This is a genomic window from Flavobacterium rhizophilum (assembly GCF_046000485.1).
GTDB classification, from domain to species: domain Bacteria; phylum Bacteroidota; class Bacteroidia; order Flavobacteriales; family Flavobacteriaceae; genus Flavobacterium; species Flavobacterium rhizophilum.
This window is the reverse complement of the sequence record NZ_JBELQB010000012.1, coordinates 57672-115342: the sequence shown is the minus strand read 5'-3', so window position 1 is coordinate 115342 and position 57671 is coordinate 57672. Positions and strand designations below refer to the sequence as shown.

Annotated in this window: 63 protein-coding genes and 1 riboswitch (2 of these 64 cut by a window edge); of the genes, 36 read left to right on the top strand and 27 right to left on the bottom strand. The window is 37.5% G+C overall.

Going from position 1 to position 57671, the window contains the following annotated elements:
- Positions 1–967 carry the 3' portion of a M28 family metallopeptidase gene (locus ABS768_RS14945; RefSeq protein ID WP_408075753.1) on the top strand. The gene continues 47 nt to the left of window position 1, outside the view, so 967 of the gene's 1014 nt are visible here — the last part of the coding sequence; the start codon falls outside the window, past its left edge; its stop codon occupies positions 965–967.
- Between the two features lie 46 nt (positions 968–1013).
- On the opposite strand, the gene ABS768_RS14940 is transcribed toward ABS768_RS14945, so the two are convergent.
- The 4 genes from ABS768_RS14940 to ABS768_RS14925 form a co-directional block, all read right to left on the bottom strand.
- Positions 1014–1268: a hypothetical protein gene (locus tag ABS768_RS14940; RefSeq protein WP_035133732.1), complete on the bottom strand. Its 255-nt coding sequence runs from the start codon at positions 1266–1268 to the stop codon at positions 1014–1016.
- Positions 1269–1478: 210 nt separating this feature from the next.
- A complete protein-coding gene (locus ABS768_RS14935; RefSeq protein WP_408075752.1) occupies positions 1479–1751 on the bottom strand; it encodes a hypothetical protein in 273 nt (90 codons plus the stop codon).
- A gap of 11 nt (positions 1752–1762) precedes the next feature.
- A complete protein-coding gene (locus ABS768_RS14930; protein ID WP_408075751.1) occupies positions 1763–2131 on the bottom strand; it encodes a helix-turn-helix domain-containing protein in 369 nt (122 codons plus the stop codon).
- Positions 2132–2271: 140 nt separating this feature from the next.
- A complete protein-coding gene (locus tag ABS768_RS14925; protein ID WP_408075750.1) occupies positions 2272–2526 on the bottom strand; it encodes a hypothetical protein in 255 nt (84 codons plus the stop codon).
- 208 nt (positions 2527–2734) lie between these two features.
- On the opposite strand from ABS768_RS14925, the gene ABS768_RS14920 reads away from it, so the two are divergent.
- Positions 2735–4318, top strand: a complete 1584-nt coding sequence (locus ABS768_RS14920) for a L,D-transpeptidase family protein (protein WP_408075749.1) — start codon at positions 2735–2737, stop codon at positions 4316–4318.
- A 27-nt stretch (positions 4319–4345) separates the two neighbouring features.
- Here the strand turns inward: ABS768_RS14920 and ABS768_RS14915 are convergent, their stop codons facing one another.
- Complete coding sequence (locus tag ABS768_RS14915) at positions 4346–4636, bottom strand: putative quinol monooxygenase (protein ID WP_408075748.1); 291 nt, start codon at positions 4634–4636, stop codon at positions 4346–4348.
- The gene (locus ABS768_RS14910; protein WP_408075747.1) at positions 4623–5225 is read right to left on the bottom strand and encodes an NAD(P)H-dependent oxidoreductase; all 603 of its coding nucleotides are present in this window, start codon (positions 5223–5225) and stop codon (positions 4623–4625) included. Before ABS768_RS14910 ends, ABS768_RS14915 begins: the two co-directional genes overlap by 14 nt.
- Before the next feature lie 102 nt (positions 5226–5327).
- Between ABS768_RS14910 and ABS768_RS14905 the strand changes: the two genes are divergently transcribed.
- The 15 genes from ABS768_RS14905 (at position 5328) to ABS768_RS14835 (ending at position 17332) form a co-directional block, all read left to right on the top strand.
- Positions 5328–6236 (top strand): LysR family transcriptional regulator, encoded by a 909-nt coding sequence (locus tag ABS768_RS14905; RefSeq protein ID WP_408075746.1) that lies wholly within the window; start codon positions 5328–5330, stop codon positions 6234–6236.
- 133 nt (positions 6237–6369) lie between these two features.
- Positions 6370–6564 (top strand): hypothetical protein, encoded by a 195-nt coding sequence (locus ABS768_RS14900; RefSeq protein ID WP_408075745.1) that lies wholly within the window; start codon positions 6370–6372, stop codon positions 6562–6564.
- Positions 6565–6569: 5 nt separating this feature from the next.
- A complete protein-coding gene (locus ABS768_RS14895; protein WP_052123361.1) occupies positions 6570–7364 on the top strand; it encodes a prohibitin family protein in 795 nt (264 codons plus the stop codon).
- Positions 7365–7503: 139 nt separating this feature from the next.
- Positions 7504–7935 (top strand): thioredoxin family protein, encoded by a 432-nt coding sequence (locus ABS768_RS14890; protein WP_408075744.1) that lies wholly within the window; start codon positions 7504–7506, stop codon positions 7933–7935.
- Positions 7936–7938: 3 nt separating this feature from the next.
- Positions 7939–8925, top strand: a complete 987-nt coding sequence (locus ABS768_RS14885) for an FAD:protein FMN transferase (RefSeq protein WP_408075743.1) — start codon at positions 7939–7941, stop codon at positions 8923–8925.
- The gene (locus ABS768_RS14880; protein ID WP_408075742.1) at positions 8922–9131 is read left to right on the top strand and encodes a DUF4266 domain-containing protein; all 210 of its coding nucleotides are present in this window, start codon (positions 8922–8924) and stop codon (positions 9129–9131) included. The genes ABS768_RS14885 and ABS768_RS14880 overlap by 4 nt, the downstream gene beginning before the upstream one ends.
- Before the next feature lie 2 nt (positions 9132–9133).
- The gene (locus tag ABS768_RS14875) at positions 9134–10456 is read left to right on the top strand and encodes a DUF3570 domain-containing protein (protein ID WP_408075741.1); all 1323 of its coding nucleotides are present in this window, start codon (positions 9134–9136) and stop codon (positions 10454–10456) included.
- 3 nt (positions 10457–10459) lie between these two features.
- Positions 10460–11122 (top strand): response regulator transcription factor, encoded by a 663-nt coding sequence (locus ABS768_RS14870; RefSeq protein WP_408075740.1) that lies wholly within the window; start codon positions 10460–10462, stop codon positions 11120–11122.
- A gap of 17 nt (positions 11123–11139) precedes the next feature.
- Positions 11140–12522 carry a sensor histidine kinase gene (locus ABS768_RS14865; protein ID WP_408075739.1) on the top strand — a complete coding sequence of 461 codons (1383 nt, stop codon included), beginning with the start codon at positions 11140–11142 and terminating at the stop codon, positions 12520–12522.
- Between the two features lie 165 nt (positions 12523–12687).
- Positions 12688–13671: a nucleoid-associated protein gene (locus tag ABS768_RS14860; protein ID WP_408075738.1), complete on the top strand. Its 984-nt coding sequence runs from the start codon at positions 12688–12690 to the stop codon at positions 13669–13671.
- On the top strand, positions 13664–14848 hold the full coding sequence (locus ABS768_RS14855; protein ID WP_408075737.1) for a hypothetical protein: 1185 nt from the start codon (positions 13664–13666) through the stop codon (positions 14846–14848). Before ABS768_RS14860 ends, ABS768_RS14855 begins: the two co-directional genes overlap by 8 nt.
- 67 nt (positions 14849–14915) lie before the next feature.
- Positions 14916–15467, top strand: coding sequence for a hypothetical protein (locus tag ABS768_RS14850; RefSeq protein ID WP_408075736.1), 552 nt, complete (start codon positions 14916–14918; stop codon positions 15465–15467).
- Positions 15468–15565: 98 nt separating this feature from the next.
- Positions 15566–16348, top strand: coding sequence for a HipA family kinase (locus tag ABS768_RS14845; RefSeq protein WP_408075735.1), 783 nt, complete (start codon positions 15566–15568; stop codon positions 16346–16348).
- Positions 16338–16721, top strand: coding sequence for a DUF3037 domain-containing protein (locus tag ABS768_RS14840; RefSeq protein WP_408075734.1), 384 nt, complete (start codon positions 16338–16340; stop codon positions 16719–16721). The genes ABS768_RS14845 and ABS768_RS14840 overlap by 11 nt, the downstream gene beginning before the upstream one ends.
- 197 nt (positions 16722–16918) lie before the next feature.
- Complete coding sequence (locus ABS768_RS14835) at positions 16919–17332, top strand: VOC family protein (protein WP_408075733.1); 414 nt, start codon at positions 16919–16921, stop codon at positions 17330–17332.
- Positions 17333–17385: 53 nt separating this feature from the next.
- Here ABS768_RS14835 and ABS768_RS14830 read toward each other — a convergent pair whose 3' ends face one another.
- Positions 17386–18060, bottom strand: coding sequence for a hypothetical protein (locus ABS768_RS14830; protein ID WP_408075732.1), 675 nt, complete (start codon positions 18058–18060; stop codon positions 17386–17388).
- A gap of 231 nt (positions 18061–18291) precedes the next feature.
- Here ABS768_RS14830 and ABS768_RS14825 point away from each other — a divergent pair, with 231 nt between their 5' ends.
- The 5 genes from ABS768_RS14825 to ABS768_RS14805 all read left to right on the top strand — a co-directional run bounded on the left by ABS768_RS14825 (position 18292) and on the right by ABS768_RS14805 (position 22776).
- Positions 18292–18852 carry a helix-turn-helix domain-containing protein gene (locus ABS768_RS14825; RefSeq protein ID WP_157484337.1) on the top strand — a complete coding sequence of 187 codons (561 nt, stop codon included), beginning with the start codon at positions 18292–18294 and terminating at the stop codon, positions 18850–18852.
- Positions 18853–18860: 8 nt separating this feature from the next.
- A complete protein-coding gene (locus ABS768_RS14820) occupies positions 18861–19307 on the top strand; it encodes a response regulator (protein WP_408075731.1) in 447 nt (148 codons plus the stop codon).
- Positions 19308–19451: 144 nt separating this feature from the next.
- Positions 19452–19886 carry a response regulator gene (locus ABS768_RS14815; protein WP_408075730.1) on the top strand — a complete coding sequence of 145 codons (435 nt, stop codon included), beginning with the start codon at positions 19452–19454 and terminating at the stop codon, positions 19884–19886.
- 12 nt (positions 19887–19898) lie between these two features.
- Positions 19899–20492 carry a biliverdin-producing heme oxygenase gene (locus ABS768_RS14810; protein ID WP_408075729.1) on the top strand — a complete coding sequence of 198 codons (594 nt, stop codon included), beginning with the start codon at positions 19899–19901 and terminating at the stop codon, positions 20490–20492.
- Between the two features lie 13 nt (positions 20493–20505).
- Positions 20506–22776 (top strand): ATP-binding protein, encoded by a 2271-nt coding sequence (locus tag ABS768_RS14805; protein WP_408075728.1) that lies wholly within the window; start codon positions 20506–20508, stop codon positions 22774–22776.
- Here ABS768_RS14805 and ABS768_RS14800 read toward each other — a convergent pair.
- Positions 22746–24086, bottom strand: coding sequence for a voltage-gated chloride channel family protein (locus ABS768_RS14800; RefSeq protein ID WP_408075727.1), 1341 nt, complete (start codon positions 24084–24086; stop codon positions 22746–22748). The genes ABS768_RS14805 and ABS768_RS14800 overlap by 31 nt on opposite strands.
- 39 nt (positions 24087–24125) lie before the next feature.
- Positions 24126–24190: riboswitch (Fluoride riboswitch) on the bottom strand.
- A gap of 23 nt (positions 24191–24213) precedes the next feature.
- Complete coding sequence (locus tag ABS768_RS14795; protein WP_408075726.1) at positions 24214–24378, bottom strand: hypothetical protein; 165 nt, start codon at positions 24376–24378, stop codon at positions 24214–24216.
- 220 nt (positions 24379–24598) lie between these two features.
- Between ABS768_RS14795 and fumC the strand changes: the two genes are divergently transcribed.
- The 3 genes from fumC (at position 24599) to ABS768_RS14780 (ending at position 27622) form a co-directional block, all read left to right on the top strand.
- Positions 24599–25996 (top strand): class II fumarate hydratase, encoded by a 1398-nt coding sequence (fumC, locus tag ABS768_RS14790; RefSeq protein WP_408075725.1) that lies wholly within the window; start codon positions 24599–24601, stop codon positions 25994–25996.
- A 169-nt stretch (positions 25997–26165) separates the two neighbouring features.
- Positions 26166–26672: a GNAT family N-acetyltransferase gene (locus ABS768_RS14785; protein ID WP_408075724.1), complete on the top strand. Its 507-nt coding sequence runs from the start codon at positions 26166–26168 to the stop codon at positions 26670–26672.
- On the top strand, positions 26669–27622 hold the full coding sequence (locus ABS768_RS14780; protein ID WP_408075723.1) for a hypothetical protein: 954 nt from the start codon (positions 26669–26671) through the stop codon (positions 27620–27622). The genes ABS768_RS14785 and ABS768_RS14780 overlap by 4 nt, the downstream gene beginning before the upstream one ends.
- Here the strand turns inward: ABS768_RS14780 and ABS768_RS14775 are convergent.
- Both ABS768_RS14775 and corA read right to left on the bottom strand, forming a co-directional pair.
- Complete coding sequence (locus ABS768_RS14775) at positions 27619–28323, bottom strand: DUF1003 domain-containing protein (protein ID WP_408075722.1); 705 nt, start codon at positions 28321–28323, stop codon at positions 27619–27621. The two genes, ABS768_RS14780 and ABS768_RS14775, sit on opposite strands and share 4 nt — an antisense overlap.
- A gap of 1 nt (position 28324) precedes the next feature.
- The gene (gene corA, locus ABS768_RS14770) at positions 28325–29410 is read right to left on the bottom strand and encodes a magnesium/cobalt transporter CorA (protein WP_408075721.1); all 1086 of its coding nucleotides are present in this window, start codon (positions 29408–29410) and stop codon (positions 28325–28327) included.
- Between the two features lie 67 nt (positions 29411–29477).
- Between corA and hutI the strand changes: the two genes are divergently transcribed.
- On the top strand, positions 29478–30716 hold the full coding sequence (hutI, locus tag ABS768_RS14765) for an imidazolonepropionase (RefSeq protein WP_408075720.1): 1239 nt from the start codon (positions 29478–29480) through the stop codon (positions 30714–30716).
- 60 nt (positions 30717–30776) lie between these two features.
- On the opposite strand, the gene ABS768_RS14760 is transcribed toward hutI, so the two are convergent.
- On the bottom strand, positions 30777–31643 hold the full coding sequence (locus tag ABS768_RS14760; protein WP_408075719.1) for a hypothetical protein: 867 nt from the start codon (positions 31641–31643) through the stop codon (positions 30777–30779).
- A gap of 106 nt (positions 31644–31749) precedes the next feature.
- Between ABS768_RS14760 and ABS768_RS14755 the strand changes: the two genes are divergently transcribed.
- The 8 genes from ABS768_RS14755 to ABS768_RS14720 all read left to right on the top strand — a co-directional run bounded on the left by ABS768_RS14755 (position 31750) and on the right by ABS768_RS14720 (position 38073).
- Positions 31750–32784 carry a formimidoylglutamase gene (locus ABS768_RS14755; protein ID WP_408075718.1) on the top strand — a complete coding sequence of 345 codons (1035 nt, stop codon included), beginning with the start codon at positions 31750–31752 and terminating at the stop codon, positions 32782–32784.
- A 69-nt stretch (positions 32785–32853) separates the two neighbouring features.
- Entirely contained in the window at positions 32854–34146 is a 1293-nt protein-coding gene (locus ABS768_RS14750; protein ID WP_408075773.1) for a DEAD/DEAH box helicase, read from the top strand.
- A 45-nt stretch (positions 34147–34191) separates the two neighbouring features.
- Positions 34192–34623, top strand: a complete 432-nt coding sequence (locus ABS768_RS14745; RefSeq protein ID WP_408075717.1) for a GNAT family N-acetyltransferase — start codon at positions 34192–34194, stop codon at positions 34621–34623.
- Positions 34624–34701: 78 nt separating this feature from the next.
- The gene (locus ABS768_RS14740) at positions 34702–35019 is read left to right on the top strand and encodes a hypothetical protein (RefSeq protein WP_408075716.1); all 318 of its coding nucleotides are present in this window, start codon (positions 34702–34704) and stop codon (positions 35017–35019) included.
- 272 nt (positions 35020–35291) lie between these two features.
- Positions 35292–35966 (top strand): ATP-binding cassette domain-containing protein, encoded by a 675-nt coding sequence (locus ABS768_RS14735; protein WP_408075715.1) that lies wholly within the window; start codon positions 35292–35294, stop codon positions 35964–35966.
- A 2-nt stretch (positions 35967–35968) separates the two neighbouring features.
- Positions 35969–36799: an endonuclease/exonuclease/phosphatase family protein gene (locus ABS768_RS14730; RefSeq protein WP_408075714.1), complete on the top strand. Its 831-nt coding sequence runs from the start codon at positions 35969–35971 to the stop codon at positions 36797–36799.
- 2 nt (positions 36800–36801) lie between these two features.
- Entirely contained in the window at positions 36802–37425 is a 624-nt protein-coding gene (locus tag ABS768_RS14725; RefSeq protein WP_408075713.1) for a hypothetical protein, read from the top strand.
- A 3-nt stretch (positions 37426–37428) separates the two neighbouring features.
- Positions 37429–38073: a hypothetical protein gene (locus ABS768_RS14720; protein ID WP_408075712.1), complete on the top strand. Its 645-nt coding sequence runs from the start codon at positions 37429–37431 to the stop codon at positions 38071–38073.
- Between the two features lie 31 nt (positions 38074–38104).
- On the opposite strand, the gene ABS768_RS14715 is transcribed toward ABS768_RS14720, so the two are convergent.
- The 10 genes from ABS768_RS14715 to ABS768_RS14670 all read right to left on the bottom strand — a co-directional run bounded on the left by ABS768_RS14715 (position 38105) and on the right by ABS768_RS14670 (position 48445).
- On the bottom strand, positions 38105–38542 hold the full coding sequence (locus ABS768_RS14715; protein ID WP_408075710.1) for a protease complex subunit PrcB family protein: 438 nt from the start codon (positions 38540–38542) through the stop codon (positions 38105–38107).
- The gene (bshA, locus tag ABS768_RS14710) at positions 38542–39672 is read right to left on the bottom strand and encodes an N-acetyl-alpha-D-glucosaminyl L-malate synthase BshA (RefSeq protein ID WP_408075709.1); all 1131 of its coding nucleotides are present in this window, start codon (positions 39670–39672) and stop codon (positions 38542–38544) included. Before bshA ends, ABS768_RS14715 begins: the two co-directional genes overlap by 1 nt.
- Before the next feature lie 99 nt (positions 39673–39771).
- On the bottom strand, positions 39772–40230 hold the full coding sequence (locus ABS768_RS14705; RefSeq protein WP_408075707.1) for a DUF1801 domain-containing protein: 459 nt from the start codon (positions 40228–40230) through the stop codon (positions 39772–39774).
- A gap of 25 nt (positions 40231–40255) precedes the next feature.
- Complete coding sequence (locus ABS768_RS14700) at positions 40256–43159, bottom strand: glycoside hydrolase family 3 N-terminal domain-containing protein (protein ID WP_408075705.1); 2904 nt, start codon at positions 43157–43159, stop codon at positions 40256–40258.
- An 80-nt stretch (positions 43160–43239) separates the two neighbouring features.
- On the bottom strand, positions 43240–43722 hold the full coding sequence (locus tag ABS768_RS14695; protein ID WP_408075704.1) for an ABC transporter ATPase: 483 nt from the start codon (positions 43720–43722) through the stop codon (positions 43240–43242).
- 9 nt (positions 43723–43731) lie between these two features.
- Entirely contained in the window at positions 43732–44526 is a 795-nt protein-coding gene (locus ABS768_RS14690; RefSeq protein WP_408075703.1) for a (Fe-S)-binding protein, read from the bottom strand.
- Positions 44527–44529: 3 nt separating this feature from the next.
- Positions 44530–44976: an LNS2 domain-containing protein gene (locus tag ABS768_RS14685; RefSeq protein ID WP_408075702.1), complete on the bottom strand. Its 447-nt coding sequence runs from the start codon at positions 44974–44976 to the stop codon at positions 44530–44532.
- Positions 44976–46304: a 4Fe-4S dicluster domain-containing protein gene (locus ABS768_RS14680; protein WP_408075700.1), complete on the bottom strand. Its 1329-nt coding sequence runs from the start codon at positions 46302–46304 to the stop codon at positions 44976–44978. The genes ABS768_RS14685 and ABS768_RS14680 overlap by 1 nt, the downstream gene beginning before the upstream one ends.
- Before the next feature lie 40 nt (positions 46305–46344).
- Positions 46345–47286 carry an MlaD family protein gene (locus tag ABS768_RS14675; RefSeq protein ID WP_408075699.1) on the bottom strand — a complete coding sequence of 314 codons (942 nt, stop codon included), beginning with the start codon at positions 47284–47286 and terminating at the stop codon, positions 46345–46347.
- 58 nt (positions 47287–47344) lie between these two features.
- On the bottom strand, positions 47345–48445 hold the full coding sequence (locus ABS768_RS14670; RefSeq protein WP_408075698.1) for an N-acetylmuramoyl-L-alanine amidase family protein: 1101 nt from the start codon (positions 48443–48445) through the stop codon (positions 47345–47347).
- Positions 48446–48620: 175 nt separating this feature from the next.
- Between ABS768_RS14670 and ABS768_RS14665 the strand changes: the two genes are divergently transcribed.
- Positions 48621–51272 carry a putative LPS assembly protein LptD gene (locus ABS768_RS14665; protein ID WP_408075696.1) on the top strand — a complete coding sequence of 884 codons (2652 nt, stop codon included), beginning with the start codon at positions 48621–48623 and terminating at the stop codon, positions 51270–51272.
- A gap of 74 nt (positions 51273–51346) precedes the next feature.
- A complete protein-coding gene (locus tag ABS768_RS14660; protein WP_408075695.1) occupies positions 51347–51727 on the top strand; it encodes a RidA family protein in 381 nt (126 codons plus the stop codon).
- Here the strand turns inward: ABS768_RS14660 and ABS768_RS14655 are convergent.
- The 5 genes from ABS768_RS14655 to ABS768_RS14635 form a co-directional block, all read right to left on the bottom strand.
- Positions 51708–52082 carry a methylglyoxal synthase gene (locus ABS768_RS14655; protein WP_408075694.1) on the bottom strand — a complete coding sequence of 125 codons (375 nt, stop codon included), beginning with the start codon at positions 52080–52082 and terminating at the stop codon, positions 51708–51710. The two genes, ABS768_RS14660 and ABS768_RS14655, sit on opposite strands and share 20 nt — an antisense overlap.
- Positions 52083–52100: 18 nt before the next feature.
- A complete protein-coding gene (locus ABS768_RS14650) occupies positions 52101–52949 on the bottom strand; it encodes an N-acetylglucosamine kinase (protein WP_408075692.1) in 849 nt (282 codons plus the stop codon).
- 148 nt (positions 52950–53097) lie between these two features.
- Complete coding sequence (gap, locus tag ABS768_RS14645; RefSeq protein ID WP_408075691.1) at positions 53098–54099, bottom strand: type I glyceraldehyde-3-phosphate dehydrogenase; 1002 nt, start codon at positions 54097–54099, stop codon at positions 53098–53100.
- A 48-nt stretch (positions 54100–54147) separates the two neighbouring features.
- Positions 54148–55134 (bottom strand): 6-phosphofructokinase, encoded by a 987-nt coding sequence (gene pfkA / locus ABS768_RS14640; protein ID WP_408075689.1) that lies wholly within the window; start codon positions 55132–55134, stop codon positions 54148–54150.
- 199 nt (positions 55135–55333) lie between these two features.
- On the bottom strand, positions 55334–57671 hold the 3' portion of the coding sequence (locus ABS768_RS14635; protein ID WP_408075688.1) for a translocation/assembly module TamB domain-containing protein. The gene runs 2114 nt beyond the window's last position; the window shows 2338 of its 4452 coding nt (coding positions 2115–4452); its start codon lies beyond the right edge, outside the window — the gene reads right to left on this strand; the stop codon is at positions 55334–55336.

The window sequence follows — 57671 nt, the reverse complement described above, 5'->3', positions numbered from 1 at the left end:
CGGGTCGACAAACACAAAAAATAAAGATTATGTATCCAAATACATGAATACCATTACGGCAGATGATTTAAAAACACATCTTTACATTGTAGCATCAGACGAGATGCAGGGCCGTAATACCGGAGAAGAAGGACAAAAAAAAGCAGGTAAATACCTTATTAGTCAGTATAAGGCCAACGGGATATCGTACCCTAAAGCAGCAGAAGGCTGGTACCAAACCGTACCGTCTGAGTTTATGAGAAGGCCTTTTAGCCCTAAACTTAATGATTCAGAAAACATTTGGGCATTTATTGAAGGTAGCGAAAAGCCTGAAGAAGTGCTTATTATCTCTGCTCACTACGACCACGTAGGTATGAAAAACGGAGAGATATACAATGGTGCTGATGATGACGGATCGGGTACTGTAGCCCTGCTAGAAATAGCTCAGGCATTTATGAAAGCTAAAAAAGACGGTCACGGACCAAAACGTTCTATCCTATTCCTTCATGTTACAGGTGAAGAGCACGGGCTTCACGGTTCACGTTACTATTCTGAACATCCGCTATTTCCTATTGCTAATACTATAACCGACCTTAATATTGATATGATAGGGCGTAGGGATGATGACCATAAAGATGATGGTAATTATGTGTACGTTATCGGATCTGACAGATTAAGTACCGACCTGCATAATATAAACGAAGAAGCAAACAAAAAATACGTTAACCTGGAACTGGATTATAGGTATAATGAGCGTAATGACCCTAATCAGTTTTATTACAGGTCAGATCACTACAACTTCGCCAAAAAAGGAATCCCTATTATATTTTACTTTAACGGTGTACATGCTGATTACCATCAGCCAACCGATACGCCCGATAAAATTGAATACGACCTACTGGCAAAAAGAGCTCAGCTAGCTTTTGTTACAGCCTGGGAACTTGCAAACAGGGATGAAAGACCTGTTGTAGATAAAGACGGTAAATAACCCAAAACGACATAAATAAAAAACTCCGGTAAAATACCGGAGTTTTTTATTTTTTATTCTTTTTTTCTTTTCTTGAAAAACTATTACTCACAAAGAGTATAACGTTCTCCTTGTTCTTTTTCTTCTTCTTTAAAATATCCCAATTAATAATCACCCCCACTACACATATAGCCATAAGGGTAACTAAAAGAGAGATATAAATTACATCGTTTAAACTGTCTATACTACCTAATTGTATACTAAAAAAGTATAGTGATACAAAAAACATAATAACAGACAGCAGCAGTGAAAACAGCTTCATTTTCTTTTTCTTTTTTTGCCAGCAGTAAAATGTAGAGAATAACCAATACGGCTTTGAGGGGAAAAGTATATTTTCATTTTCAATCCCTCAAAATACCTGAGTTTATCCGTCTACATGTTAACATACTTATATCGGGCAAAATTAGAAATTATTATGTGTTATTAACTTTTTTTTAGGTTAATTTTCTCACTTTAACAGTTCTTGAAAATTTTAAAGTTCGGTAACCTTTGTCTTATAAAAGTTAACGTAAAAAAAGTTATCGGGATTAATTCCCTCTTCTATAAGTATATTTTTGATGTGATCTGATTTTTCATCGTTATATGATGGTTCAATCTGTAAAAAATCTAAAAACTCATGTAAGTGCTCAAATTTAAAACTAAGTCGGGTTTTAAGCGAATACTCTGTAATACTAAACTGAGCCTGCCCCATTTCCATTCCTGCTTCCTCAAAAGCAGCTAATATTATTTTAAAATTCTCTTTCATTACACAGCTATTTATCGTTTAAGCAAAGTATCAATAGTTACACGCATCGCCTCAATAGTATCCCTTTGAGCTTCTATGGTTTTTAGCAGTGCAGCGTTTTCTGCTTTATATACAGCAACCTCTTCCATTACCTTTTGCATTCCTGATGCTGGGGTATGCCCTGTGTATTTATCACTAAGATCATGATTTACAAAATCATCCATAGAGAGTTGGTATTCACTGCAAATTTTCTGAATAGTATCAATTTTAGGATGAGAAATTCCCCTCACATATGTACCTATTACACTTTTTTTGAGTCCGAATTTAGCCCCAAATTCATCTTGTGACAACGAATACCTGTCACATAAAAACTTTATGTTCCTCCCAATGTAATCATCCATGATCAAATAACATTATAATTAAGCCTGTTGAGGGGCAGCTCTAACTATGATACACTATATAATACAAGGTACACAAATAAAAAAAGCTTCGGGCACTACTACGAAGCTTTTTTCTGTTTAAATGGAGATTGTTAGCCTCACTACATTTTGTCATCTTCAACAATCTGTACTTTTCCTATGGGCACTCTCCCACTTTTATCTTTAACAATAAGTACGCCAAAAATGTTTAAAGGTATTTCTATTGGCTCACTTTTCTTTTTAATTTCTTCTACAAGGTGTTCATAATCTACAATGTTGAGCACTACAGAATCACCTTTCTCAATTTTTTTTGCAAAGAGGTAATTCCTTATTGCAGAAACGCTTATGCGACTTCCTATGTTAGTATACTCAGACATGACATTTTCTCTTTCCTCATTAGGTCATAAAAATACGCACACAAATTCAAAAAAATACTAAAATTTTACTAAATATTTAAAATTTTAAGAAACATAAATTTTTTTTTAGCAAAAAACAATAAATATTAGTTAAATATAGATTACATTTTTATTAAAACAAAGGTTTCCATAGCTTTTTTATTTAATTTTAGAAAAAAGTTCAAACACTATGAAAAGACCCCTTTTATTAACCTTATTTACCGTAATAACCTTACTGGCAGTATTTTCCTGCAAAAAGAAAACCGAAGAAGAAAAAGAAATAGAAGAAATTGCCCGTGCAGATGTACACGAACATGATAATATTATTCCTATTGATACTACAAAATTTGATGCTTTTTTTAAAAAATATCCTGATTTTAAAAAATTTGAAAGCGATATAAAAAAACTATACCGCAAACACGATCATTATATATGGCATGATAATAAAGGACTAATTGAATTTGCCGATGTGTTACATCATTTATCATCCAATATTGAAGAGGAAGGCGTTAAAAAGAATATACCTTATAAAGATAGTTTAGATCAGTTATTTTATGCCGGTAACAGCAAGCCCGATACGGAGTCTGAACTTCTGGTAAGCTCAATGTATTTCTATTACGCTAAAAACGTGTTACAGGGGCTTGATCCTTCAGAAAGTGAAGCTACAGGCTGGTACCTACCACGTGACAGGGTAGATTATGTAAGCTACCTTGATACCCTTATGAGAAAACCTGAGCTAATTAAAAAAGACAGGGAGGAAGTTTTTACCGGATATTACAACCTTAGAAAAGGACTTGAGAAATACCGCACTATTGAAAAGAACGGTGGCTGGAACACCAAAATTGCTTTTGAAGAAGGTGTAAAATCACTTAAACCCGGAGATTCATCAGTTACTGTGGCCGAAGTTAGAAAAAGGCTTTTTACAGAAGGCTATCTTAAAAAAGACTCCGGCAACAAGATATTTGACGACGAATTGCTTACTGCCATAAACAGGTACGAAAAAGTACATTACAGAAACCAGAACAAGGCCATTACTAAAAGTATACTTGCAGAGCTTAATGTTCCTGTGGAAGAACGTATAAAAACCATTACCGTTAATATGGAACGTTGCCGTTGGGTACCGTCATCCATAAACAATGAAAAGGAATATATAGCCGTGAACATCCCATCCTACAGGTTATATTACTTTAGGGATAAGGATACAGTATTGATATCTAATGTGGTTGTGGGTAAGGCACTGCATAAAACTGTAATTTTTAGCGGGGAAATGAGTTACCTGGCATTTAGCCCTTACTGGAATGTTCCTACAAGTATCCTTAAAAACGAAATAGAACCCGCTATTGCCAAAAACCCTGATTACCTAGCTCAACACAATATGGAATGGAATGGTAAGAGTGTAAGGCAAAAACCGGGTAAAAACAACTCACTGGGACTGGTTAAATTTATGTTCCCTAATTCAAATAATATTTACCTGCACGATACTCCGGCAAAAAGCCTGTTTAATAAAGAAGACAGAGCCTTTAGTCACGGATGTGTGAGAGTGCAAAAAGCGCGTGAACTCGCCATAGCCATTACCTCTAAAGATGGAGGATGGACCGAAAAACAGGTTGATGCAGCCATGCATAAAAGCAGTGAAAACATATACAGGCTTAAGGAAAAAATCCCTGTATACCTTACCTATTTTACGGCTTGGGCCGATAAAAACGGTAACGTAGTGTTTTTTGATGATGTTTATAAACGTGATAACCGACTGGCAGATATGCTTTACAAATAACAAAATCCCCTCATGTGAGGGGATTTTTTATATAATATCGGTAATGTAAACCGAAACAGGTTCCTGTAACAATTCAGTTGACTTATCAATAAACCCGGTTATGTAAGGTTGTTTGTTATGTAAATCAAGGTCTTCCCTACTCTTCCAAATCTCATGAAAAATAAAAACATGCGGTTCGGTTTGTGATTGATGCAGTTCATACTTCAGGCAGGCCTTTTCCTTAATGGAATAAAATACCATTTCCTGCAATACAGCCTTTGTTTCCTCAATCTTCTCAGGACGGCTCTTTACTATAGCAGTTAAATTAATTTGTGGCATGAGAAAAAACTTCGGTAAGATGTTGGTTATATACTTTAATATCCTTTTCTACATCGGCATTCTTTTCCACATCATGGAAATGAATACTTTTAAGTGGCTGCATACCCGTAAATGCATTCATACGGTGAAATCCAAACAACACACCTTCATCCACACTTTTCTCCATAAAGAATTCACCTGGTAAGGTAAACGCTTCCTGCGGTGCATTCCATGAAGTAGTCAGCATATACTTCTTGCCATGCATTAGTCCGCCCGTACCATAGTTTATTGCCGGATTTTCAGATGACCTTCCGTCACTCTTGTATATCCCTTGATTATGCCCCACACTAAATACCTCATCAATATACTTTTTAAAATTATGAGGTAACTGAAACCACCAAATCGGGGTATGATATATAATAACATCGGCCCAGTTAAACTTACCAACCTCGGCAACAGGATCATAATTATCACTAACATGGGTAACCTTTACTTCATAATCTTCATTGTCAGTAAAAAAGGCTACGGTTTCTTTAGCAATTGTCTCGTTGAACTTCCCTCCCGAATGACCAAAGCTTTGCCCTCCGTTTATTACAAATATTTTTTTCATTTTATGTTTCTTTAAAATTTACAATGCAAAGTTATTGCGGGCTAACCTATTATAAAAATAACATAATTCATACCTTTGTATTATAATAATAATAGTTTAGTCATGGTAAATTTAGAATGGTACCGCACGTTTAAAACAATATATAAAACAGGAACACTTACCGGTGCAGCCGAAGAACTTTATATCTCACAGCCCGGTGTTAGCCTGCATTTAAGCTCACTTGAAAACTACACAGGCTATAAGCTTTTTGAACGAAGAGGACGCCGAATGATACCTACCGAAAGAGGTAAGGCCCTATATAATTTTATAATCGAACCGGTTATCAGGCTGGAAGAGGCAGAAAAAAGCTTTCAGCGCAGTACCGAAAAACATACTCCTACAATCAGCATAGGTATGTGCTTTGAAACCTTTCAAACAACGCTGGAGCCATATATCGCCTCCTTTCCGTTTAATATCATTATTAAGTTTGGGGAGTATCCTGAAATGGTAGACAGTCTTGAAAAAGGAATACTGGATCTTATTATTACACCACAGGCCATAAATAGTAATGATATTGACTACGAACCTTTCTCATACGAAACAATAGTCCTTGTAGGCGGTAATAATACCGATGAGAAAACCCTGAATTCACTTATCAAAAAAGACAACCCTAAGGAAATTGAAAAATGGCTGAAAGAACAAAAATGGTATGGAACAACGGGCGATATGGAACACTTAAGGCGTTTTTGGAAACAAAACCTTGATAAACATCCTGATTTCAGGCCTAATTATATAGTACCCAACCTCAATTCTATTATACGCTGTTTGAGTAGCGGTACAGGCCTTGCGGTAATCCCCGATTTCCTGTGCAGAAAAGAGATAGAAGAGAATCAGTTAAAACTGCTTTGGGAAGGAAAAAATAAGGTTGTAAATACGCTAAACTTTGGTACCAGAAGGAAAACAATATATGCCGATGAGATAGAAAGCATCAAAAAAATATTTAGGGAAGAAATGGGAAGACCATTATCATAATATTTTAAGATTTTGCAATTACCTAGACTCTAGCAATATGCGCGCTATCGCTTGATATAGTTGCAAAATCGAAAAATATTTCGTAATTTAACAGAGTAAATTTTTGTTAAAAACACCTTATACAATTACTTCAATGAAAACACAAAAAATTGTTATCCTTTCAGCCATACCGCTCTTAATTCTGGCTATACTATGGATAACCACACAGGCATTCCATATGCTTAGTGCAAAATCTGACACTCAGGTACTGGGTGGCGTAGTTTTGCTGTGTGTTACCTTTTTCTCCCTTCTTAAATCAATATTATACATACGCAAAAAACTATTTTAAAAACAATGAAAAAGAGAATTACATTTATTTTTACCGCCATTATTTTAGGCGTGTTCATGCTTATTGCCTTTATATCATGTAACGAACGTATAGACGCAGGTTACGAAGGTATATTGGTAAAACTGTATGGCAGTGACAAAGGGGTTCAGGATGTGAGCCTTGTTACCGGTAGGGTTTGGTACAATCCGCTTACAGAAGACGTATACGAATTCCCTACCTATGTACAAACCATAAACTATGAATCTTTTACGGTTAATGCCAAAGACGGATCGGTTTTCTCGGTAGACCCGACCCTATCCTTTAAGGTTAAAGACGGGCACAGTCCGGTAATATTCAAAAAGTATCGTAAAGACATCAAGGAAATTACCGAAACAACCCTGTTTAACTACATTAAGGATGCTTTTCGTATTGAATTCAATAAGTATAGTACCGACAGTATAATAAGCAACCGTGAAAGGTTTGAGCATTCCATTCAAACCAATATGGGCGACTTACTAAACAGAGAAGGTTTTACACTGGAGCAAATGACAAGCGGTATAGAATACCCGGAATCAATCACTCAGGCGATTAATGCAAAAAATGCGGCAGTACAACAGGCCATGAAAGTTGAAAACGAACTTAAAATCGCCCAGGCTGAAGCCAAAAAACTAATTGTACAGGCAGAAGCTGAGGCACGCGCTAACGAACTACGTAAACAGTCGTTAAACAGCCTGCTTATACAACAGCAGTTTATAGAGAAGTGGGATGGTAAAACCGCCATATACGGCAACTCTCCCGCCTTCTTTAAAAGTGTTAACTAACACATTAAAAATAAAAAAATTATAATAAAACCCCGAAGCGAAAGCTTCGGGGTTTTTGTTTCTTAAAATTAGCTTAAGAAACACCTATGCATACACTTACAGTAGCAAACTCAGCGTTAATTTGTATAAATTTATAATCATGAAAAAAATACTAATCTTACTATTGCTAATAACTGCTCCTGCTTTTGCCCAAAGCTGGAACTATAATATAGATGATGCAAAGGCACTTGCAGCTAAAGAAAATAAAAACATCATTCTTGTTTTTTCGGGGTCAGACTGGTGTGCACCCTGCATAAAACTGGACAGGAACATATGGCAATCGGAGGAATTTAAAAAAGAGTCCGGTCAAAAATGGGTACTGCTTAAAGCCGACTTCCCTAAAAAGAAACAAAATGCCCTACCGGAAGCACAACAAAAGCATAACGACCAACTGGCAGAAAAATACAACCGTGAAGGTTATTTCCCGCTGGTGGTAGTAATAGATAAAACAGGTAAAGTACTGGGTAAAACCGGTTTTAAAAATATATCCCCTAAAGAATACATCGAACTGTTACATTCAATGGAAAAATAGGCCATGAAAAAAATAATGTTCTTTTTGCTGCTGCTATGCTTTACAGGCAGCTACGGGCAAATAGCCCACAAAAGGAAACTTTCCATGCTGGGAAGCCCTTTTGAGATTACGGTAGTAGCAAAAGATACGGTACAGGCTAACAAATACATAGACCTTGCCGTTGCTGAAGTAAAACGTATAGAAAATATTATATCCGACTGGATCCCCACTACGCAGGTTTCGGCAATCAATGATAACGCCGGAGTAAAGCCCGTAAAGGTTAGCGAAGAACTCATGGCACTTATAGAAAGGGCAATTAGTATATCGAAGCTAACCGATGGGGCTTTTGACATTTCGTATGCCTCAATGGACAGGGTTTGGAAATTTGACGGCAGTATGAAAGAAATGCCATCGGAAGAGGCTATTAAGAAATCTGTTGAGAAAATAGGGTATGAAAAAATAATAGTTGATAAGAAAAATAGTACCGTATTCCTTAGGGACAAAGGAATGAAACTGGGAATGGGAGGTATTGGCCAGGGTTATATAGCCGACAAGATAAAAGAACTGCTTTATACCAACGGATGTACATCGGGACTTGTAAATGTATCGGGCGATATTAATGCCTGGGGCAGACAACCGGACGGAAGCCAGTGGACGGTAGGGATTGTAAATCCTATGAATAAAAGCAAGGTGTTTGCCATATTCCCTCTGGAAGACAGTGCTATTGAAACATCGGGCAGTTATGAAAAATATGTGGTATTTAACGGTAAGCGTTATTCCCATATTATTGACCCGAGAACGGGTTATCCGGCAACGGGAATTGTAAGTGTTTCGGTGTTCGCTAAAACCACTGAGATTTCAGATGCCCTTGCCACTTCGGTTTTTGTAATGGGCATAGAGGTTGGACTTAATCTTATAAACCAGCTTAAAGGCATAGAATGCATAATTGTAGACGATAAAGGGAACATACATGTTTCACAGAATATAGATATAGAGAAATACAAACCATGAGAAAAATACTAATACTGGGAGTTGTGCTAATGGCACTGCAATCGTGCAACTCGGTTAAGGAATACGAAAAACAGTATATAAACGACCCCGATATGAAACTATCGGCACGCCCTACCGAACGTTTTGAAACCAATTTTCAGGTATACAGGGAAGCCGCAGCAGGTGCTAACGGAGGAAAAACAGGAGGAGGCTGTGGCTGTAATTAAGCATGAAACAATTTACTCTATTTAGTATATTATTATTAACCTCGGTTGCCGCAGTGGCACAACAGGAACAGGATAGCACTCAGGTAACTTATAAAAAGAGAGTACTGGAAAGTACCGAAGTCGACTTTTTAATGAGCTACTATAAACAGGATGGTGTACACTCTGCTGTTTCGGGAGGTAAAGGTATGGAGGAACTGTCTGATGTTACCCCTACCATAGTGGTAGCAATGCCACTGAATGATGACGATGTTCTAACCGTAGATGCCGGATTGTCGGCCTATTCATCCGCATCTTCGGGGAACATCAATCCGTTTGATAGTAGTACACCAAGTCCGTGGCAGGCAAGTTCGGGAGCATCCGCTTCAGATATGCTTACTTCACTTGTGGTGAATTACAGCCATAGTTCAGACGACAGAAACGATATTTGGAATGCCCATCTTTCGGGATCTACCGAGTATGATTATTCATCATTCGGTTTCGGTGGTGGCTATACTAAGCTGTTTAACGATAAGAATAGTGAAATTAACATTTCGGGTAATGTATATTTGGATAGCTGGAGACCTATTTATCCTAAGGAGTTACAGGATTTTTACAACAACGGTTACGACCTTAACGGAGGGATATTCAATTACTTTACCATTACCGGTAATACTGATTACAACCCAAGCAGGTTTACACCACACCCTAAAAAGAACAGGAACTCCTACTCTATGTCCTTTAGCTTCTCGCAGGTAGCTACAGAAAAAATGCAGTTTTCCATATTTGCCGATTTATTGTATCAGCAGGGATTACTCTCCACCCCTTACCAAAGGGTATATTTTGCCGATGTGGCCGACTCTTTCATCAACGAGTTCCATCTCGCCGATGACATAGAGCGACTGCCGGATAACCGCTTTAAATTGCCTGTAGGGGCACGATTAAACTATTATGTTAACCAATGGCTTGTGGTACGTACCTACTACCGTTTTTATACAGACGACTGGGGTTTAAGTTCACACACCGCCAATATAGAATTACCAATAAAACTGAACGACAGGTTCACGGTATTCCCTATGTACAGGTATTACACACAACAGGGATCTAAGTACTTTGCTCCTTATAACATGCATATGTCTACAGAGCAGTATTACACCAGTGATTATGATCTTTCAACTTTCGATGCCCACCAGTATGGCTTTGGTATAAATTATACCGATATTTTTGCCGCAGCAAGAATTTGGGGCTACGGAATCAAAAACATTGACCTGCGTTTTAATCACTACTCCCGCAGTGATGGTTTGGACGCAAATATCGTATCTTTCGGTATAAAATTCGTACAACAGTAAATTATGAGAATCCTTATAGCAGAAGATGAAAAAGGCATTACCAACTTCCTTAAGCAGGGGCTTGAGGAAGAAGGTTTTGAGGTATTCATCTCCGAAAACGGAAAAGATGCTTATAACGATATAATAGATAAAAACCCCGACCTTATACTGCTGGACTGGATGATGCCCGGCTATTCGGGCATTGAAGTGTGCCGTGCCGTAAGGGCAACCGATACAAAAACCCCTATTATCTTCCTTACGGCAAAAGATACCGTACAAGAAACTATTGAAGGACTAAAGGCAGGAGCTAACGATTACATCAAAAAACCGTTTAGTTTTCAGGAACTGGTAGAACGCATTAACATTCACTTCCGTTATATGCAGGACACCAACGAACTTACCATAGGTAATACCAGGATTATACAAAACAAGCATCAGGTATGGCATAACGGCAAAGAAGTTGCCCTTACTCAAAGGGAATACGACCTGTTAGTGTACCTTATTCAAAACAAGGGTAACGTTTGTACGCGCCAGCAAATAATACAGGACGTGTGGGATATTCATTTTGAATATGATACCGGGGTTATTGATGTTTTTATAAATGCCCTCCGCAAAAAACTCAACCTTAAAAAAGAGGACGACTTTATTAAAACAGTGCGCGGAATAGGCTATATTGCAGAAGAATAACCCATAAATACTCCCCTGTGAAATCCATATCGTTTTCTTTTCGTAACCGTATTGCATTTTACTACATTGTGAGCACTGCCCTGCTTGTATTTGCAGTGTTTGTAGTTATTTACTTTACTGTGCGTCAAAGCGTATACAGCGATGTGGAACGCGACCTTAGCATTGAGGTAGCCGATTTGATGACAGAAATCAGTATAAACGATACAGGCTTTGCCATACAGGACTCACTGGAGTGGCAGGAAAAAGAACACAACACACTGGACATCAACCCTATTTTTATTGAGTTTGTAGATGCCGACGGTAATTATACCGACAAATCACCCAACCTTAAGGAGTCGTTCCTGCAAATAAAATACAAAAAAAAGCAAACCCTCTCTTACGATACCTGGTTACAAAACAAGTCGGTTAGGCAGATCGAAGTACCCGTAACCAGTAACGATAATGTGGTAGGTTATATACTGGTTGCCGCCCCACTTGAAGATGCCGCAATGGTTATTGACAACCTTAGCAAAATACTATGGATAGCCTATCCCCTTGTATTGGTCGTACTTTTTATTATTGCCCGTATTATTGCCGGGCGCAGCATTAAGCCTGTAGCATCCATAATAAGTACGTCAAACGATATTACGCGTGATAACCTTACCTCACGTATTCCGTTACCACCAAATAAAGACGAACTATATACACTATCGCAAACCATAAACAACCTGCTGGACCGTATTCAAAATGCTATTGAGCGCGAAAAGCAGTTTACAAGCGATGCCTCACACGAACTGCGTACTCCCCTTGCCGTAATAAAGGGAACTCTGGAAGTGTTGATACGCAAACCCCGTGACCGTGAGGAATATGAAGAGAAAATAAACTTTTGCATCAGCGAGGTAAACCGCCTTAACCACATGGTAGATCAGCTATTGCTATTGGCGCGTTTTGAAAACCAAAAACAGTCCATTAAGCCCGAAAGTGTTTACCTTAACTCGGTATTACTGGATACCCTTACCCGCTATTCACAAACGGTAAAGGACAAAAACATACAACTGGTAACCGAATTTGATAAGGACTACTACCATGAAACCGACGAATACCTGTTTTCTATTATTGTAAACAATCTTATCTCTAATGCCATAAAGTATTCGCCCGATAATGGTATTATAACCGTTTCCATAAACCAAAACGACGGTACCTGCATTACCATAACCGATAACGGTATGGGTATACCGGCACACGACCTGCAAAAAATATTCAACCAATTTTACCGCTCTAAAGCTACCGAACACAGCAACATTAAAGGCACGGGGCTTGGGCTTTCTATCGTAAAGCGCCTTTGCTCTCTACTGGGTATCGCTATTGATATTTACAGTAAGGAGGAAAAGGGTACTACGGTTAGGTTGTTTTTGAGGTAAACACTCCTACTCTACTATACAAAAAATCCCAAAGTATATACTTTGGGATTTTTTATTACGTGTTTATACGTAATAGGCTATGTGTAAAATACTGAAATTTAACCTCTTAAGCATTTAACAATAAAATGTTTATTAAATTGTGTTAACCTAAAACAATAAATAACTATGACAATAAAAAATATTGTATTACATCAAATTATTAAAGAAAAGAAGGGAAAACCAGACCTTAATTGTTCTGACAAATTAATACCAATTAACACAAAAATAAATGAATTTGTAGTAATGCTTACAAAGAGTTACAATGCAAAGAATCCAACACAAGGAACATTTGAAGATGATATTGACAACTATCCATTTCAAAAAAAGTGCAAAATTTATTTAGATGACAATGACTTCTTAGTTTTTTCTAGAGAAGCTATGGAAATCCTAAAAAAAGAAATCGACTCCCCGACTACAACAGGTGGATATGTAGTGTTTGTTCATTACGAGGAAAAATCTTCTGATTATTTAATAACTGCTATGTTAGATAAATCTACTCAATTTACAGTAGATGATGAAAATTTGGATATTGAAAAGTTAATGACCTTAGACGTTGAAAAATTAGCACGAGCTAACCGATTAAGTATAAAAAGGTGGGAAAATAAATATCCTCTATATCTTTCTTTTATTAAAGGAACTAGAGATGTCTCAAAATATTTTCTGAAATTTATAGGGTCTACTGATTTAACTTCTTCAAAAGAAAATCTTTCCGTACTTCATAAAAGTATCAACAAATTCTATATAGAACAAAAATATTCATTAGAAGAAAAAGACAGAGCTAAAGAAGCTGTTTCTGATTATATTAAAGCTTGTTATAATGATAAGAAAGATGTAGAATTAGAATCTATTTCATCTTTACTAAAAAATGAAAATCCCACAGAGTTTTTAGATTTTTTACAGAAAAATGAAATAGAAGTAAGCGGTAAAATTTCTATACATAAAAAAAGTGATTTCGATTCTTTTACAAGAAACAAATTAAGAGAAAAAGGATATACACTAACATTTGAAAAAGCTCTAATACGTGATGGAAAAATAACAAAGCAAGATAATGACATCATCATTCATAATGTCCAAAAGGAATTATTAGATAATATTTTTGACGATGAGTGATAATAGTATACTAGATAATATTGTTTATATAGAAAGGAGGCTTATTAATAAATCATCAAAATCTTTTATTTTAAATGGAGAACTAGCCAGATTAAAAAAAAATGATTTAAAGAAGGTTGAGTCATTAGCAAAAGAAGATTTAGATTTAATAATACAAAACAACAAAGAAGACATTATTGAAATTGAAGATATTTCATCACATCTAAACAGGAAAATTAAGCTTTCGGTTAGAACTGGAAATATTCAGAACTATTATGAAAAACTGGAAACTTTTATAGAAGGAAACAAAATTAAATTTAAAAATAATGATTTCTACATATCAGATATAGATTATCGAGAGAGTGAAGAAAAATTCAATATGCAAATACAAGACTACAAAAGTAATATACTTTTAATCTCCTTTTTAAGAAAAATTGCTGATAATGAGAAGCCTTCTGGCAATAGACTAAATTTATTTTTTTATAAAACAAATGTTGGGATTGATTTAAACATTGAATATTCTTTAAGCAATTTACATTTAGTAAATATCCATGAAAATTTCATTAAAAGTATCCAAGAAAGTGATACTGATGAAAAAAAACAACTTTTTGTAAATGAACTTATAAACTTTCTAGAAAAAAATGGAAAATCATACATTAAACTTGTAGAAGGATGGAATTATTTAATTGATAGTTATAATAAAAGTTATTCTCTATTTCTATCAGGGTTTTCATTTGAAAAAATTAAAACTTCCTCTAATGAATATTTTCAAAAATTAACTGATAGAATATATGAATCTATTAGTAAGGCTTCTAACTATATTTTTGGAATACCTATAGGTTATATATTGTTAATTAACAATTTAGACTTTACTGGGGAATTAATTTTTAAAAATTTTTCTATACTAATCTTAGGAATAATTTTTTTCATACTGATTGCACAAATTTTATTTAAAAATATTAAAGAATCAATACTTGCAATCGAAAGAGATATTGATGATTTTAAATTAAAAATAGAAAATTACACAGAGCTTGATGATATAAAAAAAAAATTAGACAGACTTAAAAATCAAGACATAGTAAAACAAAAAAGAAAAATTAAAATTGTAAAAGTTCTAAGCATATGTATTTTCACTATCATTGTTTTCATGTATATTTTCATTTTTATTGATACTAGTATATTTTTAATACATTTTTAATTTAAAAATATTGTAAACTTCTATTTAGGATATTCTTTATATTTACGGCAAACCACGCTATATATAAATGAAATTTGAAATACCCTTTAACCCTGCCCTTTACAGGGAAAAAACTATTGATGCCTTTAACTATATTTGGTACACCAGGGTAAGAAATATCCATTTGTTACTGGCACAGGCCATATTAATAACCGGTATTGGGGGTTGGTTTTTAGTTTCGGGGCTTGGCGTGGCAAATGCCGGGTATGTATTTATAGCTGTAGGGTTACATTTGGCTATCAACTGTATTAACCACTACATAAACATCAGTAAGAACAGAAAAAAACAACACCGCCTTATTGAAGCTGCAGTCCAAAAATGGAAAAACACCACAGGAGTACTTGAGTTTACTAAAGAGGCTTTCCATTATACGACCAACGGAGTTGACATAACCCTAAGCTGGGACAACTGCACCAGTTTTAAGGTAATCAATAAAAACAGCGTGCTGTTGTATTTTGATACATCGGCTACACCGGCTTTCATTATCTCTAAAAAGGAAGTAACCCAAGAGGGCTTTAATGATATTATTTCCTTCCTTGAAGACAGGAACTGGTACCCTACTGCCATGCCTTCGATTTAAACATCTGTTTCCCATAAGGGTAACAAACAGGGCTTCTTTATAAAAATTCGCTATTTTTACAGCATAAAACTGCTTTGTAAAAGCTGTACTTAGTAACCATGAGCAAAACACCACAATTACGTAATGTAAACGTAACGCGTTATGTTACCCCACTGCGCGAGGGCGGTTCGCTGCCTGCCATTGCCGAGGCTGACGACGACTTTAAATACGTACTTAAATTTCGCGGTGCCGGACACGGAACCAAAGCCCTTATCGCCGAACTTATAGGTGGCGAAATGGCACGATTACTGGGTTTACCCGTACCCGAACTGGTGTTTGCCAATCTTGATGAGGCTTTTGGGCGTACCGAAGCCGACGAGGAAATTCAGGATTTACTACAGTTTAGCCAGGGGCTTAACCTTGCCCTGCATTACTTTTCGGGGGCTATAAACTTCGATCCGGTTGTTACAACAGTCGATGCTAAAATGGCGTCACAAATTGTATGGCTTGATGCTTTTATTACTAATGTAGACCGTACCTTCCGTAATACCAATATGCTTATATGGCACAAGGAACTGTGGCTTATAGACCACGGTGCTTCGCTGTATTTCCACCATTCGTTTAACGATCCTCAGGCGGCTGCGGCAACTCCGTTTGCTTTGATTAAAGATCACGTACTGCTGCCACAGGCAACCCTGCTGGACGAGGTGAATACCGAGTATAAAGCATTGCTTAACGAAGAGAAAATACGCTCCATAACAGCACTTATCCCTGCCGAATGGATGGACTGGCAGGATAACGACCTTGAGCCCGAACAGGTGCGCGAAGTGTACACTCAGTTCCTGCTAACGAGATTAGAAAACAGTGATATTTTTGTAAATCAGGCTAAAAATGCAAGATAAACACCTATATGAATATGCCGTGATTCGCGTTGTTCCCCGTGTGGAGCGCGAAGAGTTCCTTAATGTAGGGGTAATAGTGTTTTGCAAAAGGCAAAAGTTCGTTAAGGCACTTTATACCATAAACGAACCTAAAATACTCCTGTTCTCTCCGGAAACCGATATCGACCAGATTAAACAAAACCTGGAATCGTTTGAAAAAATAGCGCGGGGCGTCAAAGATGGCGGACCAATCGCGCAAATGGAAGCCCCCGAACGTTTCAGGTGGTTAACGGCTGTGCGCAGTTCGGTTATACAAACCTCAAGGCCACACCCCGGATTTTGCAGTGATATGGAAAAACTAACACAACGCCTGTTTGAAGATTTGGTATTATAATTTTAGTATTAAGTATTGAGTATTGAGTACAAAGTAGTAAGACTTAGCATTACTTACTATTGAATATTGAATATTGATTATTGAACACCCAAAACTAAAATCGTCCTGATTTCCCCCTTAGCTTGTCAGAGATACACACCCTTGTGTGAGGCTTTCGTTTATAACTTTGTAGTATACAAATCAAAAAACGAACAGTTATGACAAAAATTAATCAAATCTTCATTAACCTTCCGGTAAAGGATCTTAACAGGTCAATTGAATTTTTCACTAAAGTAGGCTTTACATTTAATGCCCAGTTTACCGACGAGAATGCAACGTGCATGATTATAGGAGAAAACATGTTTGCAATGCTGCTTACCGAAAAGTATTTTAGTACCTTTATTACCAAACCGATAGCAGATGCTAAAAAAGCAACAGAGGTAATCACGGCACTATCTGTAAGCAGTCGTGACGAAGTGGAAAGCATAATAGAAAAAGCTTTTGCTGCCGGAGGTAAGCAATACAAAGATCCTATAGATTACGGCTGGATGTACAACCGCAATTTTGAAGATTTAGACGGACACCAATGGGAAATATTCTATATGGATATGAGCGCCATGCCAACCGAATAGCACATCTTATCTTTTATCCATTCCCGCTTTGTCTCAAAGCGGGTTTTGTGTTTTTAAGCGGTAAGCAAATCCCTGTTATTTATATGGTATATGTATTGAAACATACAATGTGCAGCCACTGCTCCAAACAAATGCCATAAAAAATGGGGCCCAAAGCTTACCCAGCCCCAACCGTCACCAATACGGAAAACAAGAGCTAAAATAAAAGCCAGGAATGCCATGCCTACCCACATTCCGTTTTCAAACTTTGTTTTTACCAAATAAGCCAGTACCGGGAACAATACCATAGCAGCCATAGCCGCATAGTTAATATTTATCAATAGGTGCCTGTCGCCCTTAATGGTATTTCGCAATAAAAACTGAAATCCTACATAAAGTAGTATTAAGCCAAACGCATAGTACCATTTTGTAAGTCGGGTTAAAAAGTAAATACCCGCAGCAATACACAACAACATTATAGGCAACCAGTCCATCATAATAAATATACTCCACTGTCGCAGTCCGTGATACACCGTACCTCCTATTCCGCCAATATAAAGCAGTATTACGGCACTAAACAAAAAAGTATGCTGCCTTACCTTTCCCCACAACTTAAATGTCCAGTAAAAGGCCAGAAACAAAAACAGTATTGACGTTATGGCGTTTAACGGTTCGGGAAACAGGTTATACATGTTGGTTTCAGTATAAATTATCCCGCCATCGGGAGGAGGTATTTGAAAAAACAGCATAATTTATTATATTGCATTTAAGGTTATATAACCTCTTAAAGCCTACACAGAGCAGGATGTTAAGATTTAAAGGTTTTCTAAATTTATAAAAAAGACCTAAAATACTGAAACTAAATTTTTTAAAAAAACACAGGTTTAAATATTAGTCTATAGAACTGATATGAAATGCGGCGCACTTAAACACATGTTAATAAAAATTACTAATTTTACTCGCTAATTAAAGGACAACTAATGGAGCTTTACATAAAATATAACATAGACCAGATGTGTAAAGTTCTGCTACAGCAGCAATTAGACAAATTTGAGATTGACTGCAAAGTAACCGAACCCGGATATGTCAAATTCAGGGAAAACATCCCGATGGAAAAATACAATCAGCTGATTGATTCCTTAAAAGAATATGGCATAGAAATCGTTGACAATCAAAAAAGCATATTGGTACAAAAAATCAAGAATGCTATTATAGAAATGCTTTATGCAGATAAGGGCGTACAATCATTAAAAATATCGTCATACCTTTCTGAAAAGCTTAACGAAAGTTACCGTACCCTATCACAGGTGTTCTCGGAAGTGACCTTTATATCCATAGAAAATTTTATAATCCTACATAAAATTGAAAGAGTAAAGCAGCTGTTAATGACCGAAAGTCTTTCCCTTACCGAAATTTCTTTCATGATGAACTACAGTAGCGTAGCCTACCTGTCGCAACAGTTCAAAAACATAACCGGGGTTACTCCTACCACCTTTCAAAAGATAATGAGGCAAAAAAGAATAGCTGAAAACAATATATAAGCCTGTTTATGCTCCATACTCACTTACACATTATGCTGGCAGATGACGACGAAGACGATCGTCTGTTTTTTACCGAAGCCTTTGAGGAGGTTAAGATAAAGTATACCCTTACTACATTTAATGACGGGGTATCACTAATGAATCATCTTGTACTTAAAGAAAATCCGCTACCGGACATTATTTTTCTTGACCTTAACATGCCCCGCAAATCAGGGATGGAATGCTTAAGTGAAATAAGGAACAGTGAGCGCCTTAAAAACATTTCGGTAGCTATATATTCCACTTCCTCTTCAGATCATGATGTGGAACAGACTTTTATATCGGGAGCCAATGTATACATTAAAAAGCCTACAGATTTTACCGAACTTAAAAAAATACTTTCGGATGTAATCCATATCAACTGGCAATATATTACAGACGGACTTAATAAAGATAGTTTTATACTCAATTTTTAGTAAGTAAAGTATTTATAATTTGAGGCAGAGATGTTACAATATTCCGCATAACTCCCTGCAAGTCTAATATTAACAGCTTGTAAACATATATTAGATTTTAAATAAACTATATTTGTTTTTAACACGCTTAAAATTACATAGGCCATGAATAATGAATTAACAATATTTTATACCGATGACGACCAGGAAGATATTGACTTCTTCAGGGAGATTATCGACATTATAGATACAAACGTAAAAGTGGTTACACAACGTAACGGCGAAGAGTTACTGCACGCATTAAACAATCCGCCTCCCACCCCTTATCTGGTATTTCTGGATATTAATATGCCGGGAATGAACGGACTTGAAACATTAAGACGCGTGCGCGAATCAGGTAAGCATAAAAACCTGCCTGTGGTAATGTTCTCCACTTCCAGTGATGATATCACTATACAGCAGAGTAAAGACCTTGGAGCCTCTTTTTATGTTCCTAAATCAGGTGCTTTCGATAAGCTTAAAAAATCTATAGAACATACCCTTAAAATAAACTGGGATAAGTTTACTGTAGAGACTAACAACTTCGTATACTTTAGCTAAGAAGATTATTTTATGAATAATGATATTACGACTACCGAAACGTTTTTAGAAAGATTACGTACTAAAACATCGGTAGCCCATACAAATCTGGAGAAGCTTCCTGTTTCAGAGTCAATAATGGATCCTGAAGTAACGGCTTCCCAGTATTTATTTTACCTAAACCTTATGCATGATGTGGTTAAGCAGGCAGAAGAAGAAATTTTTCCTGCCCTTACCCCTTTTATACCCGATATTGCACAACGTAACAAAGCATCACTTATAGAAAGTGATTTTAGTGCGTTGGGCTATGCCAAAATGCAAAACCAGAAACCTTTTCAAAACATAGAGGCTATGTCACCTGCCTTTAGGATGGGCATACTATATGTTATTGAAGGTTCGTCACTTGGCGGAAGGGTAATATTAAAAAATATCAATTCGGCTTTAGGCCTTACCGAAGATAACGGAGCCACTTACTTTGCCGGCTACGGTAATCAAACCGGAAGCAGGTGGAAATCTTTCCTTAATGCATTAACAGCCTATGAGGAAAAGCACAACAATGAAAATGAAATAATTGCCGGGGCAGAATATGCCTTTAACACTATTAGCAGGCATTTTACCCAAAACTAACCCCCATTAGTTTATGAATATAAAGGATATCGTTAATCGTGATATTGTAAACCTTACCAATTGTGAACAGGAACCCATACATATTCCGGGAAGCATTCAGCCACACGGATTCTTAATTGCCGTTCACTCCAACACTTACAAAATAGAATTTTGCAGCGGTAACAGTAAAGACTTTACCGACATTAGCCATGAACAGGCATTAGGTAAAAGCTTTGATACTGTTTTTGGTGAACAGGCGCTTACCGACCTGAAAGGCTATATTGAAAAAAAGCTTATGCTTTCATCAAGTCTTCTTAAAATAAGTCTGTTTAATAAGCATTTTGTATGTACGGTTCACAAAAGCGACTCCCTTTATATTATTGAAGCCGAACCCGCAAGCGTAAACGAAATAGACGCTTCCCGCGAGTATAACCATACATCACAGTTTCTTTCCTACATGCACGATACTAACACGTTTAAGGAATTGTGCCAACTTGTAGCAAAAGGAACTCGCGATATTACAGGATATGACCGTGTAATGATTTATCGTTTTGATAAAGATTATAACGGAGAGGTTTTTGCCGAAAGTGTACGCGAAGACCTTGAGCCGTTTTTAGGACTGCATTACCCACATACCGACATACCTAAGCAGGCCCGCGAACTCTATATGCAAAACCTGCTGCGTATTATTACCGATATTGATTATACTCCGGTTCCTATATATACCATAGACAAAAGCGAGAATAAAAATCTGGACCTAAGCCTTTCTGTTTTAAGAAGTACCTCTCCTATACACGTGCAATATCTGCATAACATGGGAGTTGGTGCCACGCTTACCATATCGCTTATTTACCAGAAAAAACTGTGGGGGCTTATAGCCTGCCACCATTACTCTCCTAAAAACCTGTCGCCCGAACTAAGGCTGGCAGCTAAGTTACAGGGACATTTTATTACCTCACAAATTGATCTTAGGCAAAAGAATGAGGAATACGAACTGTCACAAAAAACAAATACAGCACTGGAGAAAGTTAATGCTATTGCTTTAACAGAGAATCATACTTTTGATGAGCTTATAGCTTCGCCTCATTTACTGGAGCTATGTAACGCATCGGGAGTTTCCATACTAATAAACAATACGGTATACAAAAACGGACTTACCCCTCCTAACGAACAAATACAAAAATTATCCAGCTGGCTGGCTACCTATACACAAAACGGACATACATATACCGACAAGCTTATCAGCTTACTACCGGAATATAAAGATATGTGCGAAGATACTTCTGGGCTCATATACCATTCTCTTGATATAGAAAGTAACAACTGTATTATATGGTACAGGCCCGAAACCAAGAAAGAAGTAAATTGGGGTGGCGATCCAAACAAATCGATTATAAAGGACGAAAAAGGGCTTTCGCCAAGAAATTCTTTTAAATTGTGGAAGGAGATAGTAGACTGCCAGAGTAAACCCTGGGAAAAACCCGAACTGGATACAGCAGCTAGTTATGCTTATAGTCTACAAAGACAAATAAACCTGTTAATCATTACACAGGAAGAGGAAAAGTACCGAAAACTGAGTGAATTACTAAAGGAAACCAACTCAGAACTAGAGAACATTAACTGGATAAGTACACACGACCTGCAGGAACCATTACGTAAAATTCAGCTCATATCATCACGTATTCTTAGTACCGAAAAGGATATCCCTGAAAAGGTAGAAGATTCTATAAGGCGAATGAACAGTTCGGCAAACAGGATGCAAACCCTGCTCATTGATATACTTAAATACACCCGCCTTAAACACGAAGACAGCAACTTTGAACCTGTTAACCTTACCGATATTGTTAACGATTTAATTACTGAATTACATGAAACTATAGAGGAAAAACAGGCCGAGGTACAGGTAGATCAGCTTCCTGTAATACAGGGAATACCATTCCTTTTAAAACAACTGTTCTCTAACCTGATAAGCAACTCCATCAAATATTCTGCTCACGACAGAAAGCCTGTAGTAAAAATATCTGCAGAAGCTGTACCGGTAGTACATAATGATGCTGATAAAATGCTTTACAGACTGGTTTATGTAGCCGATAACGGAATAGGGTTTGAACAGGAATATGCTGAATCTATCTTCAATATTTTTACAAGGTTAAATTCCTCTAACGAATATAAAGGATCGGGAGTTGGACTGGCGCTTTGTAAAAAGATAGTACAAAACCACGGCGGATATATATCAGCAACGGGCAAGCCGGATGAAGGTGCTGTAGTTAGTATTTATTTTCCGGCAAACAAAGTAGTTAAGTAATTGGTTCTCCTTTCCTTACGTGAACTACCTATATTAGCAAGTGTTTTATCCTGCTCCCTGCCAAACAGCAAATGCTTGGAACTGCCTACTATTTGTGCAGAATAAATTCCCGTATGTCCCGAGAACAAATAGGCAACCACACAAGCAATGGCGATAAACACAGTGCTATCGGCTCCAAAAAGCTCAATACCCATAAGTGTACAGGCTATTGGCGTATTGGTAGCACCAGAGAAAACAGCCACAAATCCCATTCCTGCTAACAAAGCTAAAGGCAGTGGTACAAAAAATGCCAGTGCATTACCCAGCGTAGCTCCTATAAAAAACAATGGTGTTACCTCTCCCCCTTTAAAACCCGCTCCAAGGGTAAAGGAAGTAAACAGTATTTTAAGCAGGAAGTCGTATGAAGTAAGATCCTGGTTAAAAGCCTCTACAATTACCGGAACCCCTAAGCCTATGTATTTGGTAGTACCTATTGCAAAAACTGCAACAGCTATTACTATACCGCCTACAAAAGGCCTTAACGGGGAATAACTGATTTTAGATTTAAAAAATTCACCCCAAAAATGTGTCATTCGGGAAAAAAGCATGGCTGTTAATCCAAATGCAATACCTACTCCTGCCGCAAATATCAGATTAAGCGGAGTCATTTCGGGCACAAAAGGAATGTGGTAATGCGTGTGCCCTACTCCCCATAAATGACAGGTATAATTAGCTACAACGGCAGTAAGGAAACTTGGTAGTATTGCTTCATAGCGCATCCTTCCCAAAACCAAAACCTCAAGCGCAAAAACAGCTCCCGCCAACGGTGTACCGAATACAGAAGCAAAACCACCGCTAATACCTATTATAATAAGTATTTTACGATCACGCGGACGCATTTTAAAAAGCTTTGTGAGCTGATCGGCAATAGCACCTCCCATTTGCACGGCAGTGCCCTCCCGCCCGGCAGAACCACCAAAAAAGTGTGTAGCAATAGTACCAAACAACACCAGTGGTGCCATACGGAAAGGAATCACCTGTTTAGGAGTATGGAGTTCTTCCAACAGCATATTGTTGCCTTTAACAACACTACTGCCAAAATAATGATATAAAAGTCCGATTATGAGTCCGCCTAAAGGTAGTAAGGCAATAATCCAAATATGGTTTTCACGCCAATTTGTAGCCCATTCAAGTGAAACTAAAAAGAATGCAGAAGCAGAACCGCACAATATCCCGACAATTGCCGAAATAAGCAGCCACTTTAGAAGATAAAAAAACTGTGGAATTTGTTCGACAGATGCAATGAGCCCTCTTAAAGATTGTTTATTCATGTTACCTTGTTTATATAATAGATCTACACGGCAATTGCCGTAACTGTAGACGCCATCAGCCCGGTTAAGGGCGGTTCAAGGCAGACATCATTGCCTGTACCAAAAAAGCTACCTGAGGCAGCTTTTATTAGTTTTCGCTATTTCTGTTAGCTCTTTTCTCTTTGATTAATTCAACGGTTGCACCGCCTAACCAGTAAAACACGAAGCTTACAAGGAACATCATTAACCAAAAACCTATTGTTAAAACAGTTAGAAAGCCTAAGAAACCTAAGTATTGATGAAATTCGAACATGATCGTATATATGTTTATTCTAATTCACGCCAAAGATAATCCTAAAATTTATTTTTACCAACACAAAAAACCAAAAAACACACAAAATAATTTTATGAAATCGTTTTCAATACCTGGCTATATTGCTTATTTTTGGCTGAGTTTTTAAAACGCGTTCACAACATCAGTCAGTTACGTTTTAAAAACCAAATCAAACTGAATTACAATAAATACACAAAAAATGGAATACAGAATAGAAAAAGACACCATGGGTGAAGTGAAAGTCCCTGCAGACAAGTACTGGGGCGCACAAACCGAACGTTCAAGAAACAATTTTAAGATAGGCAACGCCGCTTCTATGCCAAAAGAAATAGTAGAAGGTTTTGCTTACCTTAAAAAGGCTGCTGCCTATGCTAACCACGATTTAGGCGTACTATCTGTAGAGAAGCGTGATGCTATCGCTCAGGTTTGCGACGAAATCCTTGCCGGTAAACTGGACGATCAGTTTCCGCTTGTAATATGGCAAACAGGTTCGGGTACGCAAAGTAACATGAACGTAAACGAGGTTGTTGCAAACAGAGCTCAGGTTCTTGCCGGAGGTAAAATTGGCGAAGGTGAGCCGGTACTCAAAGCTAACGACGACGTAAACAAATCCCAGTCTTCTAACGATACTTTCCCTACAGGTATGCACATTGCTGCTTACAAAGCTGTAGTGGAAATTACTATTCCGGGTGTAGAAAAACTTCGTGACACTTTACACAAAAAGTCTCAGGAGTTTATGAATGTGGTAAAAATAGGCCGTACTCACCTTATGGATGCTACTCCTCTAACTTTAGGTCAGGAACTTTCAGGTTATGTGGCACAACTTAACTACGGTTTAAAAGCACTTAAAAATACTTTAGCCCACCTATCTGAAGTTGCTCTTGGCGGTACTGCTGTAGGTACAGGACTTAACACTCCTGAAGGATATGATGTAAAAGTAGCCGAGTACATCGCTAAATTTACAGGACATCCTTTTGTAACTGCAGAGAACAAATTTGAGGCTCTTGCTGCACACGATGCTATTGTGGAAACTCACGGTGCATTAAAACAGCTTGCTGTATCATTAAACAAAATAGCAAACGATATCCGTATGCTTGCATCTGGTCCACGTTCGGGAATTGGTGAAATCCTTATCCCTGAAAACGAACCGGGATCATCTATCATGCCTGGTAAAGTTAACCCTACACAATGTGAAGCTCTAACTATGGTTTGTGCTCAGGTAATGGGTAACGATGTGGCTATCACTGTAGGTGGTACTCAGGGTCACTACGAACTTAACGTATTCAAACCGGTTATGGCTGCTAACTTCCTACAGTCGGCAAGACTTATAGGTGACGCATGTGTATCTTTTGATGAGCACTGTGCGCAAGGAATTGAACCAAACCACACCCGTATCAACGAACTTGTAAGCAACTCATTAATGCTTGTAACTGCGCTTAATACAAAAATTGGTTACTACAAAGCTGCCGAAATTGCTCAAACAGCACACAAAAACGGTACTACCCTTAAAGAAGAGGCTGTACGTTTAGGTTATGTGTCTCCTGAAGATTTTGACGCTTGGGTTAAACCGGAAGACATGGTAGGTTCTTTAAAATAAGACATACTTAACTTTTATAAAAGGCCCCGCAATAGCGGGGCTTTTATTTATTCATAATAATTTCAGTCATTGCGAGCCTGCGAAGCAATCTATAAAATAATTATAAAGATTGCCACGTCGTTCCTCCTCGCAATGACAAAACTGTAGGCTTAATTATTATATTTGTTATATGGAAACAACCCTGCGCCCTGCCATTGTAAACGACCTTGAAGGTATACTGGCTATAGTAAATCACAACATACTATACTCTACCGCTTTGTACGACTACAATGTGAAATCAATGGAGTATATACAACAGTGGTTTAAAGAAAAGCAGGAAGCAGAATGGCCCGTTATTGTTGCTGATATTAAAGGCAAGGTGGCAGGTTATGGTACTTATGGAACCTTTCGTACTAAAGACGGTTACAAATACACTGTAGAACATTCAGTTTATGTAAATGAGGAATATCATGGTAAAGGCATAGGGAAAATGCTTTTAGCCGACCTTATTATACTTGCCAAAAAACAGGGTATGCACAGCATGATAGCTGGTATAGATGCCGAAAACAAAAGCAGTATAGAGTTCCATAAAAAATTCGGTTTCAGGGAAGCGGGATTATTAAAGGAAGTAGGATTTAAGTTTAACCGCTGGCTGGATGTAGTGTTTATGGAGCTTCACTTAAATCAAGACTCATGAAACAGTTTTACAAACAGAAAAAGGTAACTTTCATAATAGGCATACTGGCAGGTGTGGTTTACGGACTGGCAGCCAGATATGTTTTTAAATCCAATATTGCTACCGTTTCATTTCTTTTCCTTGTACCTATAGGGCTTGGTGCTGTTCCTTTCCTTTTTATCAATAGGGAACAAATACAATCATACAAAAAACTATTGTTTATCCCATGGCTTAGTATTCCGCTACTATTCGGGTTAATGATACTGTTTAAAATTGAAGATTTTCTGTGCTTTTTCGTTTTAGCTATACCATTTATATTACTGGGAACCCTTATTGCCTTTTTAGTGGTGTTTCTGGATGAAGTAATAAAACGTAACAAAAGGAACAAACTTTTCGGTTTGGCTTTACTTCCTTTTCTGGTTTTACCTTTAGAAAAGTCACTGGAACCCAACTCCCGTAACTACAACGTTAACAGCGAAATTATTATTGAAGCCACTGATGCAATTATATGGGATAACATTGTAGCTGTAAATATTATTAATGAAACCGAGTATAACCCAGGTATATTAAACACCTTCGGGTTACCACGCCCTGTTAAGGCTACAGTAACAAAAAAGGAACTTGGAGGGATACGTACAGGATATTTTGATGATGGTTTACAGTTTACCGAAATCATTACCAAATATGATCTTAACAGGGAAATTGCCTTTTCTATTAAAGTAGACCCTACCTCTTGCCAAAACAAAATATTCCAAAAACATGTACTGGAGGGTGATTATTTCCGTTTTGAAAATGCGGTATACAAGCTAACACCAATGCCTGAAGGAAAAATAAAACTCAGCCTTTCATCAGAATATAACCTTACCAGCAACGTTAATTTTTACGGTGAGTTCTGGGCCAATATCATGATTAAAGATTTTCAGGACAGGCTTTTAAATGTAATACAAAAACGATGTGAGAAAAAACTCTAATTCCTTTTCTCCATACGTTTTAAAATATCATTCATCATATCAATCTGCACCCTTTGTATCTCAATAAGCGATTGCTCCTGGTGTAGTATAAGGTGATCCAGCTTTTCGTGTAGCAACCTTATTTCAAGTTCACTTTTAAGGTTAATAAGATAATCGTTTTTAGCCCTCTCCCTATCTTTCTCCTCCTGCCTGTTTTGGCTCATCATAATTACCGGAGCCTGCAATGCTGCAAGGCAGGACAAAATCAGGTTAAGCAGGATAAACGGATAAGGATCAAAGCCTTTATTTGTAAGCCAAAAAACATTAAGCACTATCCACGCTAACAGAAAAACCATAAACGATATAATAAATGTCCAGCTACCACCAAAAGTTGCTACCTTATCGGCTACGCGCTGCCCTACCGTATAAGTGGTAGTTTCTTCCTCATCGGCAAGGGTATTGCTAATAAGTGTCTTTTCGTTAAGCGACTCCACCACCTTTTGCTCCATATCGGTAAGCTCACCCATTTGGGTATTCATAAAGTCGGATATGTACTTTTTCCTGTAATGAGCCAATTCAGAAAGCGAGAGGTTACAGCTCACATCAAAATCAGGATGATCTTTTTTGATGATGTCCAGTATAGGCTCACGTACTAATTTAGCCGATACTTTTTCGGAATCAGGAAACTGTTTTTTGGAAATATCACTGGTAAACTTCTGCATATTAAAACCATTTTTTACGTTTAAAATAAATTATCATAATGAGGGCAAGCGCCACCATAAGCCCAAGAGCATAAAAATATCCGTTCTTAAAATGTAGTTCGGGGATATGATCAAAATTCATCCCATATACCCCTACAACAAAGGTCATAGGCATAAATACCACCGAGAAAATAGTAAGGGTTTTCATAATCTCATTCATACGTTGCCCTTGTGCCGAATAATAAAAGTTAGAGGCACTGTCCAGTGAGTTCATGTCATACTCAATCTGATCCAATAGTTCAAGGCTCTTTTGGTGCAGGCGTGTAAAAAAGGTATAACTGGTACTTTCTATAACCTCATAATCCTGCTCGTCTTCGTCATTTTTAATATTAAATAAAGCTTCACGTATAGGTGTAATGGAACGTTTCAGGAAATTAAGGTTTTCTTTTGCCTTTTCAACATCGGCTATAAAATCGGCCCTTTGGTCGGTTTTTGCCTGCATGTTTAACGCCTCAATTCTGTCTTCATATTTTTCAATGGTAACAAAAAAGTTTTCCATTATCGCGTCAAGCATCAAATACAACAGGTAGTCGTTTTTCTTTTTACGAATCACCCCAACACCTGTCCTTATTCGTTCACGAATGTGTGAAAAATAGTCACTCTTTTTCTCCTGAAACGAAATTATCATATTATCCTTCAGTAAAAAACTTATCTGTTCGGTAGCCATGCTTCCCTCCTCTTCTTCCGGCAGTACTGATTTTACACTAAAAAACAGTATATCATTACCCAGTTCCTCAATACGGGTGCGTCGGGATGTATTAAGTATATCACCAATTATAAAACTTTCCACATGCAACAGTTCGCCTATCTGCTTTATAAGCTCCACATCATGCAATCCGTGTATATTAAGCCATTTAATTGTATTTTGATTTTGAGAAGATGTACATTTTTTTTGTATAACATCAAGGTGTACTTTTTGATATTCCTTACAGCCGTGCTCATCATAAGTAAAAAGCTGCATTTCAACAGGATCATTTTTATAGGCGCCTGTATACTCATAATAATTAGGCTGAACTTTACGTACTTTTCGGTATTTAATCCTCTTCATGTCGATTTGTTTCCATAAATATAGGAGTTTTTTAAAATCCATTCTATTTTTACAAAAAGTTTAATTCATGAAGATACTTATTACGAATATTAAAGAATTGCTGCAGGTAAGGGAAAACGGAATTGAGAAAGTCTCAGGAAAAGACATGGCCGTGCTGCCTTCTTTACAAAACGCATACTTACTGATTGAAAACAACATTATTGCCGATTACGGCACTATGGAAAACTGCCCTGATGTTGCAGGTGTACAAACTATAGATGCAACCGGAAAAACCGTACTCCCTTCATGGTGTGACAGCCACACACATATTGTTTATGCAGGCAACCGCGAACAGGAGTTTGTAGACCGCATAAACGGACTTAGTTATGAGGAAATTGCATCCCGAGGTGGTGGTATACTTAACTCAGCTAAAAAGCTTAACGAAACATCTGAAGAGGATTTATACCTGCAATCACGCAGCCGCCTTGAAGAGGTTATGCAACAGGGAACCGGAGCTGTAGAGATTAAATCGGGTTACGGACTAACCGTTGAAGGCGAACTTAAAATGTTAAGGGTAATTAAGCGTTTAAGGGAAGAATACCCAGTAGCCATCAAAGCTACTTTTTTAGGAGCACACGCTTTCCTTGCTGAATATAAAGAAAATCACAGCGCCTATATAGACCTTATTATTAATGAAATGCTTCCTAAAATAGCCGAGGAAAAACTGGCAGACTATATTGATGCCTTCCTTGAAACGGGATACTTCTCTGTTGAGGAAACCGAACGTATTATGGAAGCCGGTAAAAAATACGGACTACAGGCTAAAATTCACGTAAACCAGTTTACCGCTATTAAAGGTATTGAAGCCTGTGTGAAGTATGATGCCCTTAGTGTAGACCATCTTGAAATTGTAACAGATGAGGATATAGAAGTATTAAAAGGTACTAAAACAATGCCTGTGGCACTGCCTACCTGTTCTTTCTTTATCAGTATACCTTATACTCCGGCACGTAAAATGATGGAAGCAGGACTACCACTGGCACTTGCTACCGATTTTAACCCCGGTACTACTCCGTCAGGAAACATGAACCTTGTAGTGGCTACTGCCTGTATCAAAATGAAAATGACACCGGAAGAGGCCATAAATGCAGCAACCATAAATGGTGCTTATGCCATGGATTTATCAAAAACACATGGTAGCATCACTAAGGGTAAAAGAGCTAATCTTATCATAACCCAACCACTTACCTCCTATTATCAGTTACCTTATGCTTTTGGCAGTAACCTTATAGACACAGTAATCGTTGAAGGAAAAGTTATAAGCTAAACCAAAATAAAAAAGGAGCCTATATAGGCTCCTTTTTTATTTTATAACTGTTACTACTTATTACCTTAAAGTAAAAGTATCGTTTGCAACAAGTTTATCTTTATCAAAAAGATTTACGTGGTAAAGACCTTTTTCAAAGTCAGACCCTGAAAGGATTTCTGTTACTGTAACAGTCTTGTTCTCATAAATAGCATTTGTAACAAAGCTGTAAGTAAGGGTATAGTCACCAAAAGTTTCGGTTTGTTTCTCACCAAGAACATTATTTTTACTGTCAATTACCTGTACATAAAACATTCTGTTACCAGTTTGAGCCACTTCGTTAGCAGCAATTGTAAACGATATTTTAAGTTTGTCTACACGTCTTGCTTTATCTGTAGCAACAAGTTTACCTGAGTTTCTTTCTTTAAATGCTTCAGCAGTTAAATTAACGATAGAAAGTTTAGAAGCTTTCTCTGTAATTTTCATATTTTGTGCAACAAGAGTATCATTGTACTGTCTTGTTTCGTTTAGTGCGGTTGCAGTACTGTCACGTTCTACAGTAAGCATTTCATTTTGCTCTTTAAGCGCTTTGTTTTCAGCAAGCAGGTTATCCATCTCGCTTTTTAGCTTAAAATAGCTGTTCTTGTATTTTTGTAAAGAAGCAACATCACCTTCAGACTTTTTAACCTGCGCAATAAGTTCTTCAATTTTTGCACGTTCAGCTTCAAGTTCGCTTTTTAAACCGGAGTTATCAGCAATAGCAGCATCATAACTTGCTTTAGCGCTCTCAAGATCACTAAGAAGCTGGTCTTTTTCAGAGATATACTGCTTTTCTGTTGCCTCATTGTCGGTGCTCATTTTGTACATGTACGCAAGGCTACCAACTAGTAATATGGATAGTATTACTATAATCGCTTTTAAACTAGAGTTACTTTTTTGTTGTTCCATTATTTATTAAATTGTTTTTGCCAAATTTATACATATTTTAATTCTATGGGTTCATTTTAACGAAATTTTATAGGAAAATAGTATTTTTGAATCGTATTATTATTGTATGGAAAATATCATAAGGTTTACAGCCACAGACTTATCTAAATATACCTCACACCGCAGTGGGGAGATTAAATTTGGTGAGCGTATGCTTACCATTCCAAAGGACGAAAAAACCTTTGAATTTCTTAAATCATGCGAAGCCAACTATGTTATTTTGGGCGTGCCCGAAGACTTAGGTGTTCGTGCTAACTTTGGTCGTGCAGGAGCTTCATCGGCATGGGAAAGCGCCATAAAAGCCATTGTTAACCTTCAGCATAACAAATTCAGTAAAGGGAATAAAGTAATTATTCTTGGACATATTGATGTTACTGATGCCATGAGGGAATCCGAAGGCTTAAATATAAACGAAAAGGAAGACCGTAAAAAGCTCTCTCAACTGGTAGAGAAAATTGACAAGGAAGTTTCTCATATTGTGGGCCGAATTATAACAGCAGGTAAAACACCTATTATTATTGGCGGAGGGCACAACAATGCCTATGGTAATATAAAAGGTACTGCACTGGCAAACGGAAAACCTGTAAATGCTATTAACTTTGATGCCCATACTGATTTCCGTCAGTTGGAAGGCCGTCATAGTGGTAATGGGTTCTCCTACGCCATGGAAGAAGGTTTCCTTAAAAAATACTACATTTTCGGGTTGCATGAAAATTATGCCTCAAAAGGTGTAATGGAGAGTATTAAGAAACTAAGCGAACGTGTACGCTATAACACTTACGAGCAAATTGCCGTAAGGAAAGAAAAAAGCTTTAGTGACGAGATGGCACATGCCCTCGGCTATATTGAAGATGAAAAATTTGGTATAGAAATAGACCTCGACTCCCTGCCTAATGTTGCCAGTAGTGCCATGACACCCAGCGGATTTAGCATAGAAAAGGTAAGACAGTTTATACATTACTTCGGGAAAAACAAAAATGCAGCCTACCTGCATCTTTGTGAAGGAGCCCCGGCGTTAGACAATGAAAAGAACAGCCATTTAACAGGAAAGCTTATCGCTTATCTGGTAACCGATTTTATTAAAGCTAAAAACGGAGAGTAACACTAATTTTATTTAACGTACCTTTGCAGCGCACCCGGTAAACTTTAATCGGGCAAGCTTTTTTATATGATGAAATTCAGCGACTTAAATTTACACCGAACTATACTCCAAGCTATTAGTGATGAAGGCTATGAAAGCCCTACCCCTATACAGCAACAGGCAATCCCTGCCGTTTTAGATGAAAAGGACCTTGTGGGTACGGCACAAACTGGTACAGGTAAAACTGCAGCCTTTGCCATACCTATGATTAATATGTTGCACCCTATTGTAGGTTCGGCCAAGAAAAGAAAAAACATCAGGGCTTTGGTAATCACACCAACACGCGAATTGGCGTTACAGGTGGGCGAAAGCTTTGAAAATTATGGTAAATATACCAATATACGTCAGTTAACCGTTTTTGGAGGTGTTAATCAGGCACCACAGGTAGACCAGCTTAAAAAAGGAGTTGATGTACTTATTGCAACTCCGGGAAGGCTTTTGGATCTTCACAAACAGGGGTTCATAAATCTGGATCACCTGCACTTTTTAGTACTTGATGAAGCCGACCTAATGCTGGACATGGGCTTTATTAACGATGTAAAAAAGATTATCAAACTTACACCCGATAACAGGCAGACATTATTATTCTCGGCTACAATGCCATTACCGATACGTGAACTGGCTGATAGTTTCCTAACAGATCCTAAGTATGTTTCAGTAGCACCTATATCAAGCACTGCCGAACTGGTTAAGCAACAGCTTTATTTAGTAGATAAAGCAGACAAACGTAAACTGCTTTATCACCTTATACGCAACGAGAACCTTAAAAACGTATTGGTATTTACCCGTACCAAACACGGGGCAGACAATGTGGTTAAAGCGCTTAAAAAAAATGGTATTGAAGCCGGAGCTATACATGGCGATAAATCACAAAGTGCACGCCAGCGTATGCTTGATGGTTTTAAGAACAAAGAAATATCGGTTCTTGTAGCTACAGATATTGCTGCAAGGGGCATTGATATAGAAAGCCTTCCATTTGTAATAAACTTTGACCTGCCTAACATCCCCGAAACGTATGTACACCGTATAGGGCGTACGGGACGCGCAGGTAATTCAGGACTGGCAATATCGTTTTGCGGCCATGATGAACTTCCTTACCTAAAGGATATCGAAAAACTTATAAGGCTAAAAATCAAGGTTATTGACAATCATCCTTATCCCTATGGTAACCAGGAAAGTGAAACCAAAAAAGAAGAGGGTCAAAAACCCGATCTCAGAAATAAAAAGAATAAAGCCCAGAGTGGTAAATCAAAACCGGGGAGCAACAATACGAAATCAAGAAAATCGGAAGCTTCAAAGAAAAAGAAAAGACGTTGGTATTAAACCAGCGTTTTTTTATTTATATTTAAATCACTTATTATTAGTGATATGACTACACGTTTTGCCACAAAACAGGATGTAAAAGCCATTTACGGCTTTATAAACGAACTCGAGAATACCGTTTTTGATTATGGTGTTTTTGAACAGTATTATTTTGAAAATCTCGAAAACAAAAATTACATCTATATAGTGGTGACAGATGCCGTACAAAACGTTATTGGCTTTTGCAGTTGCCACGGTCAGTTACTGCTACATCATCTTAGCATGGTTTTTGAAATACAGGAATTATATGTTACCCCGGAATACCGTAACAATAAAGTGGGACGGTTTTTGCTGGAAACAATGGAAAGTCTGCTTAAAGAAAAGGGATACAACCTACTGGAGGTAACCTCTAACAAACGCAGGACGGAAGCACATCGTTTTTATATAAATAACGGTTTTGCCGATACCCATTTTAAGTTTACAAAAAGGTTGTCTTAACAAGTGTTTTTACCTTTTTGTAATATATAATCGGGAGATTAAGCTTAAATTTGATAACCAACTATAATTTTTACTTTTATGAAACCTGTATATCACTATGCCACCGTACTAAAAGCCATTGAAGAACTAAGGGAAAAAGGATTTACCGAAGATTTTAACTTACATGAAAACTGCTTGGTTTGCAACACCGATAAGTTTGAAGCAGAAGAATTTGAAATCTCTCATATATATTACTACGAAGGCGATAGCAATCCCGGAGATGAAGCTACCGTATATGGTATTGAATCTAAAAGCGGAATAAAAGGTATACTGGTAACAGGTGACGAACAGGACACCGACCCAATGTCAAAAAGCATTATAGACAAACTTTTGGTAAGCCGTAACAAACGCGACTAATCCATGAGGGCATACTGGATTTTTTTCCTTAGGGTAAATCTGATTAACTTTATTGTGAGTCTGGGTATGACTTTTAATAATATAATCATGCTACCTTTAATGTTGTGTACTTTCGGGATGGCTTTTGGCTTTTTCGGGTACTACTATTTTTATAAAAACGAACTTTATTTATACTATAATCTGGGGTTTACCAAACTTAAGCTAGGGATAATGACATTGGTTATCAATGCTATCATAGCCCTGCCCCTTTTTATTTTGCTATTGCTATTATCGTGAAACAAAGTCTTTCTGTATCGGGAATTATTAAACGTTTTGGAAATAAAACCGTTCTGGACAATACTTATATGCGTTGTGATACCGGAGAGGTTATTGGTATTTTCGGGAGAAACGGCAGTGGCAAATCTACGCTCCTTAAAGTCATTTTCGGGAGTGAAAAAGCCGATAGTATTTCTATTAGCATTAACGGAAGTTACTGCAAACCAAACGAGATTATTCCACAACAAAAAATTGCCTATTTACCACAGGATCCTTTCCTTCCGAAAAATAAAACCGTAAAAGATATTATCCCAATAGTATTACCTAACGGCAAACTGCAGGATAAACTGTTTTACAGGCCGGAGATTCATCATCTTAGAGATAAAAAAGTAGGTAGCCTTTCTATGGGGCAGTTACGTTATCTGGAACTGTTAATAGTTAGCCACCTACCCCACCCGTTCCTAATGCTCGATGAGCCTTTCTCTATGGTAGAACCTCTGTACAAAGAAAAAATAAAGGAACTGCTTACCGAACTGAAACAGGAAAAAGGCATAATTGTAACCGATCATTATTACCATGATATACTGGATATAAGTGATAAGAACCTATTGATAAAAGACGGTAAAATAATACCTATAGATAAACCTAAAGAATTAATAACCCACGGCTACCTAAGAGCCGTAAATCAATAACAATGAGAAATATTTTTGCTTTGGCATTAGCCATGTTTGCCGTAGTGGCAAAAGCTCAGGATGTAAAAGTAATGAGCTACAACATCCGTCTTGACGTAGCAAGTGACGGAGAAAACCGATGGGATAACCGTAAAGACATGCTTGCAGGGCAGGTACTTTTTTTTGAGCCCGATTTTATGGGTGTGCAGGAAGCACTACCACACCAAATGCAGTATCTGGACAGCGCACTGGTTCAATACGACCACATAGGTGTAGGTCGTGACGATGGTAAAAATAAAGGTGAATTCTCGGCTATATTCTATAACAAGTCAAAATACAAAATGTTGGAAAATCATACCTTCTGGCTATCTGAAACTCCTAATATTCCATCTAAAGGATGGGATGCTGCCTATAACCGTGTTTGTACTTACGGACTGTTTGAAAACAACAAGACCAAACAGAAAATATGGATATTTAATACCCATTTTGACCACGTAGGCAATGTTGCACGTACAAACAGCGTTAAAATGATAACCGATAAAATTAAGGAAGTAAATAACGACAATCTTCCTTTTGCTGTTACCGGTGATTTTAATCTGGAGGAAAACACCGAAAGTATTAAGCTGATGTCGTCAATACTTAACGATTCAAAAAAAGTAGCTAAAATGGTTTTTGGTCCTGATGGTACATTTAATGCCTTTGAATTCCATAAACCAGTAACCAACAGGATAGATTACATATTTGTACCTCAAAAAGGGGTAAAAGTTGTAAAATATGCCGTTTTAAGCGACTCTAAGAATTGTAGATATCCGTCAGACCACTTACCGGTATATGTGGAGCTAAAAGTAAAATAAACATGAAAAAACTATTGTTCATAGGAGCTTTACTCATTATATCCTGCAAGGAAGGTAATGCTCCTGTGAATAATGATACCTATACCATAACCGACAAACAATGGATGGCTGATTCCATTGGAAAATATGATGCCACCCGACCACGCTTTAATGATTTATATGGTAGGTGCAACTTTATAATTGACAGCACTAATACTGTTTATTTCTATACTAAAGCACCTACTTATAGCAACGATTGTTTAGGCGTGGATTTCCAACCGGGTAAAACACCATTTATAAATCTTTTCCCCGATGACTTAATAAGGGTTGACAGTAAAATAATAGACCATTTTATAGAGCTGAATATAGTTAATGGTGATATGGACCCTATTACAAAACAACTGAATACTTTAGCCATTGCAACTCCAAGCGGTACTTTTAATTCCCCTTTACTTACAAACATACTTACCAAAATCACTACAAGTAAAAACAAGCCCTTGTGGATTGTTCGCCCCCTAACTCAGGAAGAAAGCATTGTACTTAAGTATAAAACACAAGACCGAACCGGAATTATATACGACCCACATTTGATTGAATGGGATACTACTAAAATCTACTTTGAAGAATACTGGCCAATACTACCATAAGCGATGAAGAAAATAATATTCATATTGTTTGTTATTCTAGGTAGTTGTAAGGAAGCAAAGCATACTGATGAAAAAGATGTTACTTATTACACTACCGAAGCTATACAGGAAAAAAATGAAAGAGAGTACTTGGTAAAACTTAAAGAATTTCGTGATAAAGATTCAGGCGGTATTGAGCCTGTATTAATACCTTATTTTTATGATGATCAATTCTATTCCAATCATAATTTTATAATCGACTCCCTTAACAATATATACTACCATTACAGACTTGAATCATATATATCTGTTATTTGTGCCACCGGATTGGCTGAAGGGCCTTTTCCTGCACCATATATACAGCTTCAACCTGAAAGAATCATTGATGTAACCGATAATATCGAAACTTTCTTAAAATCGAGAGTTATGGATTCAATTAAAAATGAAGAAGAAACCTATATTTTTATCGGTTCACAAAAGGATTCTTTTCAGTCTCCTGCAATAGATAAGTTATTCCTTAATTTCAATCCTGACTATAGAAATCGATTTATTCTTTGTCGCAGGACTACAGAGGAAGAAAATATAGTATTACAATACAAAAAAAGCGGAGAGCCTTATAATCCTGATACCATAAAATGGAATCCTGATTTAACCGCTATCCAAAAATAAAAAAATCCCGGTAGTGCCGGGATTTTTTTATTTATTCTTCTATTATTACTCTTTCGGTTTTTGGTATCACCGTTATACTATATGGAGCAGTAAGTGCCATAGTTACGTTTTCTCCCGGTTCAGGTTTACTGATATTTACTTTTACAGTAGCAACATTCCCTTCAACCATAACACTACGTACACCTATGCTGTAACCTCCTGACGATTTTTGCCCCAAAAACAGGGCTACTACGTTATTCGTATCAAAATCAACATGAGGAGCATCCCCCAGGTTCAGCTCACTGTATAACGATTGTAAATCATCCTGGTTGGTTATAACCATATCAGAACGCTGCTCCCTACCACCGTAGGCAGATTGTTGTAGAATTTCAAAGCTCACTATACCTGTAGCATTAATATTATTTACAATGTTAATTCGGCATCCGGTTACTACCAAAAGTACGATAAAAAGGCTGGCTAGTTTTTTCATTATTTGTGTTTTAAGGCTTTTTTATATAATCTTTCGTATAAAGGTACGATATTCTGAATATCAAACTCCTGAGCTACTTTTAGGGCGTTGTTTTTAAATTTAAGCAATATCTCGTCATCTTCCAAAATAGAGATTGCCCTTTTTGCCATAGTCTCTACATCACCAACATCGGCAAGATAGCCGGAATAGCCTTCCCTATTAACCTCCGGTAAACCTCCCGTATTACTTGATATTACCGGAACCCCGTTTGCCATAGCTTCAAGTGCTGCAAGACCGAAGCTCTCGGTTTCAGACGGTAGAAGGAACAAATCGCTAAAACATAAAATTTCATTGATCTCACTACTATTACCAAAAAAGATTACTTTATCAGCAAGCCCTAATTCATCACATAGCTTCTCTGCAGGTTCTTTTTCAGGTCCGTCACCCACAAGCATCAGCTTGGCAGGCATTACCTTTTGTATTTCGTTAAATATCCTTATTACATCAGGTATACGCTTAACCTTCCTGAAGTTACTGATGTGTGTAATGATTTTTTGTTTTTCGGTAGCCATCATCGAACGGTGACACGGAGAGTTTTCCTCCAGTTTCTTCTTGTCTACCTCTATAAAGTTAGGGATAACCTCAATATCCCTTTTAATATCAAACAGTTTGTAAGTATCATCTTTTAAAGCCTGAGATACTGATGTTACCACATCACTGTGATTAATACTGAAACTTACTGCCGGCTTATAGAACGGGTGGTTACCCACAAGGGTAATATCGGTACCGTGAAGTGTGGTTACCATAGGGATTTTAATTCCCTGTTCCTTTAGCATCTTTTTAGCCATATACCCTGCATAAGCATGTGGTATGGCATAGTGCACGTGCAGTAGTTCTATACCGTGAAGCTTTACCATATCTACCAGTTTACTGGAAAGTGCCAGTTCATAAGGTTGATAATGGAACAAAGGATATTCCGGAACGTGTACTTCGTGATAATGTAAGTTAGGATTCAATAAGGCAAGGCGCACGGGCTGACTGTAAGTAATAAAGTGTATTTCGTGACCGCGGCGTGCCAGTTCCAAACCAAGTTCGGTAGCGACAACTCCACTACCTCCAAAGGTTGGATAACAAACTATAGCGATTTTCATATAAGATTTAAACTAAATAAAGAGTAACGAAATTAAATAAAAAAAACGGTCGGAACCGTCTTTATAAAGAAATTAACGTAATAATTACCCTAATAAAAATTATTTTGATTTTAAATTGGCTTCATATAAATCAATCCACTGATGTGGTGTCATTTTAGAAACCAGTTCTCCTATAAGTTCAAACGGAATGTTTTCGGGCTTTTTGAAGCGTATACAACTCTTCCCCATATCCAGTTTGGTTTTAACATGTTTGGGATATTCGAACACAAACCAGTCATAAAGCTTCTTATCAGCATATACGCCCATGTGGTACAAGGCCACAAAGTTTTTTTGGGAAGCAATACTCATAAAAGGTAACGGCAGCTTAGGGTCACAATGATATCCCGGTGCATAGATCGAATGTGGCACTACCCACCCTATCATACCATACGAAATACCTTCCTGAAAACCCTTAGGCAAATTGCTTACAATAGTCTCACGAAGTTTCTCCATTACAAGCCTTCTCTCTTCAGGGATGGCTTTTAGGTATTCTTCCACACTGTCAGCTTTATACTGCATATCCTTAGGTTTTTATAGTTTATGACTATTTTATAACTGCGTCCTGTATTATTTTCTGGATATCTTCCCTTATATTTTCTTTAGAGAGTTTGTTCTCCTTTGCCTCAGGGTACGTTCTGTTAGACAGGAAAACATACACCACTCCGTTTACAGGATCGGCCCATGCCATGGTTCCTGTAAAGCCTGTATGTCCAAAACTCGATTTTGAAACACAGTCGCACGTAGGTCCCGGATTCTCGATTTGAGGTTTATCTAAACCAAGTCCTCTCCTATTACCTTCCTCACAACCGTAGCAGGTATTAAAGGTATCAAAAGTTTCCTGAGAAAAGAAACGGTGTCCGCCATACTCTCCTCCGTTAAGGTACATCTGCATAATCTTTGCAACGTCAAGGCTGTTAGAAAACAGTCCGGCATGACCGCCTACACCATCTTCCATTGCCGCCCCCATATCGTGTACATAGCCTTGTATGGTTTGGTAACGGAAGTAATTATCTATCTCAGTAGGCGGAATAAGGCTCATATCCCATTTTCGCAGTGGGTTATATGTAGTATGTGCCGCGCCTAATGGCTTGTAAAATTCATCTTCACTTAACACTGCAAGACTTTTTTTGTTAAGCCTTTCAAGGTAGGTTTTAAGCAGGATAAAAGTAAAATCACTATAGCGGTATTTCTTTTCTGTAAGTAATTTACTATCGGCTATTCGCTGCACAATAGTATCAGGGTAATCTTTTCTAAGATAAAGCATCTCTGCCACCTGATTCGGGAATTCCGGCGAATAGGCATCTCTGTAATATTTTTGTGACGGATGATTAGTACTGTCAAGCGTTGCTACATAAAAAGGCATCCAAGGCTGGAGACGCGCCTGATGTAGTAGCATGTCTTTTAGTATAATATCCTTTTTATCGGTGTTTTTAAACTCGGCAAGCATATCACCCAGTTTGGCATCCATTTTTATTTTACCCTTATCATACAACTGCATTACGTGTGGTAATGTTGATAGTATTTTGGTAAGCGAAGCCACATCATAAGTATCGGCATTAGTAACAGCGGTATTCTTTTCATAAGTATGATAACCGTATGATTTTTGGTACACCACTTTCCCGTTACGGGCAACAAGCACCTGTAATCCCGGTGCCATATTACCATCTATCGCCTTTTGGGCTATAAGATCTATTTGTGTTAGCCTTGCAGCATCCATACCGGCATTCCCCGGAGTAGTGAAGCCCAGCCTGTGTACAGTTTCGGTATCAATCCCGGTATTTACCTTATACATACTGTTTATAGAAACAGGCAATTTCCCTTTAGCTCCCACAGCACCAAAAATAACCTCGGCAGCCACAGTTTCAGCTATTGTATTGTTTTGATAAGCCAGTACCACACTCTTAATATTACTGAAGTCCTTTATTTGCATAAGCGCATAAGGCTTTACAAATGCGGCAAGTATAACCGGTCTTTCATTAGCTATAGCCTGTATCCAGTTCAGTTCTTCCTGCTTAAAGTTATGATTTTTCCAGGCACCGTCTGCTTTATGGAAACCAATAATTACCTTGGTAATATCCTTTAGTTTTTCCTTATAAAGCGGTAATGATTCCTCTTCAAGAATAGTGACATCGGCATAAGCCTGTAGTTTCTCTACAAAGTCATCATTATCTGCATCACCCATTTTGATGTAAGCAATCTTTTCATTCTCAAGGCTGCGAACAGGTAATATATTATCTTCGTTCTTAAATACGGTTACCGCATTTTCGTATAACTGATAATTTAAATCGTCGTAAGCATAATCATTAAGATCTGAATACAGATGATTCAAATCTATAGGCTTGTATTTGTTAAGCCCTGCCCTGTATTTATAGGCTAATATCTTTTTAACCGAATAAGCCAGCCTTTGCTCGCTTAGTACACGGTTAGCATAGGCTTCCTTAAACTTTTCTATTGCAAGTGGTACATTCTCTGCAAATAGTAATACATCATTACCTGCTAAGAAAGCCTCAAGATCTATCTCGCCCGGTTGCATGTAATCACTGGCGCCTTTCATATTAAGAGCATCGGTAAATATAAGTCCGTCATAACCCATTTCGTTTTTCACGATATTGGTTATCACATTATAAGATAGTGATGTTGGATAATTCTCGGTAGCCTCAATACTTGGTACATTAAGGTGAGCCACCATTATACTGGCAAGCCCTTCTTTAAACAGTTTTTTATACGGATAGAACTCTAAGTTTCTTAAACGTTCTTCGGTGAACGGAAGGTATGGTAATGAGTAATGCGAATCAGAAGCTGTATCGCCATGCCCCGGAAAGTGTTTCCCTGTTGCATACACACCCTGACTCTGCAGGCCTTTCATAAGGGCAAGAGCCCTTTCGGTTACATTTTCCTTATCTTCTCCAAAAGAACGGTTACCGATAATAGGGTTTTCGGGATTTACATTGATGTCTAACACCGGAGCAAAATTGAAGTGGATTCCCATTCTGCGGGACTGCATCCCCATTTGCTCGCCCATTTTTTCAATAAGACGCATATCCTGAACAGCACCAAGCGTCATATTCCACGGATAGCGGTAAGTAGAATCAAGCCTCATACTCAATCCCCATTCTCCGTCTATACCTATAAAAAGAGGTGTTTTAGCTGATGCCTGATAGCGGTTGGTAAGCTTTGCCTGCCTAACCGGACCTCCCTGAAAAAATATGAGTCCGCCTACTTTATAATCCTTAACAAGCTTTTCTACTTCCTGCACATGGGTTTCATCCTTATTGGAATATGCGGCTACCATAAACAGTTGTCCTACCCTTTCTTCAAAACTCAGCGAATTATAAACACTGTCGGCCCATTTTCGTTCGGCTTCTGTTTTATAATAGGTAAAGTCGGGATTGTGCTGCGCAAAGGCAACTTTTATAGTAAGAAGAAAAAGTATCGTGTAAAACCTCATTAAATATCTGCTTTTTAAAATAACAAAATCATCACTATACTGGCGTAGAATGATGATTTACATACTAATATCAGTCCTTTTTAAAAGAAACGACTGTGCCAGCTCTCTCCTGCAGGTACCTCCCAATAATCCTGCCATTCTCCTACGGTATTCACAAGATTATTAAAAACGATGGTATTAGCGGAAACCGACTTGGCTTTTGCCATTTTCCTGAACTCTATAAGCGGTTTGTGAGTAATATGCTCACCCTGCTTAAAGGTTACATTCATTTTATCCAGCAAGTCTACATCGTACTTCTTTTCAAGCTCCTGTATAAAATGCACTGATGCATCAATAGAACAGCCCGTTGCCGACTGATTATCCTGATTAACAGCAAGAATAATAAACCTGTTGTATTTTATCTGATAAGAAGCTTCCAGGCCTGAGCCGTGTGCTGCCCAGTTGCCTATGAAAACTTTTAATGCCTCATCTATTTCGGAAATCTCTTCGTCAGAGAATTTCCTGTTTGACTGATAAATCCAAACTCTGGATTCTTCAGGTAGTGTATCAAAGGGAACGTACATAATTATTTTTTATAAATCCTTCGCGTTGGCAATTAGTTCTGCCACATCCATTACTTGAACATTCGCTTCCCTGTTCTTCGCTTTAACACCGTCGGTTAACATGGTATTACAAAACGGACAGCCCGCTGCAATAATCTCAGGGTTAGTTTCAAGGGCATCTTCTGTCCTTTCAACATTCACATCCTTATTCCCCTTTTCAGGCTCTTTAAACATCTGTGCGCCACCGGCACCACAGCAAAGCCCGTTACGACGGGAACGTTTCATTTCAACCAGTTCGGCATCCAGCTTCTCTATAAGGTCGCGTGGTGCTTCATATACATTGTTTGCCCTCCCCAGGTAGCATGGGTCATGAAAAGTGATTTTCTTACCCTTAAACTGGCCACCTTCAATTGTAAGTCTGCCTTCATCTAAAAGCGACTTTAAAAACTGGGTATGGTGAACCACTTCATACTTACCTCCTAAACCGGGATATTCATTTTTAATCGTATTAAAACAGTGCGGACAAGCAGTTACAATTTTCTTAACCTCATAACCGTTTAGTACCTCGATATTCATCATGGCCTGCATTTGGAAAAGAAACTCGTTACCGGCTCTTTTTGCAGGATCTCCGGTACAGCTTTCTTCTGTACCTAATACTGCAAACGAAACATTAGCCTGATTAAGTATCTTAACAAATGCTTTAGTTATTTTTTTTGCCCTATCGTCAAAGCTGCCTGAGCAACCTACCCAAAATAAAACTTCGGGTTGTTTACCCTGGGCCATCATTTCGGCCATTGTTGGCACTGTTAAATTTTCCTGACTCATATCTTATTCGTGTTTGCCATCATCAAAAACCTGGATGGTAACTTCTTTTTCTACTAAATCTGTAAATTTTCCTCTGTAACGTGTAGCCTTAACAAGGTGGTTATCTATCCAGTGATAGTTACCTCCCCTTGGTTTGCCCATTAGCATACCGTGGTATTTAAAGCCGTGTTTTTTTAACCATTCTTCGGTTACGGAACGATGCTCTTCGGTACGTGATGTGAAAAAGAAAATCACGTGTCCTTCATCATACCATTTATTAAGGGTAACTAAAGCATCCGGATACACCTCGGCAGTTGCCATTCTTTCAGGCTCTTCATTAGGTATATCATCACAAATAGTACCATCAATATCAATAAGATAGTTTTTTATATCCGGAGGAAGTACCGGACTCAAATGCTCTCCATTAATAGTTAACGGGAGTAAATTTTTGTCTATTTCTTCTTTTTTCATTATGCTTCGTCTTTCCAGTTTAACCTATCCATCTGGCTGTATTGCCATGGCGCACCGTTGTTCTCCACATTGGTCATCATATTGTTAAGCTCTGTTGGCGCAGCGCTTTGTTCCATTACAAGATACCTTCTCATATCCATGATAATAGAAAGAGGGTCTATGTTAACAGGGCAGGCTTCAACACAACCGTTACAGCTAGTACAAGCCCAAAGTTCTTCCTGAGTAATATAGTCATTAAGTAATGATTTACCATCATCTATAAATGTACCGTTATTAGCATCGATATTCTTACCTACTTCTTCTACCCTGTCTCTTGTATCCATCATAATCTTTCTTGGCGAAAGTTTCTTGCCTGTAAGGTTTGCAGGACATGAAGAGGTACATCTACCACACTCGGTACAGGTATAGGCATTCATTAACTGAACCCAGTTTAAATCCTGTACATCGCTCGCACCAAACTTAACCGGAGCCTCGGCAGCATCCCCTGCAGGAGCAGCAAACGGATCAGCATTAGGGTCCATCATCAGCTTAACCTCATTAGTAACCGATTCCAGGTTATCAAACTGCCCTTTAGGTTTAAGGTTGGCATAAAATGTATTAGGGAAAGCTAATAGTATATGTAAGTGTTTAGAGAAATAAAGGTAATTCATAAATATAAGAATACCTGTAATGTGCATCCACCATGCAGCTCTTTCGATAATCATTACAGTACCTTGGCTCATTCCATTGAATATTGGCTCTATGAACTGAGATATTGGGAACGAACCTGCAACAATATAATGCTCGGCACCTGCCATTTGCAAATGATAATCGGCAGCATTCATAGTAAGGAACAATAACATTAGTACCGTTTCAAAGTAAAGGATAATATTACCGTCACTTTTAGGCCAGCCTTTAAGGTCACCATGAGCAAAACGCCATAGCTTAATTATGTTTCTCCTGATATAGAATATTGTAACAGAAACAATAACACCCAGTGCCAGTATCTCAAAAAATCCTATAAGTATATTGTAAAAGCCTCCCATAAATGAGAATAGCCTGTGGGTACCAAAAATACCGTCTATAATAATTTCTAAAAGTTCAATATTTATAACAACAAACCCCACATAAACGATAATGTGCAATATACCGGCAACCGGCCTTCTAACCATTTTAGATTGCCCAAGGGCTATTCTTGTCATGTTAGCCCAGCGTTCCTTAGGGTTATCGGTACGATCTATATCCCTGCCCAGTTTAATATTCCTGATCAGTTTTTTTATATTACGCGCAAAATAACCAAAGCCTGCGGCAAGTATAAGTACAAAAAGTATATTGTCTATATAGCTCATGTTATTGTAGGGTGATTATGTTATATATACCTTATTTCCTTTATTCTTTTGTTTCGTTGTAAGGCGTTGCTTTCTTTCCGAAAACTGAGAAATGCACATAGCGTTTCGGGTTGTTTTTAAAGTCGGCAAGCAGCTCTTTAAGTTCGTTTGAGGCATCTGTAAGGTTATTATACATGGCCTCATCTTTCATCAGTTTACCTAATGTACCTTTACCTGCCTGTACATCGGCAAGCATTTTATCTACATTATCAAGTGAGTTTTCCAGTTTTCTTACTGCCTCACCTATGTTTGCATTATTAATAGTGTCACTAATTTTAGCGAAGTTTGCCGAAGCCGTTTCCATATTGGTAAGTGTACCATTGATTTTAGACTTATTTTCAGACAACATCCCGTTAAGCGTGTGTGAAGCATCGTTAAACTGCTCCATAGTCTGCCTCATCTCTGCAATAGCTATTCTTAGGTTATTTTGTGTCTTTTGGTCCATAACCTGGTTAATGCTTGTTAAAAGACTATCAGCACTTACCACTGTAGCCTCCACCTTGCTTTGAAGCGGCCCCAGTTTTTCGGTTACCATATCAATAGTACCCGGCTCTACTCCTGCTGTAAGAAAATCTCCGTTTTCGGCAGCTACAGGATTGTTCATATCCGGCGCTATAGCAATTTTTCTCCCTGCAATTAAGCCTGGTGAATACAAAACGGCACGACTGGTTTTTGAAATAGGAAAATCAGTATCTACCTGCATTTCTACTTTAAGTTTACCGGTTTCTTTATCTATTGTTATACCATGCACCTTACCTACAGCAAGGCCGTTTATAGTTACCTGTGCAGAAGGAGATAAATCTTCTACATTATCATATACAACATAATATGTTTTGTAAGAATTAAACAAATCCTTACCGTTTAAGAAGCTAAAGCCCCAAATAAACAATAAAACAGCACCTATAACTAATATTGCCGTTTTAACTTCTCTCGTTACTTTCAAAACTGATTATTTTAATAAAAAACAAATGTAGGATAAATAAATAATTTTAATGCTAATTTTATTTTAAAGCTTCACTAACAGATATCTTTTTACCATCCTTAAAGGCTACTAAAAATGCATCTTTATACCCCTTATCCTTAGCTTCACTCAACAGGTTTTTAGCCTCATTATAATCGGAAACCTCTCCATAATAATAGCGTACCATTTTACCATCTTTAAGCTTACTTATATTGTTAAGTCCTTTAAAGTTAGATGGTGTAGTAGCAAGATCTGTAGTGCTTGCAGAAATCTGGACCTTAAACACAGCCCCATTTTTAGCTGGTTGCGGAGTGGTTTTCACACTATCGTTATCATTACTTTTAGGAGCAGTTTTTACTAACGAACTACCGCCTGAAGAAAAATGTTCTTTTTTATATTTGATTATACTTTTTGCAATAGATTCTGCCATATCTTTTTTTCCTTTATCAGAATTAAGATATGCCCCTTCTGATTTATAGGATATAAATCCCATTTCAATTAATATACCCGGCATAGCTATACCATGAAGCACCCAAAAAGGAGCATCTTTAACTCCCCTGTCATTACGCTTTAAACCACTTGTAAAACCCTGTTGTACTGCAACAGCAGCTTCAAAGCTTTCCTGCCTGTATGCTTCCTGCATCAGCTTAATAGCAATAAGAGTTTCGGGATTATTAGGGTCAAAATTTTTATACACCTCTTTATTATCTTCCAGGTCTACCACAGCATTCTCCTTTTTTGCCACCTCAAGGTTAGAAGCGTTTTTGGTTAAACCCATAATAAAAGTCTCAGCTCCGTGTGCTGTCCTTTTAGCCTCGGCATTACAGTGAATAGAAACAAACAGGTTTGCATCGGCCTTATTGGCAATCATCGGCCTATCCTTAAGTTCTATAAATACATCTGTTTTACGGGTGTATATAACCTCTATATCACTTTCTTTCTCCAGTATTTTTCCTACTTTCAAAGCGACATCAAGTACAATATTTTTTTCTATATATCCACCATAGCTGGCACCATAGTCTTTACCCCCGTGGCCTGCATCAAGTACAACTTTAAATTTTTGGCTTCCCTGTCCGTAACCGGTTGTAAACACCATTATAAACAGAAATAGCCCAAGCATTTTTTTTATGTCCCCTTTCATTATCTTCTTGTTATTGTTCAGCTTAGGTTTATAATAAGATTTAGCAATTTTTTTTGGCAAAATTATTGTATGTTTGACACTTCAAAAAGTAAGCCATATTTTTACAAAAATAGCATTAAAACCGTTGCGCACAAACTTATTTCATATCGTTTTATCAGTAATTTTCCTAACAGTTATGAGTTGGAATTCTCATGCACAGGAAATTCGTAAAGAAGGAAAAGAGATACCTGCTGAAAATAAGGAAACTACCGAAATAGCTGAACCTAAACCTGATGACACTCTTAAAGTATTAATACAGGAGCCCGTTAAAGCGGTTGAAAACGATACTAATAAGAAAAACGGCGCAATTAATGACATTATTAAACGTAAAGCTTCAAAATATGAGGGGTACGACATGCGTACCAATATAGGTACCCTTTATGATAATGCCGAAATTGAGTATCAGGATATGCAGCTTAAAGCAGGTGTTATTAAGTACAATAAGGTTACCAATGAGGTTTTTGCCGGACGAATGAAAGACTCTACCGGAGCATATTCTCAATACCCTTACTTTAAACAGGGCAGTCAGGTTATTGAAGCCGATTCTATACACTTTAACACAATTACTAAAAAAGCACGTGTTTGGAATACCCGAACAGACCAGGGTGAATTTAGGGTTAAAGGCGAAATCACAAAAAAGGAAAACGACTCCACATACTACATAAAAAATGCCCATTTTACCACTTCTAAAGACATAGAAAATCCGGATTATGAATTTAGAACTGATAAAATTAAGCTAGTTCCTAATAAAAAAGTTGTTGTTGGGACAACAGTAATGTGGATTCAGGATGTACCTACCCCCATTATACTCCCTTTTGGTTATTTCCCAATGACAAAAGAAGCCGAATCCGGCTTTATAGTACCAACTTTTGGAGACAATAACAATCAGGGATACTTTTTACAAAACGGTGGTTACTATTTTGCTATAAGCGATTATATGGACTTAGCCGTTACGGGTGACTACTATACAAACGGAAGTTACGGTTTAAGAGGACAGTCAAACTACGCTAAACGATATAAATTCAGGGGTAATGTAAATGTGCGTTTTGAAAATATTGTGCAAAGTGAACGCGGTTTCCCCGATTATTCTCGGGCAAGACAATACAATATACAGTGGTCGCACAGTCAGGACTCAAAAGCAAATCCAAACTCTAGGTTTTCTGCGAGTGTCAACTTAGGTAGTAGCCAGTACTTCAGGCAGTCGTTAAATACGGTAAACGTTGGCTCGAGTCTTAACAATACCCTGAGTTCGTCTATAAGTTATTCTAAAACGTTCCAAACCGTACCGCAGGTAAACATGTCGCTAACGGCAAGGCATTCTCAAAATACCAATACCGAAACCATTACAATGAGCCTTCCTACACTACAAGCCAGTGTAGACAGGATATTCCCGTTTGCATCGGCAGACGAACCTAAAAAAGGCTTTATTAAAAACATTAACCTTCAATATAACCTTAGAGGTGAAAACAGCGTAAACACTACCGACTCCCTTTTCTTTAAACCTCAAATGTTTAAAGATATGAGAACAGGTTTACAACATAGTATACCTATAAGTACCAACTTTAAGGTGTTTAAATATTTTAGTGTTTCTGCTGGTACAAACTTTCAGGAAACATGGGTATTGAATACCATTAACAGAGAATATAACTTTACCAGTGGTAAAGTAGAAACGACAGATCTTAAAGGTTTTGATTCGTACAGAACTTATAATTTTACCTCAAGTATAGGTACAACTATTTATGGTACGTTTAACTTTAACCCAGATGGTAAAATACAGGCAATACGCCACGTAATAAGACCATCGGTATCTTACAACTATACTCCTTCTTTCGATCAGTATTATGACACTTACAATACTGATGCAACACAAAATGAAAATTACGAAAAATATTACAGCCGTTTTGAGGGTGGTCTTTTTGGTGCTCCGGGCAGAAACACCTCAAACAGTATAGGACTTGGTGTTAATAATACCTTTGAAGCTAAAATGCGAAATGATGATGAAACATCAGACGAGCCTAAAAAAGTAATGCTGCTTAACAACCTTAATTTCACAACAAACTATAACATTGCTGCCGATTCTCTTGCATGGTCACCTTTAAGAATAACCGGTGGTACAGCGCTATTTAATCAAAAACTTAACGTGAACTTTGGTGCCTCTCTGGATCCTTATGCCTTAGACAATAGCGGAACCAGAATAGATACTTACAATATTAACAATGGTGGTAGTCTTTTTAGGTTAACAAATGCTAACCTTACATTAGGATATTCGTTTACAAGCCGTGGTGATTCGGGCTCTAAAAAGAACTCTGATAATCAAACAGCACGTAACGGTGGTCGTGAGGATGACCTTTTTGGTACAGGTACCGATATGGGCGACCAGAGACAAAGTATGTTTAGTGAAGACGAAGAAGATAAACCCGATAAAGCCGGGGGAACATTTTTTAATGCCGTTATCCCTTTTGATTTAAGACTTGCCTATTCACTTAATTACAATAACAGCAGGAGACAAAAGGAAATTACGGGTAATTCCCTAATGGTATCGGGTAATATAGATATTACTCCTAAATGGAAAATGGGCTTTTCTACCGGTTACGACTTTGTAAACAACGGTATAACATTTACTCAGCTTCGATTTGAACGCGATCTTTCCAGCTGGCGTATGGACTTTAACTGGGTCCCTAACGGATACAATAAATACTGGAGTTTCTTTATCGGTATTAAGTCATCAGTACTTAGCGATATTAAATGGGATAAACGCCAGGTACCAGACAGAACCGTAGGTAACTAATTAAGTTTTTATAATAATTAACTTTACTGCAAAAACCTTAAATCTGAAAAGCAGATTTAGCATTACCATATAGTATGAAAAAAATAATTTTTACAGATAAGGCACCTGCTCCTATAGGACCTTACAATCAGGCTGTACTAAGCGGCGATACACTTTACACATCAGGACAAATTGCCATTAACCCTGCAAACGGAGAACTGGTACTTGATGATATTGAAACTGAAACCAAACAGGTAATGGAGAACATGAAAGCGGTTCTTGAAGCGGCTGACATGACTTTTAGCGACGTGGTTAAGTCTACTATCTTTATTAGTGATATGAATAACTTCGGAAAAATAAACGGCGTATACAGCACTTATTTTGACGAAAAAACGGCACCTGCCAGAGAAACTGTTCAGGTAGCATGCCTTCCAAAAAATGTTAACGTAGAAATTTCTATGATTGCTGTGAAATAGCCTGTAAAAGTAGTTCTGCCGTGGCAGAATTTGTTGCAAGCGGCACATTGTGCACATCACACACACGTATAAGCATATTTATATCCGCTTCGTGAGCATGACTCGCAAGCGGATCTTTAAAAAAGAAAACCATTTGTGTTTTCCCTTCGGCTACCCTGGCGGCAATTTGAGCGTCGCCGCCCAGTGGTCCCGAAAGCATCTTATTTACTTTAAACCCGGCTTTTTCTGCCTTACTGCCCGTAGTACCTGTTGAAACAAGTTGTATATGCTCTTTATCCAAAAGAGGTTTATTCTTGTTTAAAAACTGTACCATTTCGGCTTTCATACCGTCGTGAGCAATAATAGCAATTTCCATAGTATAGAGTATATATTGTTAGTTTAACTTATGGTATTCAATAAGACCATCTATAGGTCTTCTCAATACATTACCAAGTTTAAGTCCGTTTTTAGATAATACCTCACCAAGTTCGGTTTTCAGGTAAAATGCAATCGAACCAACAAAGTGTACAGGCACTTCATGTGCATTGTCATACTGAGTGATATAGCAATCTACGAAAGTTTGCATTGCTTCAAAAATAATCCCTTTTATGAAACTATCATCCTTATGTTGAATTAAAAACTTAGCAAAAGTAGCAAGGTAAGCATTTGGATTTGGCTCCTTGTACAGGTTATGCTTAATTACATCCGGATCAAGGTTATATTCTGAAGCGAACAGTTTTGCTAGGTTTTCCGGCATTTTATTAAAATAATAAGCACGAATAAGATCCCTTCCAAAACGGTTACCACTACAGTCGTCCATAGCGATATAACCTAAAGACTGTACTTTTTGATGAAGTACTTCACCATCAAAGTAACTACAGTTAGAACCTGTACCTAATATACAAACAATAGATTTTTCTTTTGAAGGATTTGTTGCATAGGCAGCAGCATAAGTATCTTCCTGTACAGACACTTCGGCATTTGGAAAAAATTCAACAAATATCTCTGTCATAAATTTTTTCATCCTGTCTGTACCACAACCGGCACCATAAAAATATAAATGAGTTACATCTTTACGATTGTTAGAAATATCAAAGCGGGCCTCAAGCCTTTGTATGGCTTCTTCCTTACCAATAACCTCAGGACTCAGTCCTAAAGTCTGCGTTGTAAAAAGCCGATTGCCATTATCATCAAGAGCAATCCAGTCGGCTTTTGTAGCACCGCTGTCTACTAGTAATTTCATCTTTAAAAATTAAGTGTGTTTTGAGTTAAGTTTGAGTTTTGTTATTATGTACTCAGCGTACCTTATATTAAAATAGCGTTAAGTTTATGCTTGTAAAAATAAAAAAATCCCGTCTTTATCTTAAAAAGACGGGATAATATAAAAGTTATTACAACGAAGCAACGTGTACAGAAAGATCTATAAGCTTGCTTGAGTAACCATATTCGTTATCATACCATGATACAAGCTTAAAGAAAGTAGAGTTAAGACCAATACCGGCTTTAGCATCTACAATGCTTGTTCTTGAATCACCAATGAAATCCTGAGAAACTACATCATCTTCAGTGAAACCAAGTATACCTTTAAGGTCAGTTTCTGAAGCGTTTTTAAGTACACTCATAATTTCTTCGTAAGTAGTTTCTTTTTTAAGTTTAACTGTAAGGTCAACTACCGATACGTCTGCAGTTGGAACACGCATAGACATACCTGTAAGTTTCCCGTTAAGTTCCGGTATTACCTTACCTACTGCCTTAGCAGCACCTGTACTTGCAGGGATAATGTTAAGTAAAGCAGCTCTACCACCACGGAAGTCTTTTTTTGAAGGACCATCTACAGTAAGCTGAGTAGCTGTAGTAGCGTGAATAGTTGTCATTAATCCTTCTTCAATACCAAAGTTATCGTTCATTACTTTAGCAAGAGGAGCTAAACAGTTAGTAGTACAAGATGCGTTTGAAACTATCTTATCGTTAGCTGTTACTTTATCGTGGTTAACACCCATTACAAACATAGGAGCATCTGCAGACGGAGCCGAGATAACTACCTTTTTAGCACCACCGTCAAGGTGAGCCTGAGCTTTCTCTAATGTGGTAAATATACCTGTACATTCTGCAACTACATCAACACCGGCTTCATTCCATTTAAGAGTAGAAGGATCTTTCTCTGCAGTTACACGTATGTGTTTACCGTTCACATAAAGGTTACCGTCTTTAACTTCAACTGTTCCTTTAAAGTTACCGTGAACTGAATCATATTTTAAAAGATATGCTAAGTGATCAACATCAAGAAGATCGTTTATAGCTACTACTTCAACATTATCGCGGTTAATAGTTTCACGAAAGACGATGCGGCCGATCCTTCCGAAACCATTAATTCCTAATTTTACTGTTGCCATTTTTAATTAAATTGTTTTTTTGTTGTTTATAGATACACTTATTATTAATTATATCGAAACAATATCCGATACTTTAATTAATTCTTTATCAATATGAGATTTACCTTTAACAGCCATATCCAGCGGTGTAAGTTCAATCTCATCTTTAATAAGGCCTACCATATAATTTGATTTGCCTTCAAGCAGCGTTTCTACAGCTTTTACACCTAACCTGCTCGCCAGTACCCTGTCAAAGCATGATGGCGAACCACCGCGCTGCATGTGCCCCAGTATAGATACACGAACATCGTACTCAGGCATATTTTCCTCAACGTAATCTTTAAGTTCAAATACGTTTTTACCAATCTTATCTCCCTCTGCCACTATTACAAGGCTTGAAGATTTACCCGATGCCTTACTTTTCCTTAAAGAATCCAATAGCCTGTCAAGCCCCATATCTTCTTCCGGAATAAGTATTTCCTCGGCACCTGCACCAATACCTGCGTTAAGGGCAATGTGACCTGCGTCACGCCCCATAACCTCAACAAAGAAAAGCCTGTTGTGAGAACTCGCTGTATCCCTGATTTTATCAATCGCTTCTACAACGGTGTTAAGTGCGGTATCATAACCAAGAGTGTGGCTTGTACCATAAATATCGTTATCAATGGTACCCGGTATACCTATTACAGGGAAGTTATACTCGTCGTTAAAAATAAGTCCTCCGGTAAAACTACCGTTACCACCTATAACTACAAGAGCATCAATATTATTATTTACTAGATTTTCGTGAGCTTTTTTACGGCCTTCAGGAGTCATAAACTCTTTAGACCTTGCCGATTTAAGGATAGTCCCTCCTTTATTAATAATGTTATTTACACTACGGGCACCCATTTCTTTAAAATCTCCTTCAATCATTCCCTGGTAACCTCGGTAAATACCGGTACATTCTATATTATGATATGCGCACGCCCTAACAACGGCTCTGATGGCGGCATTCATTCCTGGTGAATCACCACCCGATGTAAGCACACCTATTTTTTTAATATTAGTAGACATTTTTTAGTATTTAATTGTAAAACTAACAATTTCATACCATTATTTCACTATAATATATATTATATTATTAAATACGCAAGATTTCAATCGTTTTCGTTAATAAGTTTTTTTAGATTTCAACATTACGAAAATGAAAAAAGCGGATAATTCTAAAAAATCATCCGCTTTTTACGAAATATAAAATTTTATGGAAGAAAAATTACATACCATAGGGATCAGGTACCCTTTCAGGCTCTTTTTCTTCTACATTCGTTTTTTTCTTATTCTTATCCCTGTCGTTAATGAACTGAATATATTCAGGACTCATTTCTGAATCTGGTATGTCATTAGAATTATTATCGTCGCCCGATTTTTTTACCTGAGGGCTAAATATCTTTTTCCATAATTCACTAAACGTATTAAACCCTACCGAATAACTTATACCTACCCCTTGGGTATAACCTATACCTTCCCCTAGGAAGTTAATATCGTTTTCCCTGTTAAATACACGGGCTTTAAGGCTACCATCGTCATTAAGGCGTAACTGTACCTCAACATTACCTGCAATTACCGATTCGTTTACCCCTCCTACAGGCACACCCAACTGACCATTAATGGTAATCCTGTCGTTTATCTGGCTGTTAAGGGTTAATCCAAGTGTAGAATACGTATCAGCATACGGGTTACGTTCGGCTCCGTTATACCTAAAGTCTACATTAATTTTACTGTTATCCTCCTTAAAAAGGTTACTAAACATACCACTGGCTGTTTCGGTTAATGCACCATAAGCATTTACACTACTCGGACTAATAAAGCTTCCTGTGGTTAGTAATCCTAATGCCTGTGTTTTTCTGTTATTAGGGTCACTTAACCTGTAATCAAGATCGGCTTTCATTACAGAGTTTACATTAGGGAATTCTATATTAAACTCTGGGTCAAAATTCATTATATTACCCGTAAGCAGGGTAACCACATTGATTTGGATTTTACGGTTATATGCCGGATTCTCTAATAGTACCGATGGGTTTGCCCATGTTGTATATACAGCCTCTATATTAATACGTGCCCTGGTAGGGTCACCATCCCAAACAATGGTACCTCCCGGCCTTGCGGTAAAGGTTTTATCAAATATCCCTCCGTACTTAAAGAAGTATTTACCTTTAGTTACAGAGAAATCTCCGTTCATATCAAATTTACCAAGCGTATTGATTTTAAGCAGTAATGTACCGTACCCCTGCGCCGAAAGACTGTGTCCGCTATCCTTATCAATAATAATATCAATGGTAGCATCGGGGGTAACATCAAAATCAAAATCCATCTCGATACCGTTAAAGGTCTTGGTTTTTACATAGGAACCGTTGTTAAGGTTATTTTTCTCTTCCGGACTGTAATAATGTATATAAGCAACATCTCCATCAGATGATTCGGTTGCATTGGTTATAGGTATCTTAATGTTTGTCCCTTTTTCTGATTTAGCGTTAGCTTTAATCACCAACGCATTTGTGGGTCCACTAATACTTGCCTTACCACTAATAAAGGCACGACCGTAAAACAGCGTTCCTTCACTATCTTCGGTGTCAAGTACCAATACATTATCAAGCGCCTGCAAATCGAGAGCCAGCTTCCAGTCTTTAAAATAAGTATGATTTATGTGCCCTCTAAGTATAGCTTTGGTATTAAATTTAGTATCTGTTAACTCCATATCCCTAAAGTATAGGGTATGCTCGGTAACATCTACTACGGCATTCTGTTCAAAATTATAATCGGTATTAAGATAGCCAACTTTAATCCCTCCGTTTTTCACATACAGCCTACCATCTATCTTTGGTTCTTTTGCCGGACCTGCAATGGTAGCCCTACCCGATGCCTGTCCCCTAATATCAGGAAATATGGATTTAAGGAATATCTCAAGCGGTTCTAAATCAAAATCACTAAACGTTGCATCAAGATCCATTTGTGTTTGCCCTTCAACAACATCCAGTGTACCTACGGTAAAGAAAGTTTCCTTATAATCTTTAACTATAGAGGTGTTAACCTTAAACTGCCTTAACGATTCGTTACCTACAACATCAAGACTAAGGTCTCCCAGCTTGTGTTTGTTTAGAGACAGTGTATCTATATTTATTTTTGCCGACGGCTCGTATAAGTTTTTCTTCTGTTTAAAGCTCACCTGCCCGTTAAGCTTACCACCAAAATCAAGGCTGTCAATACTTGGCGTTACCTTATGCAGATCTACATCCTTAAAACTTAATTTTAAATCTTTATAAGTAGAGTCCTTTATAACCCCTGCAAGCTCTACTTTTTGATTTTTGTGTGATAAAGCAATTTTATCAATAGTGAAATCGGTCAGCTTTTTATTGAATACAAGTTTATTGTCTCGTTTATCATCTTCATTAAGATACCACATGTACTCTTTAAAATTCACCTCTGATTTCTTTAAACCTACTACTGATCTGTTTTCCTCATCAATAGTGTGATACAGGTTAAGGTTAAAGAAATCCTGATTTTTATTACCGCCTTTAAATTCGGTTCTTACCTGTAGTGTATCGTTTTGAGTA

Coding starts and splice junctions, on each gene's coding strand:
- ABS768_RS14910 (WP_408075747.1), bottom strand. CDS start 5,225: ATGAAAAAAATATTTGTAATAAACGGAGGGCAAAGCTTTGGTCATTCG.
- ABS768_RS14745 (WP_408075717.1), top strand. CDS start 34,192: ATGACTACACGTTTTGCCACAAAACAGGATGTAAAAGCCATTTACGGC.
- ABS768_RS14825 (WP_157484337.1), top strand. CDS start 18,292: ATGGAGCTTTACATAAAATATAACATAGACCAGATGTGTAAAGTTCTG.
- ABS768_RS14690 (WP_408075703.1), bottom strand. CDS start 44,526: ATGAGTCAGGAAAATTTAACAGTGCCAACAATGGCCGAAATGATGGCC.
- ABS768_RS14725 (WP_408075713.1), top strand. CDS start 36,802: ATGAAAAAACTATTGTTCATAGGAGCTTTACTCATTATATCCTGCAAG.
- ABS768_RS14850 (WP_408075736.1), top strand. CDS start 14,916: ATGAAATTTGAAATACCCTTTAACCCTGCCCTTTACAGGGAAAAAACT.
- ABS768_RS14720 (WP_408075712.1), top strand. CDS start 37,429: ATGAAGAAAATAATATTCATATTGTTTGTTATTCTAGGTAGTTGTAAG.
- ABS768_RS14920 (WP_408075749.1), top strand. CDS start 2,735: ATGAAAAGACCCCTTTTATTAACCTTATTTACCGTAATAACCTTACTG.
- ABS768_RS14680 (WP_408075700.1), bottom strand. CDS start 46,304: ATGAGCTATATAGACAATATACTTTTTGTACTTATACTTGCCGCAGGC.
- ABS768_RS14845 (WP_408075735.1), top strand. CDS start 15,566: ATGAGCAAAACACCACAATTACGTAATGTAAACGTAACGCGTTATGTT.
- ABS768_RS14685 (WP_408075702.1), bottom strand. CDS start 44,976: ATGAAAAAAGAAGAAATAGACAAAAATTTACTCCCGTTAACTATTAAT.
- corA (WP_408075721.1), bottom strand. CDS start 29,410: ATGAAGAGGATTAAATACCGAAAAGTACGTAAAGTTCAGCCTAATTAT.
- gap (WP_408075691.1), bottom strand. CDS start 54,099: ATGGCAACAGTAAAATTAGGAATTAATGGTTTCGGAAGGATCGGCCGC.
- ABS768_RS14940 (WP_035133732.1), bottom strand. CDS start 1,268: ATGAAGCTGTTTTCACTGCTGCTGTCTGTTATTATGTTTTTTGTATCA.
- ABS768_RS14775 (WP_408075722.1), bottom strand. CDS start 28,323: ATGCAGAAGTTTACCAGTGATATTTCCAAAAAACAGTTTCCTGATTCC.
- ABS768_RS14870 (WP_408075740.1), top strand. CDS start 10,460: ATGAGAATCCTTATAGCAGAAGATGAAAAAGGCATTACCAACTTCCTT.
- ABS768_RS14780 (WP_408075723.1), top strand. CDS start 26,669: ATGAAACAGTTTTACAAACAGAAAAAGGTAACTTTCATAATAGGCATA.
- ABS768_RS14855 (WP_408075737.1), top strand. CDS start 13,664: ATGAGTGATAATAGTATACTAGATAATATTGTTTATATAGAAAGGAGG.
- ABS768_RS14660 (WP_408075695.1), top strand. CDS start 51,347: ATGAAAAAAATAATTTTTACAGATAAGGCACCTGCTCCTATAGGACCT.
- ABS768_RS14875 (WP_408075741.1), top strand. CDS start 9,134: ATGAAACAATTTACTCTATTTAGTATATTATTATTAACCTCGGTTGCC.
- ABS768_RS14665 (WP_408075696.1), top strand. CDS start 48,621: ATGAGTTGGAATTCTCATGCACAGGAAATTCGTAAAGAAGGAAAAGAG.
- pfkA (WP_408075689.1), bottom strand. CDS start 55,134: ATGTCTACTAATATTAAAAAAATAGGTGTGCTTACATCGGGTGGTGAT.
- ABS768_RS14925 (WP_408075750.1), bottom strand. CDS start 2,526: ATGTCTGAGTATACTAACATAGGAAGTCGCATAAGCGTTTCTGCAATA.
- ABS768_RS14915 (WP_408075748.1), bottom strand. CDS start 4,636: ATGCCACAAATTAATTTAACTGCTATAGTAAAGAGCCGTCCTGAGAAG.
- ABS768_RS14695 (WP_408075704.1), bottom strand. CDS start 43,722: ATGTACGTTCCCTTTGATACACTACCTGAAGAATCCAGAGTTTGGATT.
- ABS768_RS14810 (WP_408075729.1), top strand. CDS start 19,899: ATGAATAATGATATTACGACTACCGAAACGTTTTTAGAAAGATTACGT.
- ABS768_RS14750 (WP_408075773.1), top strand. CDS start 32,854: ATGAAATTCAGCGACTTAAATTTACACCGAACTATACTCCAAGCTATT.
- ABS768_RS14795 (WP_408075726.1), bottom strand. CDS start 24,378: ATGTTCGAATTTCATCAATACTTAGGTTTCTTAGGCTTTCTAACTGTT.
- ABS768_RS14890 (WP_408075744.1), top strand. CDS start 7,504: ATGAAAAAAATACTAATCTTACTATTGCTAATAACTGCTCCTGCTTTT.
- ABS768_RS14900 (WP_408075745.1), top strand. CDS start 6,370: ATGAAAACACAAAAAATTGTTATCCTTTCAGCCATACCGCTCTTAATT.
- ABS768_RS14670 (WP_408075698.1), bottom strand. CDS start 48,445: ATGAAAGGGGACATAAAAAAAATGCTTGGGCTATTTCTGTTTATAATG.
- hutI (WP_408075720.1), top strand. CDS start 29,478: ATGAAGATACTTATTACGAATATTAAAGAATTGCTGCAGGTAAGGGAA.
- ABS768_RS14820 (WP_408075731.1), top strand. CDS start 18,861: ATGCTCCATACTCACTTACACATTATGCTGGCAGATGACGACGAAGAC.
- ABS768_RS14715 (WP_408075710.1), bottom strand. CDS start 38,542: ATGAAAAAACTAGCCAGCCTTTTTATCGTACTTTTGGTAGTAACCGGA.
- ABS768_RS14655 (WP_408075694.1), bottom strand. CDS start 52,082: ATGGAAATTGCTATTATTGCTCACGACGGTATGAAAGCCGAAATGGTA.
- ABS768_RS14860 (WP_408075738.1), top strand. CDS start 12,688: ATGACAATAAAAAATATTGTATTACATCAAATTATTAAAGAAAAGAAG.
- ABS768_RS14730 (WP_408075714.1), top strand. CDS start 35,969: ATGAGAAATATTTTTGCTTTGGCATTAGCCATGTTTGCCGTAGTGGCA.
- fumC (WP_408075725.1), top strand. CDS start 24,599: ATGGAATACAGAATAGAAAAAGACACCATGGGTGAAGTGAAAGTCCCT.
- ABS768_RS14700 (WP_408075705.1), bottom strand. CDS start 43,159: ATGAGGTTTTACACGATACTTTTTCTTCTTACTATAAAAGTTGCCTTT.
- ABS768_RS14930 (WP_408075751.1), bottom strand. CDS start 2,131: ATGGATGATTACATTGGGAGGAACATAAAGTTTTTATGTGACAGGTAT.
- ABS768_RS14785 (WP_408075724.1), top strand. CDS start 26,166: ATGGAAACAACCCTGCGCCCTGCCATTGTAAACGACCTTGAAGGTATA.
- ABS768_RS14905 (WP_408075746.1), top strand. CDS start 5,328: ATGGTAAATTTAGAATGGTACCGCACGTTTAAAACAATATATAAAACA.
- ABS768_RS14650 (WP_408075692.1), bottom strand. CDS start 52,949: ATGAAATTACTAGTAGACAGCGGTGCTACAAAAGCCGACTGGATTGCT.
- ABS768_RS14885 (WP_408075743.1), top strand. CDS start 7,939: ATGAAAAAAATAATGTTCTTTTTGCTGCTGCTATGCTTTACAGGCAGC.
- ABS768_RS14840 (WP_408075734.1), top strand. CDS start 16,338: ATGCAAGATAAACACCTATATGAATATGCCGTGATTCGCGTTGTTCCC.
- ABS768_RS14830 (WP_408075732.1), bottom strand. CDS start 18,060: ATGCTGTTTTTTCAAATACCTCCTCCCGATGGCGGGATAATTTATACT.
- ABS768_RS14815 (WP_408075730.1), top strand. CDS start 19,452: ATGAATAATGAATTAACAATATTTTATACCGATGACGACCAGGAAGAT.
- ABS768_RS14755 (WP_408075718.1), top strand. CDS start 31,750: ATGGAAAATATCATAAGGTTTACAGCCACAGACTTATCTAAATATACC.
- ABS768_RS14800 (WP_408075727.1), bottom strand. CDS start 24,086: ATGAATAAACAATCTTTAAGAGGGCTCATTGCATCTGTCGAACAAATT.
- ABS768_RS14705 (WP_408075707.1), bottom strand. CDS start 40,230: ATGCAGTATAAAGCTGACAGTGTGGAAGAATACCTAAAAGCCATCCCT.
- bshA (WP_408075709.1), bottom strand. CDS start 39,672: ATGAAAATCGCTATAGTTTGTTATCCAACCTTTGGAGGTAGTGGAGTT.
- ABS768_RS14880 (WP_408075742.1), top strand. CDS start 8,922: ATGAGAAAAATACTAATACTGGGAGTTGTGCTAATGGCACTGCAATCG.
- ABS768_RS14740 (WP_408075716.1), top strand. CDS start 34,702: ATGAAACCTGTATATCACTATGCCACCGTACTAAAAGCCATTGAAGAA.
- ABS768_RS14895 (WP_052123361.1), top strand. CDS start 6,570: ATGAAAAAGAGAATTACATTTATTTTTACCGCCATTATTTTAGGCGTG.
- ABS768_RS14805 (WP_408075728.1), top strand. CDS start 20,506: ATGAATATAAAGGATATCGTTAATCGTGATATTGTAAACCTTACCAAT.
- ABS768_RS14935 (WP_408075752.1), bottom strand. CDS start 1,751: ATGAAAGAGAATTTTAAAATAATATTAGCTGCTTTTGAGGAAGCAGGA.
- ABS768_RS14760 (WP_408075719.1), bottom strand. CDS start 31,643: ATGGAACAACAAAAAAGTAACTCTAGTTTAAAAGCGATTATAGTAATA.
- ABS768_RS14835 (WP_408075733.1), top strand. CDS start 16,919: ATGACAAAAATTAATCAAATCTTCATTAACCTTCCGGTAAAGGATCTT.